At 49.3% G+C, this 57,671-nt stretch carries 53 protein-coding genes, 8 tRNA genes, 3 rRNA genes and 1 other annotated feature (2 of these 65 cut by a window edge); of the genes, 22 read left to right on the top strand and 42 right to left on the bottom strand.

Annotated features, from left to right (window positions below; genetic code table 11):
- A protein-coding gene (locus AB8809_RS05740) for an ABC transporter permease (protein ID WP_015841289.1) crosses the window boundary here: on the bottom strand, positions 1–158 show its beginning. The gene continues 613 nt to the left of window position 1, outside the view; 158 of the gene's 771 nt are visible here — the first part of the coding sequence; its start codon is at positions 156–158; the stop codon falls past the left edge of the window.
- Entirely contained in the window at positions 155–1,087 is a 933-nt protein-coding gene (locus AB8809_RS05735) for an ABC transporter ATP-binding protein (RefSeq protein WP_015841290.1), read from the bottom strand. The genes AB8809_RS05740 and AB8809_RS05735 overlap by 4 nt, the downstream gene beginning before the upstream one ends.
- Before the next feature lie 480 nt (positions 1,088–1,567).
- Between AB8809_RS05735 and can the strand changes: the two genes are divergently transcribed.
- A complete protein-coding gene (gene can / locus AB8809_RS05730; RefSeq protein ID WP_010280785.1) occupies positions 1,568–2,209 on the top strand; it encodes a carbonate dehydratase in 642 nt (213 codons plus the stop codon).
- Between the two features lie 58 nt (positions 2,210–2,267).
- Here the strand turns inward: can and hpt are convergent, their stop codons facing one another.
- Entirely contained in the window at positions 2,268–2,801 is a 534-nt protein-coding gene (gene hpt, locus AB8809_RS05725; RefSeq protein WP_172644812.1) for a hypoxanthine phosphoribosyltransferase, read from the bottom strand.
- A gap of 152 nt (positions 2,802–2,953) precedes the next feature.
- Here hpt and AB8809_RS05720 point away from each other — a divergent pair, with 152 nt between their 5' ends.
- The gene (locus AB8809_RS05720; RefSeq protein WP_180779631.1) at positions 2,954–3,388 is read left to right on the top strand and encodes a GNAT family N-acetyltransferase; all 435 of its coding nucleotides are present in this window, start codon (positions 2,954–2,956) and stop codon (positions 3,386–3,388) included.
- On the opposite strand, the gene AB8809_RS05715 is transcribed toward AB8809_RS05720, so the two are convergent.
- Both AB8809_RS05715 and AB8809_RS05710 read right to left on the bottom strand, forming a co-directional pair.
- On the bottom strand, positions 3,389–4,474 hold the full coding sequence (locus AB8809_RS05715; protein WP_256598816.1) for an ABC transporter ATP-binding protein: 1,086 nt from the start codon (positions 4,472–4,474) through the stop codon (positions 3,389–3,391). It lies immediately after the preceding gene.
- 4 nt (positions 4,475–4,478) lie between these two features.
- Positions 4,479–6,164, bottom strand: coding sequence for an iron ABC transporter permease (locus AB8809_RS05710; RefSeq protein ID WP_349856579.1), 1,686 nt, complete (start codon positions 6,162–6,164; stop codon positions 4,479–4,481).
- Between the two features lie 356 nt (positions 6,165–6,520).
- Here AB8809_RS05710 and AB8809_RS05705 point away from each other — a divergent pair, with 356 nt between their 5' ends.
- From AB8809_RS05705 to nrdF, 7 genes are all read left to right on the top strand, one after another.
- The gene (locus AB8809_RS05705; RefSeq protein ID WP_010280797.1) at positions 6,521–6,868 is read left to right on the top strand and encodes a YacC family pilotin-like protein; all 348 of its coding nucleotides are present in this window, start codon (positions 6,521–6,523) and stop codon (positions 6,866–6,868) included.
- Between the two features lie 111 nt (positions 6,869–6,979).
- Entirely contained in the window at positions 6,980–7,843 is an 864-nt protein-coding gene (gene speE, locus AB8809_RS05700) for a polyamine aminopropyltransferase (RefSeq protein ID WP_349856578.1), read from the top strand.
- Positions 7,844–7,888: 45 nt separating this feature from the next.
- Entirely contained in the window at positions 7,889–8,683 is a 795-nt protein-coding gene (gene speD, locus AB8809_RS05695; protein WP_349856577.1) for an adenosylmethionine decarboxylase, read from the top strand.
- Positions 8,684–9,169: 486 nt separating this feature from the next.
- Complete coding sequence (gene nrdH, locus AB8809_RS05690; RefSeq protein WP_039352306.1) at positions 9,170–9,409, top strand: glutaredoxin-like protein NrdH; 240 nt, start codon at positions 9,170–9,172, stop codon at positions 9,407–9,409.
- Positions 9,410–9,418: 9 nt separating this feature from the next.
- Positions 9,419–9,826, top strand: coding sequence for a class Ib ribonucleoside-diphosphate reductase assembly flavoprotein NrdI (gene nrdI / locus AB8809_RS05685; RefSeq protein WP_010280810.1), 408 nt, complete (start codon positions 9,419–9,421; stop codon positions 9,824–9,826).
- A gap of 62 nt (positions 9,827–9,888) precedes the next feature.
- Positions 9,889–11,970 (top strand): class 1b ribonucleoside-diphosphate reductase subunit alpha, encoded by a 2,082-nt coding sequence (gene nrdE, locus AB8809_RS05680; protein ID WP_241007305.1) that lies wholly within the window; start codon positions 9,889–9,891, stop codon positions 11,968–11,970.
- Positions 11,971–11,994: 24 nt separating this feature from the next.
- Complete coding sequence (gene nrdF, locus AB8809_RS05675) at positions 11,995–12,957, top strand: class 1b ribonucleoside-diphosphate reductase subunit beta (protein WP_015841298.1); 963 nt, start codon at positions 11,995–11,997, stop codon at positions 12,955–12,957.
- A 122-nt stretch (positions 12,958–13,079) separates the two neighbouring features.
- On the opposite strand, the gene AB8809_RS05670 is transcribed toward nrdF, so the two are convergent.
- Together AB8809_RS05670 and dnaQ are read right to left on the bottom strand one after the other, a co-directional pair.
- Positions 13,080–13,156, bottom strand: a tRNA-Asp gene (locus AB8809_RS05670).
- Between the two features lie 171 nt (positions 13,157–13,327).
- Positions 13,328–14,065 carry a DNA polymerase III subunit epsilon gene (gene dnaQ / locus AB8809_RS05665; protein ID WP_015841299.1) on the bottom strand — a complete coding sequence of 246 codons (738 nt, stop codon included), beginning with the start codon at positions 14,063–14,065 and terminating at the stop codon, positions 13,328–13,330.
- On the opposite strand from dnaQ, the gene rnhA reads away from it, so the two are divergent.
- Positions 14,019–14,585 (top strand): ribonuclease HI, encoded by a 567-nt coding sequence (gene rnhA / locus AB8809_RS05660; RefSeq protein WP_256598819.1) that lies wholly within the window; start codon positions 14,019–14,021, stop codon positions 14,583–14,585. The genes dnaQ and rnhA overlap by 47 nt on opposite strands.
- A 19-nt stretch (positions 14,586–14,604) precedes the next feature.
- Here the strand turns inward: rnhA and AB8809_RS05655 are convergent, their stop codons facing one another.
- Entirely contained in the window at positions 14,605–15,315 is a 711-nt protein-coding gene (locus tag AB8809_RS05655) for a class I SAM-dependent methyltransferase (protein ID WP_181830612.1), read from the bottom strand.
- Positions 15,316–15,359: 44 nt separating this feature from the next.
- Between AB8809_RS05655 and gloB the strand changes: the two genes are divergently transcribed.
- Both gloB and mltD read left to right on the top strand, forming a co-directional pair.
- A complete protein-coding gene (gloB, locus tag AB8809_RS05650) occupies positions 15,360–16,115 on the top strand; it encodes a hydroxyacylglutathione hydrolase (RefSeq protein ID WP_349856576.1) in 756 nt (251 codons plus the stop codon).
- 71 nt (positions 16,116–16,186) lie between these two features.
- Positions 16,187–17,560 carry a murein transglycosylase D gene (gene mltD / locus AB8809_RS05645; protein ID WP_015841303.1) on the top strand — a complete coding sequence of 458 codons (1,374 nt, stop codon included), beginning with the start codon at positions 16,187–16,189 and terminating at the stop codon, positions 17,558–17,560.
- 68 nt (positions 17,561–17,628) lie between these two features.
- Here the strand turns inward: mltD and AB8809_RS05640 are convergent, their stop codons facing one another.
- The 10 genes from AB8809_RS05640 to rluD form a co-directional block, all read right to left on the bottom strand.
- The gene (locus tag AB8809_RS05640; protein WP_219607274.1) at positions 17,629–18,396 is read right to left on the bottom strand and encodes an endonuclease/exonuclease/phosphatase family protein; all 768 of its coding nucleotides are present in this window, start codon (positions 18,394–18,396) and stop codon (positions 17,629–17,631) included.
- Between the two features lie 240 nt (positions 18,397–18,636).
- Positions 18,637–18,713 (bottom strand) — tRNA-Asp (locus AB8809_RS05635).
- Between the two features lie 52 nt (positions 18,714–18,765).
- Positions 18,766–18,881 (bottom strand): 5S ribosomal RNA (rrf, locus tag AB8809_RS05630).
- A gap of 134 nt (positions 18,882–19,015) precedes the next feature.
- A 23S ribosomal RNA gene (locus AB8809_RS05625) occupies positions 19,016–21,922 on the bottom strand.
- A gap of 209 nt (positions 21,923–22,131) precedes the next feature.
- Positions 22,132–22,207 (bottom strand) — tRNA-Ala (locus tag AB8809_RS05620).
- A 42-nt stretch (positions 22,208–22,249) separates the two neighbouring features.
- Positions 22,250–22,326, bottom strand: a tRNA-Ile gene (locus AB8809_RS05615).
- Between the two features lie 73 nt (positions 22,327–22,399).
- Positions 22,400–23,939, bottom strand: a 16S ribosomal RNA gene (locus AB8809_RS05610).
- The 16S, 23S and 5S rRNA genes sit together here with 3 tRNA genes alongside, the layout of an rRNA operon.
- 493 nt (positions 23,940–24,432) lie before the next feature.
- A complete protein-coding gene (clpB, locus tag AB8809_RS05605) occupies positions 24,433–27,006 on the bottom strand; it encodes an ATP-dependent chaperone ClpB (protein ID WP_349856803.1) in 2,574 nt (857 codons plus the stop codon).
- 133 nt (positions 27,007–27,139) lie between these two features.
- Positions 27,140–27,865 carry a purine nucleoside phosphorylase YfiH gene (yfiH, locus tag AB8809_RS05600; RefSeq protein ID WP_349856804.1) on the bottom strand — a complete coding sequence of 242 codons (726 nt, stop codon included), beginning with the start codon at positions 27,863–27,865 and terminating at the stop codon, positions 27,140–27,142.
- 43 nt (positions 27,866–27,908) lie between these two features.
- The gene (rluD, locus tag AB8809_RS05595) at positions 27,909–28,886 is read right to left on the bottom strand and encodes a 23S rRNA pseudouridine(1911/1915/1917) synthase RluD (protein ID WP_015841307.1); all 978 of its coding nucleotides are present in this window, start codon (positions 28,884–28,886) and stop codon (positions 27,909–27,911) included.
- Positions 28,887–29,020: 134 nt separating this feature from the next.
- Between rluD and bamD the strand changes: the two genes are divergently transcribed.
- From bamD to pheA, 3 genes are all read left to right on the top strand, one after another.
- The gene (bamD, locus tag AB8809_RS05590) at positions 29,021–29,755 is read left to right on the top strand and encodes an outer membrane protein assembly factor BamD (RefSeq protein ID WP_010306171.1); all 735 of its coding nucleotides are present in this window, start codon (positions 29,021–29,023) and stop codon (positions 29,753–29,755) included.
- 322 nt (positions 29,756–30,077) lie between these two features.
- The gene (gene raiA, locus AB8809_RS05585; RefSeq protein WP_010285968.1) at positions 30,078–30,416 is read left to right on the top strand and encodes a ribosome-associated translation inhibitor RaiA; all 339 of its coding nucleotides are present in this window, start codon (positions 30,078–30,080) and stop codon (positions 30,414–30,416) included.
- A gap of 193 nt (positions 30,417–30,609) precedes the next feature.
- Positions 30,610–30,735: a sequence feature (Phe leader region), on the top strand.
- 28 nt (positions 30,736–30,763) lie between these two features.
- Complete coding sequence (pheA, locus tag AB8809_RS05580; protein ID WP_015841309.1) at positions 30,764–31,924, top strand: bifunctional chorismate mutase/prephenate dehydratase; 1,161 nt, start codon at positions 30,764–30,766, stop codon at positions 31,922–31,924.
- Positions 31,925–32,025: 101 nt separating this feature from the next.
- Here the strand turns inward: pheA and tyrA are convergent, their stop codons facing one another.
- Together tyrA and AB8809_RS05570 are read right to left on the bottom strand one after the other, a co-directional pair.
- The gene (gene tyrA / locus AB8809_RS05575) at positions 32,026–33,147 is read right to left on the bottom strand and encodes a bifunctional chorismate mutase/prephenate dehydrogenase (protein WP_181830410.1); all 1,122 of its coding nucleotides are present in this window, start codon (positions 33,145–33,147) and stop codon (positions 32,026–32,028) included.
- A gap of 6 nt (positions 33,148–33,153) precedes the next feature.
- Positions 33,154–34,227, bottom strand: a complete 1,074-nt coding sequence (locus AB8809_RS05570) for a 3-deoxy-7-phosphoheptulonate synthase (protein WP_180779591.1) — start codon at positions 34,225–34,227, stop codon at positions 33,154–33,156.
- 245 nt (positions 34,228–34,472) lie between these two features.
- Here AB8809_RS05570 and btsR point away from each other — a divergent pair, with 245 nt between their 5' ends.
- From btsR to AB8809_RS05555, 3 genes are all read left to right on the top strand, one after another.
- Complete coding sequence (gene btsR, locus AB8809_RS05565; RefSeq protein ID WP_181830408.1) at positions 34,473–35,189, top strand: two-component system response regulator BtsR; 717 nt, start codon at positions 34,473–34,475, stop codon at positions 35,187–35,189.
- 43 nt (positions 35,190–35,232) lie between these two features.
- Positions 35,233–35,583 (top strand): DUF2799 domain-containing protein, encoded by a 351-nt coding sequence (locus AB8809_RS05560; protein ID WP_369987194.1) that lies wholly within the window; start codon positions 35,233–35,235, stop codon positions 35,581–35,583.
- A 255-nt stretch (positions 35,584–35,838) separates the two neighbouring features.
- On the top strand, positions 35,839–36,777 hold the full coding sequence (locus AB8809_RS05555) for a class I SAM-dependent methyltransferase (RefSeq protein ID WP_349856805.1): 939 nt from the start codon (positions 35,839–35,841) through the stop codon (positions 36,775–36,777).
- Positions 36,778–36,992: 215 nt separating this feature from the next.
- Here AB8809_RS05555 and AB8809_RS05550 read toward each other — a convergent pair whose 3' ends face one another.
- From AB8809_RS05550 to ffh, 7 genes are all read right to left on the bottom strand, one after another.
- Positions 36,993–37,358 carry a hypothetical protein gene (locus tag AB8809_RS05550; RefSeq protein ID WP_014916312.1) on the bottom strand — a complete coding sequence of 122 codons (366 nt, stop codon included), beginning with the start codon at positions 37,356–37,358 and terminating at the stop codon, positions 36,993–36,995.
- A 266-nt stretch (positions 37,359–37,624) separates the two neighbouring features.
- Positions 37,625–38,431, bottom strand: a complete 807-nt coding sequence (locus AB8809_RS05545) for a DUF6694 family lipoprotein (RefSeq protein ID WP_349856806.1) — start codon at positions 38,429–38,431, stop codon at positions 37,625–37,627.
- Positions 38,432–38,634: 203 nt separating this feature from the next.
- Positions 38,635–38,982 carry a 50S ribosomal protein L19 gene (gene rplS / locus AB8809_RS05540; RefSeq protein ID WP_010285987.1) on the bottom strand — a complete coding sequence of 116 codons (348 nt, stop codon included), beginning with the start codon at positions 38,980–38,982 and terminating at the stop codon, positions 38,635–38,637.
- 62 nt (positions 38,983–39,044) lie between these two features.
- Positions 39,045–39,800, bottom strand: coding sequence for a tRNA (guanosine(37)-N1)-methyltransferase TrmD (trmD, locus tag AB8809_RS05535; RefSeq protein ID WP_015841361.1), 756 nt, complete (start codon positions 39,798–39,800; stop codon positions 39,045–39,047).
- Between the two features lie 38 nt (positions 39,801–39,838).
- Positions 39,839–40,387 carry a ribosome maturation factor RimM gene (gene rimM / locus AB8809_RS05530; protein WP_180779587.1) on the bottom strand — a complete coding sequence of 183 codons (549 nt, stop codon included), beginning with the start codon at positions 40,385–40,387 and terminating at the stop codon, positions 39,839–39,841.
- Positions 40,388–40,405: 18 nt separating this feature from the next.
- Positions 40,406–40,654, bottom strand: a complete 249-nt coding sequence (gene rpsP / locus AB8809_RS05525; RefSeq protein ID WP_015841363.1) for a 30S ribosomal protein S16 — start codon at positions 40,652–40,654, stop codon at positions 40,406–40,408.
- A gap of 157 nt (positions 40,655–40,811) precedes the next feature.
- Complete coding sequence (gene ffh, locus AB8809_RS05520; RefSeq protein ID WP_015841364.1) at positions 40,812–42,173, bottom strand: signal recognition particle protein; 1,362 nt, start codon at positions 42,171–42,173, stop codon at positions 40,812–40,814.
- Positions 42,174–42,342: 169 nt separating this feature from the next.
- On the opposite strand from ffh, the gene AB8809_RS05515 reads away from it, so the two are divergent.
- Positions 42,343–43,137, top strand: a complete 795-nt coding sequence (locus AB8809_RS05515) for an inner membrane protein YpjD (protein ID WP_015841365.1) — start codon at positions 42,343–42,345, stop codon at positions 43,135–43,137.
- 69 nt (positions 43,138–43,206) lie between these two features.
- Here the strand turns inward: AB8809_RS05515 and luxS are convergent, their stop codons facing one another.
- The 14 genes from luxS to AB8809_RS05445 form a co-directional block, all read right to left on the bottom strand.
- Entirely contained in the window at positions 43,207–43,722 is a 516-nt protein-coding gene (luxS, locus tag AB8809_RS05510) for an S-ribosylhomocysteine lyase (RefSeq protein WP_015841366.1), read from the bottom strand.
- Positions 43,723–43,875: 153 nt separating this feature from the next.
- Complete coding sequence (gene gshA, locus AB8809_RS05505; protein WP_180779586.1) at positions 43,876–45,429, bottom strand: glutamate--cysteine ligase; 1,554 nt, start codon at positions 45,427–45,429, stop codon at positions 43,876–43,878.
- An 82-nt stretch (positions 45,430–45,511) separates the two neighbouring features.
- Positions 45,512–45,940 (bottom strand): YqaA family protein, encoded by a 429-nt coding sequence (locus AB8809_RS05500; RefSeq protein WP_180779585.1) that lies wholly within the window; start codon positions 45,938–45,940, stop codon positions 45,512–45,514.
- Complete coding sequence (yqaB, locus tag AB8809_RS05495) at positions 45,937–46,503, bottom strand: fructose-1-phosphate/6-phosphogluconate phosphatase (protein WP_181848421.1); 567 nt, start codon at positions 46,501–46,503, stop codon at positions 45,937–45,939. Before yqaB ends, AB8809_RS05500 begins: the two co-directional genes overlap by 4 nt.
- Positions 46,504–47,042: 539 nt before the next feature.
- A tRNA-Arg gene (locus tag AB8809_RS05490) sits at positions 47,043–47,119 on the bottom strand.
- A 45-nt stretch (positions 47,120–47,164) separates the two neighbouring features.
- Positions 47,165–47,241 (bottom strand) — tRNA-Arg (locus AB8809_RS05485).
- 72 nt (positions 47,242–47,313) lie between these two features.
- A tRNA-Arg gene (locus tag AB8809_RS05480) sits at positions 47,314–47,390 on the bottom strand.
- 8 nt (positions 47,391–47,398) lie between these two features.
- Positions 47,399–47,491: transfer RNA gene (locus AB8809_RS05475), tRNA-Ser, on the bottom strand.
- A 294-nt stretch (positions 47,492–47,785) separates the two neighbouring features.
- Complete coding sequence (gene csrA / locus AB8809_RS05470) at positions 47,786–47,971, bottom strand: carbon storage regulator CsrA (protein ID WP_005972168.1); 186 nt, start codon at positions 47,969–47,971, stop codon at positions 47,786–47,788.
- Between the two features lie 326 nt (positions 47,972–48,297).
- Positions 48,298–50,925 (bottom strand): alanine--tRNA ligase, encoded by a 2,628-nt coding sequence (gene alaS, locus AB8809_RS05465; RefSeq protein WP_349856807.1) that lies wholly within the window; start codon positions 50,923–50,925, stop codon positions 48,298–48,300.
- Positions 50,926–51,063: 138 nt separating this feature from the next.
- Entirely contained in the window at positions 51,064–51,558 is a 495-nt protein-coding gene (gene recX / locus AB8809_RS05460; RefSeq protein ID WP_349856808.1) for a recombination regulator RecX, read from the bottom strand.
- Between the two features lie 45 nt (positions 51,559–51,603).
- The gene (gene recA, locus AB8809_RS05455) at positions 51,604–52,677 is read right to left on the bottom strand and encodes a recombinase RecA (RefSeq protein WP_015841372.1); all 1,074 of its coding nucleotides are present in this window, start codon (positions 52,675–52,677) and stop codon (positions 51,604–51,606) included.
- A 107-nt stretch (positions 52,678–52,784) separates the two neighbouring features.
- Positions 52,785–53,279: a nicotinamide-nucleotide amidase gene (pncC, locus tag AB8809_RS05450; RefSeq protein WP_015841373.1), complete on the bottom strand. Its 495-nt coding sequence runs from the start codon at positions 53,277–53,279 to the stop codon at positions 52,785–52,787.
- A gap of 227 nt (positions 53,280–53,506) precedes the next feature.
- Complete coding sequence (locus tag AB8809_RS05445; protein WP_015841374.1) at positions 53,507–53,842, bottom strand: hypothetical protein; 336 nt, start codon at positions 53,840–53,842, stop codon at positions 53,507–53,509.
- A gap of 489 nt (positions 53,843–54,331) precedes the next feature.
- On the opposite strand from AB8809_RS05445, the gene AB8809_RS05440 reads away from it, so the two are divergent.
- From AB8809_RS05440 to AB8809_RS05430, 3 genes are all read left to right on the top strand, one after another.
- The gene (locus tag AB8809_RS05440) at positions 54,332–54,820 is read left to right on the top strand and encodes an SRPBCC family protein (RefSeq protein WP_015841375.1); all 489 of its coding nucleotides are present in this window, start codon (positions 54,332–54,334) and stop codon (positions 54,818–54,820) included.
- An 83-nt stretch (positions 54,821–54,903) separates the two neighbouring features.
- Positions 54,904–55,578, top strand: coding sequence for a MarC family NAAT transporter (locus AB8809_RS05435; protein ID WP_180779580.1), 675 nt, complete (start codon positions 54,904–54,906; stop codon positions 55,576–55,578).
- A gap of 179 nt (positions 55,579–55,757) precedes the next feature.
- Positions 55,758–57,356 carry a sensor domain-containing diguanylate cyclase gene (locus AB8809_RS05430; RefSeq protein WP_349856809.1) on the top strand — a complete coding sequence of 533 codons (1,599 nt, stop codon included), beginning with the start codon at positions 55,758–55,760 and terminating at the stop codon, positions 57,354–57,356.
- A gap of 257 nt (positions 57,357–57,613) precedes the next feature.
- On the opposite strand, the gene AB8809_RS05425 is transcribed toward AB8809_RS05430, so the two are convergent.
- A protein-coding gene (locus tag AB8809_RS05425; RefSeq protein WP_349856810.1) for an MFS transporter crosses the window boundary here: on the bottom strand, positions 57,614–57,671 show its end. Its footprint extends 1,133 nt past the window's final position; only the last 58 of its 1,191 coding nucleotides appear in the window; its start codon lies beyond the right edge, outside the window — the gene reads right to left on this strand; it ends in the stop codon at positions 57,614–57,616.

Below are 57,671 nucleotides of genomic sequence, written 5' to 3'. Positions count from 1 at the left end.
ATTTCGCCAATGCGTGAGCCAATCAGGTTGCCAAAAATAATAAAATACAGCGTCATGGTGATCACTGGCGGCACCAGCGTCTGAATCCAGATACGCCCAAATCGGGTAACTTCTTTCACCCAGATACTCTGTAGCGCCACCCAATACAAATGCATCATGCCTTCTCTCCCTTACCGCTTGTCCCATTTACCAGCGTGACAAACAGCTCTTCTAACCGGTTCGCTTTATTACGCATACTTAATATCGTTATCCCCTGTGCGTTCAACTGGCTGAATAGCGCATTCAGACCTTGCTCACGCATCACATCGACTTCCAGCGTTGACGTGTCCGTCAGGCGGAACGTGTAGCCTTCAAGCTGCGGCAGCGGGCTTTTTGCCGCCAGATCGAAAATAAACGTTTCTGATTTCAACTTGCCAAGCAGCTGCTTCATTGAGGTATTTTCCACCAGCTCTCCCCGCTGGATGATCCCAATGTTGCGGCACAGCATTTCCGCTTCTTCCAGATAGTGCGTCGTCAGGATAATCGTGGTGCCCTGTGCGTTCAGCTCCTTCAAAAAGCCCCACATAGAACGACGTAATTCGATATCTACACCGGCGGTAGGTTCATCAAGAATCAGCAGTTTAGGCTCGTGCATTAGCGCACGCGCAATCATCAAACGACGCTTCATCCCGCCGGATAACATCATCGCCTTTTCGCTGCGTTTCTCCCACAGATCCAGCTGTTTCAGGTATTTTTCCGCACGCAGCAATGCATCCTGACGTTTCACGCCATAGTAGCCAGCCTGGTTAACCACAATCTGTGATACCGTTTCGAAAGGATTAAAGTTAAATTCTTGCGGGACGAGCCCCAACTGGCGTTTCGCATTCACTTTATCCAGCTCAAGGTCATAGCCGAAGACGCGAACTTTGCCGGCGGTTTTGTTCACCAGCGAGCTGATAATCCCAATCGTGGTGGATTTTCCCGCGCCATTTGGCCCCAGCAGCGCATAGAAATCCCCCGCTTCCACGTTCAGGTCGATCCCCCGTAACGCTTTGACGCCTCCCGGATAGGTTTTGGTTAATTGCGCCAGTTCCAGTGCATATGTCATAAGAAATGGATTGCCTTATTATCAGTGAGTTCTACAGGTTCGAAGTGTGACAAATAAATACTCTAAATAATTCAAGTTTCAGGACAAAACGTTAACGTTTTGAACAACGCAACGCGTTGGCTCTTTAGGGCGATGCTCAACTATGAGCATCGTAACGCGGCAAGAGAAGGACAAATTCGTCGGGAACGAATTTGTCCAGCCAACGGCTGGCCTCCGGTGAGAGACAGGATGTCTCTCATTTCATCCCGATGAGCTTACTCAGGTAAGTGATTCGGGTGACTGACAAATCTGCCAGAGGCAGATTTGAACGCTGCTTGCAGCGACCCCAACGGGGCGAGGTCCACGCGAGTGGGCCGAGTAGCGCAGCCAACGTACATGCAACTTGAAGTATGACGAGTATAAACTATCGTTTTTCAAACGACGCATGTTGCCTTATATTACTCCCCACTGCCCCTTGTTTGTTACAGGTCATTTACTTTCATGAAAGAAATCGAAACGCTCATCGCGAACAACCAGCTTTGGTCTAAAACGATGGTGGAAGAGGATCCTGGCTATTTTGAACGTCTGGCGCAGGCACAACGTCCCCGTTTTCTATGGATTGGATGCTCGGACAGTCGCGTACCTGCGGAAAGTCTGACCAGCCTTGAGCCTGGTGAACTGTTTGTTCACCGCAATGTCGCAAATCTGGTTATTCACACCGACCTCAATTGCCTGTCTGTCGTGCAATATGCCGTCGAAGTTCTCGAAGTCGAACACATTATCATCTGCGGCCACTACGGCTGCGGCGGCGTTCAGGCTGCGGTGGAAAACCCAGAGCTGGGTTTGATTAACAACTGGCTGCTGCATATCCGTGATTTGTGGTACAAGCATAGTTCGCTGCTGGGGGAATTGCCTCCCGAACAGCGCCTGAACACGCTTTGTGAAATCAACGTTGTCGAGCAGGTGTATAACCTCGGCCACTCCACCATCATGCAGTCCGCATGGAAGCGTGGACAGAAAGTCACGATCCACGGTTGGGTTTACGGTATTCAGGATGGCCGTCTGCGCGATCTGGAAGTGACAGCGACCAACCGGGAAACGCTGGAACAGCGTTATCGCCGCGCGATTTCCTCTCTGCCTTGATTCACTGCCTGACGCCCACTCGCTGGGCGTCGCTCACGGCATCGGCCTTGTCTTGTCATTATTCCTGCGGAACAACCTTGCCGACGTAAGGTAAATGGCGATAGTGCTGAGCATAGTCGATGCCGTAACCCACGACGAACTCATCAGGAATCGAGAACCCCACCCACTCGACCTTCACTGCCACTTCACGGCGCTCTGGTTTGTCCAGCAGCGTACAGATAGCCAGCGATTTCGGCTCACGCAGTTGCAGAATTTCCCGTACTTTGCTCAGCGTATTACCTGAGTCGATGATGTCTTCAACGATCAACACGTCTTTGCCGCGAATATCCTCATCCAGATCTTTCAGGATCTTCACATCGCGCGTACTGTTCATACCGCTGCCATAGCTGGATGCCGTCATGAAATCCACTTCGTGAGGGACGTCGATCGCCCGGCATAAATCGGCCATAAAGATAAACGATCCGCGTAATAGCCCTACCAGCACCATATCGCTGCCGCTATCACGGTAGTGTTCGCTGATCTGTTGCCCCAGTTCGGTAACCCGCGCCATCACTTCCTGCTCAGAAATCATGACTTCCACGGTATGTTTCATCATACTGATAACTCTTTGAAGTAAGGTATTCAGCACCATCGGCAGAATGACAGACTCATTATCGATGATGCGCCAATGCTGATGTTTACATCAGTCTGGGCAATGCCCAGGCGCGCGAAGTATATCAGAAACCACACCATGAAGGAGACATCATGAGCACGTCATCAGTGGATGTTTGCTACAAAGTGAATGCCCCGCTTTCCAGCCAGCAGTTCGTTGAGCTATTGGCGAAAACCTCATTAGGGCCGCGCCGCCCTCTGGATGATGAGACCGCGATTGCCGGTATGCTTAAGCACGCCAACCTGCTGGTTTCCGCATGGCAAGGGGAGACACTGGTTGGCATTGCGCGCAGCGTGACGGATTTTCATTTTTGCTGCTATCTGTCCGATCTGGCGGTGTCAGAGGACTGTCAGCATGCGGGAATAGGCAAGAAACTGATTCAACAAACCGCTCAGCAACTGGAAAAAGGCTGCAAAATCATTTTGCTGGCCGCGCCGCTGGCGGTGGATTACTACCCAAAATTAGGGTTTGAAAAGCACAACAGCACCTGGCTCATGCCTGCGGCAGATTTACACGACGAGGCGTAATTATTTCTTTTCAGAGCCGTCAGCCGGAGTGCTGGCGGCCGGCAAAGCAGGATACAAGACTGGCGGATCCGTCTTAATGCTTAAACGCACCTGCTGCCCCGGTTCAAACCAGTTACCGGTCTGCACCAGCAGCATCAATTCTCCCAGCTTCACCCGATACAAGTTTGATGTCCCCATAAACAGCCGATCTTCTATCGACGCTGGACCATCGGGATCGAGCGCCAGCGCCACGTCTGCCGGTCGTACCATCCAGTCGCACTGTGAATCCATCGGCTGATTGAGTGGATGGGTCGCATGATGATCGCCCAATGGGCTTTGCCACTGGTGGTCGCTCATGATTTTCACGGGTAAATAGTTTGTATTCCCCATAAAATCAGCCACAAAGCGGCTATTCGGGCGATGGTACAGTTCGGAGGGATAACCCTGCTGCATAATCTTCCCTTCATCCAGCAGAATCAGATGGTCGGCGCAGGCAAAGGCTTCTTCCCGGCTATGCGTGGCAAAAACCGCCGCGACATGCCGCTGTTTAAGAACCTGCCGTAATTCGGTAATCAGACGATAACGGGTCTGACTGTCCAGACCGGGAAACGGCTCATCCAGCAACAGCAGTTTCGGCTCACAGGCCAGCGCACGGGCAATCGCCAGACGCTGTTGCTGTTCATTCGATAGTTCATGTGGATAACGTGCAGCAACCTCATCCAACTGCAGGAGTGTCAGCATTTCCGCACAGATTGGCTTCACCTCGCTTTCAGGGCGGCCATATAGCCCAAACGCAATGTTGCCTTCCACGGTCAGATGCGGAAAGAGCGCGTAGTCCTGAAAAATCAGACCAACCTGACGCAGTTCGGGCAGAACGTACGCTTGCGGCGAGCTGACGGGTTCACCTTCCAGCAAAATCTTGCCCTGAGTAATCGGTAGCAAACCCGCTATCACCTGTAATAGCGCCGTTTTGCCACAGCCGTTTCGGCCCAGCAGGCAGATTGTCTCATCGTCGCGTACGGCAAATGAGATGTTCTCCAACACTGGGGATTGCTGCAACGTACAGCTTACCGCTTGAACGTTCAGAATATCTATCGACGCGGCCATGTGATTATCCTTTTATATTCAGTGCGCGATTCAGCCAGAAAACGGGGATAAGCCCCACCGCCACCAGCACCAGCGCAGGAAAGGCAAATGACGCAACCTGCTCACTCGCCGTAAAGCGGAAAACATACGTTGCCAACGTATCAATCCCAAAAGGGCGCAGCAGCAGTGAGACATTCAGCTCTTTCATACTTTCCGTAAAAATCAGCAGCGCCCCGATGAACAGGCTGCGACGCAACAGCGGAATATGCACGCGCGACCAACGGCTGAGGGGAGAGGCGCCCAGTACAAGGCTCGCGCTGTCCAGCGAGCGCGGAATGGCGTCCATACTGCGCTCCAGGCTGTCCAGCATCAGACGCCCGAATTTAACGCTATAGGCGAGGATAAGAATAAACAGCGACCCGGCCAGCAGAGCATCCGCGGTCGGTAACCCCGCAGCGCGGGCAAACAGATTAATTCCGTTATCCACCAGCGACAGCAAGGTAAATAGCCCAACGGCCAATACCGCACCGGGTAAAGCAAAACTCAGGCTGACCAGCCGAACTGGCGTCTGATTGGCAAAGATCCCAGCCATGCGCGTGTAGAAGATAAACGATAGCGCCATCAGCGTAATGATGGCTGTCGCGGTGGCGGAGGCTAACAGGCTATTCATTATCGCGTGGAGGAACGCCATATCCCATACCGACATCATGTGCCGGAGCGCCAGAAATAACAGATACAGCACCGGGAACAGGAACGACAGACAAACGATTCCCCAACAGTAGCCACGCACCACCTTGCTGCGCCACCCACTCAACACGGGCGGAGCCACCTGAGAGGCGTTCGCTTGAGCTTGATAAATTTTCTGCTTACGGCGCCAAAGATTAACCAGAAACATCAAGAGGAAGATCGCAGGCAAGATCAAGACACCAAGGCGTGCAGCTGCGCCGAGATCGCCCTGCTTCTGCCAGATATCCAGCACCTGTGTTGTCATGGTTGGAATATTAAGGTAGGACGCCGCGCCATAATCGCCCAATGTCTCGACCACCACTAACGCGCCACCGCAGGCAATTGCAGGCAGCGCAATAGGCAAACATAAGCGGCGCAAAACCTGGGAACGCGTTTGATTCAGTAAACGAGCCGAGTGAATCAAGCTGGCCGGCTGCTTCACTAGCGCCTCGCGTACCAACAGGTAAATGTAGGGATACAACACCAGCGCTAACACCAGACTTACGCAGCCCAGTGAAGCAGATAGCCCAGCAACGTGGAATTCCTCCCACGACGATACAATCTGCAGACCGCCTTCCCGCAACAACGGCGACAGATGTCGTAACGCATCGGTATAAAGGTAAGCAAGCAAGAACGCGGGCATCGCGATCGGCAGGCAAAGTGCCCATTGCAATACACGATGGCCGGGAAAGCGATACATGGCGATAAACCAGGCCGAAGGCAACCCAAACAGTAAGCTGAAGAGAAGCGTGCCAATCACGATAACGACAGAATGTATCAGGTAGGTGGGTAACCCGATTTGCCACAGTTGGGCGAATCCCACCCCATCGGCAAAAAAAGCCTGATAAAAAACCGTTGCTAAAGGAAGCAGCAACAGTCCCGCCAACAACCAACTACTGACGCGCCAGACACCGGAGATCATAGAATCAAAACTGTATTGGATGAGATCGCTGTTATTAATAACAGAGCCTGACGGCGGCGTCATCGTATCAAACAACGATAAATGGGCTTTAATCCTGCGATTGCCTCAAGGTGATTTTCATCACCACACGGCAGTAAAATAAATATTAACCATTTCAAAAGATTGCGCTTATTATTTTTCCGCCTTTTTGGCCTCGACTTTTTCTCGCAATCCCCTAAATAATTCGAGTTGCAAGCAGGCGGCGACACAGCGAATCCCCAGGAACTTACATAAGTAAGTGACTGGGGTGAGCGAGGAAAGCCAACGCACATGCAGCTTGAAGAATGACGGGGATATCAGATGTTTCCCGTAAGAAAACTTGGAACCGCATGGGATATCTGTGATAACGTCATCTGACGATATTTGGAACAGGTTCAACCATGAAAAACTCTGCGCTGGCTCTGCTCCTGCTAAGCCTGATGAGCTTCTCTTCCGCCAGCAAGGCGCTGAATGAATTTGAAGCGGAAGATCTGGCCGATCTGACCGCGATCTTTGTTTATCTGAAAAACCACTGCGGCTATCAAGATCTACCGAATGAACAGATTCGTCGGACGCTGGTCGCCTTTGCCCAGCAAAACCGCTGGGACCTCAGCAATTACAGCGCTTATGATATGACGGCGATGGGTGAAGACAGTTATCGCGATCTGAGTAAAATTGCGATTCCTACCCCGAAGAAATGCCAGTCTCTGGCACGTAATTCACTCGGCTTGCTCTCCTACGCGCAGTAATCCCCTCCTCCCTCCTCCGCGCTGACTGAAATTTGACCGTGCAAGCGACAAAAGAGTCGGCTATGATGGCGCGCCAATTTTCATGGCTGTTATCGCGGAGGAAGCCCTAACATGTCCCAGAAAGAAATTTGGTATGAAACCCTACATGCCAACTTTGGCCAGTATTTTTCGGTTGATCGCGTGCTGTATCACGAGAAGACCGATCATCAAGATCTCATCATCTTTGAAAACGACGCATTAGGCCGTGTAATGGCGCTTGACGGCGTGGTGCAAACCACCGAGCGCGATGAATTCATCTATCACGAAATGCTCACCCACGTCCCTCTACTGTCACACGGCAACGCCAAACGCGTACTGATTATCGGTGGCGGCGATGGCGGTATGCTGCGGGAAGTCAGCCGACATCACGGCGTCGAACATATCACGATGGTGGAGATCGATGCAGGCGTAGTGGAATTCTGTCGCCAGTATTTGCCCAATCACAGTGCTGGTAGCTATGACGACCCGCGTTTTAATCTGGTGATTGATGACGGCGTGAATTTCGTCAGACAGTGCAGCGACAAGTTTGACGTCATCATTTCCGATTGCACCGACTCCATCGGCCCCGGCGAAAGCCTGTTCACCTCTGATTTCTATCAGGGTTGTGCCCGCTGCCTGAATGAAGACGGAATTTTCGTCGCGCAGAATGGCGTGTGTTTCCTGCAACAGGATGAAGCCGTCGGCAGCCATAAAAAGCTCGGCCACTATTTCAAGGATGTCAGCTTTTATCAGGCGGCGATCCCAACGTACTACGGCGGTATTATGACGTTCGCCTGGGCCAGCAATAACCCGGCACTGCGCCAGATAGACGCCACCACACTGCGCCAACGTTTTGCGCAGTCAGGGATTACCTGTCGCTATTACACGCCTGATGTTCATATCGGCAGTTTTGCCCTGCCACAGTATCTATTAAGCGCGCTACAGAATGCGCAATAATCCATCACTTAGGGTGATCACATAACCACAAGGGGGTGACGTAAATTGCACAAGCTGAAACTACACGGCTTTAACAACCTGACGAAAAGCCTGAGTTTTTGTATCTACGATATCTGTTACACCAAAACGGCCGACGATCGTGACGGTTATATCGCCTATATAGACGAACAATATAACGCTAACCGTTTAACAGAAATCCTCACTAAAACCTGCTCAATTATCGGTGCCAATGTCCTTAACATCGCGCGTCAGGACTATGAACCACAAGGTGCTAGCGTGACCATTCTGGTCAGCGAAGAACCCATCGACCCACGAGATGTTGATACCTCAGAGCACCCAGGGCCACTGCCCAACTCCGTCGTTGCCCATCTGGATAAAAGCCATATCTGTGTTCATACCTATCCAGAAAGCCATCCAGAAGGCGGGCTTTGTACTTTCCGCGCGGATATCGAAGTGTCTACCTGTGGCGTGATTTCACCGCTGAAGGCGCTGAACTATCTCATCCACCAGCTGGAATCCGATATTGTGACCATCGACTATCGCGTGCGAGGATTTACCCGTGATGTCAATGGCATAAAACATTTCATCGACCACCAGATTAATTCAGTTCAGAACTTCATGTCCGAGGACATGAAATCGCTCTATCATATGATGGACGTGAACGTGTATCAGGAAAATATCTTCCATACCAAGATGTTATTGAAAGACTTCGACCTGAAACACTACCTGTTCAACGTCAGCCCAGAAGAACTCAACGCTGCTGAACGGAAAAGAATTACCGATCTGCTGTATCACGAAATGCAGGAAATCTATTACGGCAGAAACCTGCCCGTCCTGTAATCGATCGCATCAGGCAGCGATGCTGCCTTTGGTAAACCGAGATCGGAGATACCCGGGGCTATCACGGTGCGAGGTATCCCTACGGGAACCTCATCACCGTGCTTCCCCTAATATCAGACATTGTCATCAATCCGAATCACTGCTCTATTCGGATCGGGTAAAAACAGCACTTTCCATCTCCCACCCCTCCCTTTCATTTCTTCGCACACTATTTCGTCAAAAATGATGCGCATCACATTTATTTCTTTCTGCATTTTTTACTTGCATTCTCTGCCAGCCTTGCTGCATCTGGGTTTGCATCAATTTGTCTAAGGTCAACTAAAAATCATATATCTTGTGTGGTTGAAATTTAAAACACCTACATCTAGTATTCTTTGTGTGGCGCTCGCGTAACGCGTCGCAACCCAGTGGATCGGTTCGGGTACACATACCCTGAGGATAACCGCTCCGACATACTTCTTTCACGCCAAAGGGTAAATACGAATCATGCGTATTACTATTTTCACTAAGCCAGATTGTGTTCAATGCAACGCCACATGTCGTGCGCTGGATAAGCAAGGAATTCACTATCAACTGGTGGACTTAACTGAAGATGAACAGGCGTTACAGCAGGTAAGAGCGTTGGGCTATCAGCAGGTGCCCGTCGTGATGACGGCCGACGATCATTGGAGCGGCTTCCGCCCAGACAAGATCAGTACGTTGAACGCCGCCTTGCAATTGCAGTAAGGGGGCAATATGAACCCGCTGGTCTATTTCTCCAGCCAGTCGGAAAACACGCATCGCTTCATTTCCAGGGTTGGCTTGCCAGCCCTGAGAATCCCGATAGCGACAGAACAGCCTGCATTGAAAGTTGATCGCCCCTATATTCTGGTTGTCCCCAGCTACGGCGGAGGCAGCACGAAAGGAGCTGTGCCGCGTCAGGTCATCATCTTTCTCAACGATCCACACAATCGCGCTTACCTGCGCGGCGTGATTGCCGCAGGCAATACCAATTTCGGTGCAGCGTATTGCATCGCCGGCGACATCATTGCGCAGAAATGCCAGGTGCCTTACCTGTACCGCTTTGAATTGCTCGGCACGGCAGAAGACGTTGCAAATGTGCGTAAGGGAGTAACTGAATTTTGGCAACAACAGACCACGTGAGTGCAAAGGCAACCAAAGCCGACTCAGATGCCCACTCGCTCGATTACCACGCGCTGAACGCGATGCTTAACCTCTACGACGCAGAGGGAAATATCCAGTTCGAGATGGATAAGCTCGCGGCGCGCCGTTATTTCCTACAACACGTCAACCAGAACACCGTGTTCTTCCACAATCTGGAAGAAAAGCTGCGTTATTTAGTTGAAGAAGGCTACTACGAAGCGGAAGTGTTGGATCAATACAGCTTCGATTTCATCAAGAGTCTTTTCCAGCAGGCTTACGCTCACAAGTTCCGCTTTCAAACCTTTCTAGGTGCGTTCAAATACTACACTGGCTATACGCTAAAAACCTTTGACGGCAAGCGCTATCTGGAGCGCTACGAAGATCGCGTCTGTCTTGTGGCACTAACCCTCGCCAAAGGGGACACCGCACTGGCTGGCGCGCTGGTCGATGAGATCATCAGCGGGCGCTTCCAGCCCGCCACCCCCACGTTCCTCAACTGCGGTAAAAAGCAGCGCGGCGAACTGGTCTCCTGCTTCCTGCTGCGTATTGAAGACAATATGGAGTCGATTGGTCGAGCCATTAACTCCGCGCTTCAGCTCTCAAAACGCGGCGGCGGCGTTGCATTCATGCTCAGCAACATCCGCGAAACCGGTGCGCCGATCAAACGTATCGAAAACCAGTCGTCCGGCATTATTCCGATCATGAAAATGCTCGAAGACGCGTTCTCCTACGCCAACCAGCTTGGTGCTCGTCAGGGGGCTGGCGCAGTGTACCTCAATGCGCATCACCCGGATATTCTGCGTTTTCTGGATACCAAGCGGGAAAATGCCGATGAGAAAATTCGAATCAAAACATTGTCTTTGGGTGTGGTCATTCCCGATATCACGTTCCAGTTGGCGAAGAATAATCAGGTGATGTACCTGTTCTCGCCTTATGACGTCGAGCAGGTTTATGGCGTACCGCTATCAGAAATTAGCGTCACCGAAAAATACCACGAGATGGTAAACGATAAGCGCATCCGTAAATCCCAAATCAAGGCGCGCGAATTCTTCCAGATCCTCGCCGAAATCCAGTTTGAGTCCGGTTATCCCTACATGATGTTTGAGGATACGGTGAATCGCGCAAATCCGATTCACGGCCGCATCAATATGAGCAACCTGTGCTCTGAGATTTTGCAGGTCAACGACGCCAGCCTGTACGATGACGATCTCGGCTATCGCCACATTGGCAAGGACATCTCCTGTAACCTCGGTTCGATGAATATTGCTAACGCGATGGCTTCGCCCGATTTCGGCCAGACGGTTGAGATGGCGATCCGCGCACTGACCGCCGTTTCCGATATGAGCCATATCCGCTCCGTGCCATCCATCGAAAAAGGCAACGACGAATCCCATGCGATTGGTTTAGGTCAGATGAACCTGCACGGCTATCTGGCGAAAGAGCGTATCTTTTACGGCACAGAAGAAGCCGTCGATTTCACCAATATCTATTTCTATACCGTCGCTTTCCACGCGATTCGGGCATCGAATGCGCTAGCCATAGAACGGAACCAGCGCTTCTCGGGCTTCGAGCACTCCAAATACGCCACAGGCGAGTATTTTGATAAATACATTGAACAGTGCTGGGAGCCCACAACCGCGCGCGCCCGTGAACTGTTTGAACAAGCCGATATCCACATTCCTACTCAGCAGGACTGGGCGGCGCTACGCGAATCTGTTATTGCCCACGGCATTTATAACCAGAACTTGCAGGCTGTTCCACCGACTGGTTCGATTTCGTATATCAACCACTCGACGTCCAGCATCCACCCGATTGTGTCACGCATCGAAATTCGTAAAGAGGGCAAGATCGGCCGCGTCTACTACCCCGCACCTTACATGAACAATGACAATCTCGAGTATTACCAGGACGCCTATGAGATTGGGCCGCAGAAGATTATCGACACCTATGCCGCCGCCACGCAGCACGTCGATCAGGGGCTGTCGCTGACGCTATTTTTCCGTGATACCGCCACCACGCGAGACATCAATAAAGCGCAGATCTACGCCTGGACAAAAGGTATTAAGACTATTTATTACATTCGCATACGGCAGATGGCGCTGGAAGGCACCGAAGTTCAGGGCTGTGTGTCCTGTGCGCTATAAGCCATCGCGGAAGGAAATCGAAGCATGACCGCACTCACTCGCGTCCAGGCGATTAACTGGAACAAAATTGAAGACGACAAAGATTTGGAAGTCTGGAATCGGCTAACCTCCAACTTCTGGCTACCGGAAAAGGTGCCGCTCTCTAACGATATTCCATCGTGGAGTACGTTGAATGCCCGCGAGCGTCAGTTGACGATTCGTGTATTCACCGGTCTGACGCTGCTGGACACCATCCAGAATACGCTGGGCGCGCCGACGCTCATGCCTGATGCCGTGACGCCGCATGAAGAAGCCGTGCTGTCTAACATCAGTTTTATGGAAGCAGTGCATGCCCGTTCATACAGCTCAATTTTCTCGACGCTGTGCCTGACCAGCGAAGTGGATGATGCCTATCGCTGGAGTGAAGAGAACCCAGCGCTACAGAAGAAATCCGACATTATTCTGTCGCACTACCGCAGCGACGATCCGCTGATGAAGAAAGTCGCCAGCGTGTTTCTGGAGTCGTTCCTGTTCTACTCTGGATTCTACCTGCCGATGTACTGGTCAAGCCGCGCCAAACTGACTAACACGGCGGATTTAATCCGGCTGATCATCCGCGACGAAGCGGTACACGGTTACTACATTGGCTATAAATTCCAGCGCGGACTGGCGAAAGCCGATCCTGCTCGTCAGCAGCAGGTGAAAAATTTCGCCTACGATCTGCTACAGGATTTGTACGACAACGAGGTGTTATATACACAGGAACTCTATGACGGCGTCGGCTGGACGGAGGATGTGAAGAAATTCCTCCACTACAACGCGAACAAAGCACTGATGAATCTGGGCTATGAAGCGCTGTTCCCCGCCAGCATGACGGATGTGAATCCCGCAATTCTCTCAGCGCTATCGCCAAACGCTGATGAGAACCACGATTTCTTCTCTGGCTCTGGTTCATCTTATGTCATCGGTAAAGCCGTCAACACCGAAGATGAAGATTGGGACTTCTAAAAAAACGGCCACTGCTTTCTGGGTGGCCGCATTTTCCTACAAACGCTTTTCTACAGTATTTCTGATAGACCCAGAAATGAAAAAACCCTGAACCATTTCTGATTCAGGGCTTTCATAATAAGTGGCGGAACGGACGGGGCTCGAACCCGCGACCCCCTGCGTGACAGGCAGGTATTCTAACCAACTGAACTACCGCTCCACTCATGCTCACTGAGCGGGATGAATACTAAGATGATGGCACTATTACGTCAATGCTTTTTATAACTAACCGTTTCTGTTTGCTTATAATTTCATCTTACTGACTATTCTCTCACCCATGGGGTGAGCGACCTCGCCATTTTGCAATACAGAGGGCGATACGCTGGCGGCGTTATTCCGCTCGCCACAGGCAACTACCGCCTTTTTTAGCAATCAAATCCAGACGCTGTTCATGCGCGACTAGCTCAGCTTCATCGGCGTAAAGCACCTTTAACGCCGATTGAGGACGGACAATTCTCTGGATCGTTTCGGTATTCTCGTTCTTCTGCTGCGTTTCACCTTCCATCGAGAAAGTCAAAGACGTTTGACCACCGGTCATCGCCAGATAAACTTCAGCCAGAATCTCGGCATCGAGCAATGCGCCGTGCAGCGTACGCTTGCTGTTATCTATCTGATAGCGATCGCAGAGCGCATCCAAACTGTTACGCTTACCGGGAAAGATCTTCCGCGCCATAAGCAGGCTATCGGTGATCTTACAAAACGTCTCTGTCTTGGGAAGATCTCGGTTCAGCAACCGAAATTCATAATCCATAAAGCCGATATCAAACGTTGCGTTATGGATGACCAGTTCCGCGCCACGGATAAAATCGAGAAAATCATCCACAATATCCGCATACGTCGGTTTGTCGGCAAGAAACTCATCGCTGATACCGTGCACGTTATACGCTTCGGGATCCACTAAACGATCGGGTTTAATATAGACGTGAAAATGACGGCCCGTCAGGCGGCGGTTGATCACTTCAACCGCACCGATCTCGATAATTTTATGCCCTTCGTAGTGAACCCCCAGCATATTCATACCGGTGGTTTCTGTATCCAGGACGATTTGTCGCGTAATTTCAGTGCTCATCGTTTTCGTTTATGTCAGACTTGCCGTTTTTACCATAAGGGAGAGTCTACCAGAGATGCGCAAACAGGTAGAAATTTTCACCGATGGTTCTTGCCTCGGTAATCCAGGCCCCGGCGGTTATGGCGCCCTGCTGCGCTACAAACAGCACGAAAAACCGTTAAGTGCAGGCTATCGTCTTACCACGAATAACAGAATGGAGCTGATGGCCGCTATTGCAGCACTTGAAACGCTGACAACCGAGTGTGATGTGGTGCTCTGCACTGACAGCCAATATGTTCGTCAGGGGATCACCAGTTGGATTCATAACTGGAAAAAGCGAGGTTGGAAAACCGCCGACAAAAAACCGGTCAAAAACGTCGATCTTTGGCAAAGACTGGATACCGCGATTCAACGCCATTCCGTACGCTGGGAATGGGTAAAAGGACACGCCGGGCACCCGGAAAATGAGCGCTGTGATGAACTTGCTCGCGCCGCCGCCAGTGCACCAACGCTCGATGACACGGGTTATCAGGCTGAGTAAATCACCGTAAGCGTCCGCCTCATCTCCGATATATCTTTGTTGCGCCCACCGTGCGGCGCACTGATGCTTTACGCAACCGCGCCCTCATCGGCGTAAACGTCAGCGGAACCGTGCGCTTTCGGGCAATAATCAGCGTCAGGCACCCTAGCATCGGGATATGCTTATTCAACTTCCCTTTATTTCTTCGCCATGGCGTAACGTGAAAATGCGTCTGGTGGATAACCTCATAGTTCAATAGTCCCAGCCAGTCCGTGATGCGCATTTGAGTAAACATACGACTGCAATAAGGATGTTTTTTATTGAGTCTGGGAATCAATTTACCCAGACCAACGAGGCTGATCGGATTAAACGTGCTCAAGATTAACCAGCCATCGTCAACCAAAACACGGTCAACCTCACGCAACACACGATGCGGATCTGAGGAATAAGATAGCGTTTGGGCAAGCAGGCAAGCATCGATCGACTTTTCAGAGAAAGGTAATTGATGAGCATCAGCCACGACATGAAGATTATCACCGTGTGGAGCCACGTTAACCTGATGCGCAATCGCGCACTCCGTTATGTTGATTTCCGCACTCAGCGCCCCGACCTTGATAAGATGGAAACCAAAGAGTTTTGGCCACCACGACGACAAAGCCAGCTCAAGCGACTCGCGATAAAACTGCCCGCAGGTGATATCATCCCATGAATCAGGTGCAACAATGGTCTGAGGGATTTGTGCCGATTTCATCTTCTGTTCTCGTCCTCAGGCTACTAGCAAATAAGAGGTGATGAATGAATCTTATCAGTATCCCCGCACTTCAGGACAACTACATTTGGCTATTGAGCAATAAAGAAAACCGCTGTGTGATCGTCGATCCTGGTGAAGCGTCACCAGTGCTTGACGCACTCGCTCAGCACGCACTTTTTCCTGAAGCCATCTTGCTCACTCATCACCATAACGACCACGTGGGGGGCGTTCATGAACTCCTCAAACATTACCCTAACCTGCCTATTTTTGGCCCAAAAGAAACCGCTAAATGTGGCGCAACCAGCCTGCTTAAGGAAGGAAATACCGTCTCTTTGTTAAATTCGGAATTTTCTGTAATTGAGGTCCCGGGACACACATCTGGTCATATTGCCTACTATAATGCGCCATTTTTATTCTGTGGCGACACTCTGTTTTCAGCGGGATGCGGTCGTATCTTTGAAGGCACTCCTCGGCAAATGTATGAATCAATTCAAAAAATAGCAGCGTTTCCTGATGATACGGTAGTCTGTTGTGCACATGAATACACGCTATCAAACTTAAGGTTTTCTAATGCGATATGGCCTGAAGATCAAAGTATTGAAGCTTATCTTCATGAAATCAGTCAGATACGAGAAAAATCGCAGTCAAGTTTACCAACAACATTAGGACTAGAGAGAAGAATCAACCTATTTCTTCGCTGCCATGAATTTGATTTAAAAAGAAAATTATCAAAAGAACCTGAAAATATAGAGAATTGGCAAGTTTTTGAGATGCTACGCAGCAAGAAAGACTGCTTCTGAAGGTTTAGGTTGTGCTATTCCTCTAATCAAAGTATCCTTGCTCGTCTTTTAAGCAAACTATTGACCAACATATGAAGGCTAAAGCGATAATCATCGCCTCAGTCTTGCTGGCGGGTTGTCAGGTTTCCCCCCATGACACCTCGCAACCCAAACAGCATGCACAGAGTTTGTCTTCGGCAAGTCAAGGTGAAGCAGGAAAGTACACAGATGGTCGAGAGGCCTCTGCGCGATGGCTAGATGACGATAGCCTCGCGCAACGAGATCTGTGGAACTTCATTGGCGACGAGCTGAAGATGGAGGTTCCGGATAACGCCCGGATCCGCGAGCAAAAAACGCGTTATTTGAAAAATAAGAGCTATCTCCACGATGTAACATTACGGGCAGAGCCGTACATGTACTGGATAGTCGAGCAGATTAAGCAACGTAAAATGCCGATGGAACTGGTACTGCTACCCATAGTGGAGAGCGCTTTTGATCCAAGTGCCACATCATCCGCCAACGCCGCTGGGCTATGGCAGATTATCCCTGGCACAGGACGTAATTATGGTTTGAAGCAGAACCAATGGTACGACGGACGTCGCGATGTGATTGCATCCACGACGGCAGCACTGGATATGATGCAGCGGCTCAACACCATGTTTGATGGCGATTGGTTATTAACCGTTGCTGCTTATAACAGTGGTGAAGGCCGCGTTATGCAGGCGATGAAAGCGAATAAAGCGAAAGGGAAATCAACCAACTTCTGGGCACTGGCGTTACCGCGTGAAACGTCAATTTATGTTCCTAAGATGCTGGCCTTGAGCGATATTCTGAAAAACAGTAAGAAGTACGGCGTGAATCTGCCGCAACCCAATGAAAGCCGCGCATTAGCAAAGGTTGAGTTGGGACAGCAGATAGAACTGACACAAGCCGCTGAGATGGCTGGTCTGTCGTTGAATAAGCTAAAGAGCTATAACTCGGGCTATAAGCGTAATGTAACCGCACCAAATGGGCCACATTACATTATGGTTCCTAAAGCTCACGTTGAGCAGTTGAAAGATTCACTGGCTGATGGAGACATCGCAGCGATTCAACCAACACGCTTGGCACAAGCACAGACAACGCCAGTATCACAGCAGTATAAGGTACGCTCAGGTGATACCTTATCGGCAATAGCTGCACGGCTTAATGTCAGCACAAAAGATTTGCAGAGTTGGAACAATCTGCGTAGCGCTGGTGCGCTCAAGGTTGGTCAGACGCTACAAGTTGCCAAAGCTTCGGGCAGTAGCAGCTCTATCACCTATCAAGTTCGGAAGGGTGATTCGCTGGCAAGCATTGCTAAACGCCACGGCGTAAATATCGCTGATGTGATGCGCTGGAATACTGTAATCAACAAGAATGCCAACATTCAGCCAGGCGATCGTCTGACACTTTATGTTAGCAGCAATATAAAGCCTGATTCTTAACGTCATATCAGAATCAGTAACAAGAAACAGCCCTTCTGCAGATGTAGAGGGCTGTTTTTTTATGGCAATTAAACCAGACTAAATTCGACGAGCAGTGGGTTATGATCTGAAGCCTGGGTCACCAATACAGAGGACTGATTTACGGTCAGTTCTCGATAAAAAACGAAATCTAGCGGCCGCCCAAACGCCTTGCGTCGCTGATCATCAACGAAAGATACCTCTTGCAACCCCATCCTTGTCGCAAAACGATTAAGTGCGTTGATACGTTGCTGACTCCATGCATTAAAATCCCCAGCCATAATCGCCGGCCCCTGATGATGCAGGAGCTGTTCCCCAATTGCAGCCAACTGCTTCGTGTACACTTCAACACCAAAGCTAAAGTTAACGGCATGGATATTGATGACCATCAGTCTCTGCCCATTCTGAAGCGCATAGACCGTCACCAGAGAGGATTTGGCTAAACGCAGCAAAGGCTCCCTCTCGCGCAGAGGACAGCAATACACGGGCTGAGCGGCTGATAGCGTCATCACACCAGATGGATGTTGTGGAAGAATAATGGCGGGCACCTGATCGGCAGAGAGATAGTTAGTGGTTGCAAAACGGATAAGGTCTGGCGTACTTTGCGCCTCCTGCAACAGGACTAGCTGAGTACCTTTGCCGAAATTCTGTAAAACAGAAAGCCAGTTCATTCGTTGTTGCTTAAAAATGTTCCACACCATTACACGTAAAACATCTCCCTCAAGCAACAATGAGCCTGTCGGTAGCGATTGCCCCGGATAATGCATTTCCCCGGGAGGAAAGATACGCTCAGCTGGTTGGCCGGCAACATACCTCATTGCATAGTTTTTTTCCGCACGCCTTATCCACTATCAGTTTTAATACACTTAATACCCTATCAAAAAAGAGTGCCCTTCTGTTATAAGAATTTTATCGCAGACTTGCAATGTACGCTTGGAGATCGGGAAGGAAAAAATGCAATGGTGAGCAAAGAGAAAGAGAGGAATCCATCTAAAAGCTTTAATATTTAAATATGCAAAAAGCCCTAAGCGTTAACTTAGGGCTTTTTACAAAATAAGTGGCGGAACGGACGGGGCTCGAACCCGCGACCCCCTGCGTGACAGGCAGGTATTCTAACCAACTGAACTACCGCTCCACCGAATTTCTCTACAACCACCAGATTGCTCCGGCTTACTGCTTAATTTGATGCCTGGCAGTTCCCTACTCTCACATGGGGAAGCCCCACACTACCATCGGCGCTACGGCGTTTCACTTCTGAGTTCGGCATGGGGTCAGGTGGGACCACCGCGCTATCGCCGCCAGGCAAATTCTGTTTTATTCCGACCGTTACTTAACATGACTTTTTTCTTTGTCATCTCCGTAACCATCAGAACCAATCTTTGAACAAGCTGAATATCGTTCTCTATGAGTCGTCTCACAAAACACCTTCGGTGTTGTAAGGTTAAGCCTCTCGGGTCATTAGTACTGGTTAGCTCAACGTATCGCTACGCTTACACACCCAGCCTATCTACGTCGTCGTCTTCAACGGCCCTTCAGGGGCATCTAGTGCCCAGGGAAGACTCATCTCGAGGCAAGTTTCCCGCTTAGATGCTTTCAGCGGTTATCTCTTCCGCACTTAGCTACCGGGCAATGCAATTGGCATCACAACCCGTACACCAGTGGTGCGTTCACTCCGGTCCTCTCGTACTAGGAGCAACCCCTCTCAATCTTCCAACGCCCACGGCAGATAGGGACCGAACTGTCTCACGACGTTCTAAACCCAGCTCGCGTACCACTTTAAATGGCGAACAGCCATACCCTTGGGACCTACTTCAGCCCCAGGATGTGATGAGCCGACATCGAGGTGCCAAACACCGCCGTCGATATGAACTCTTGGGCGGTATCAGCCTGTTATCCCCGGAGTACCTTTTATCCGTTGAGCGATGGCCCTTCCATTCAGAACCACCGGATCACTAAGACCTGCTTTCGCACCTGCTCGAGCTGTCACTCTCGCAGTCAAGCTAGCTTATGCCTTTGCACTAACCTCCTGATGTCCGACCAGGATTAGCTAACCTTCGTGCTCCTCCGTTACGCTTTGGGAGGAGACCGCCCCAGTCAAACTACCCACCAGACACTGTCCGCAACCCGGATTACGGGTCTACGTTAGAACATCAAACATTAAAGGGTGGTATTTCAAGGTTGGCTCCATGCAGACTGGCGTCCACACTTCAAAGCCTCCCACCTATCCTACACATCAAGGCTCAAGGTTCAGTGTCAAGCTATAGTAAAGGTTCACGGGGTCTTTCCGTCTTGCCGCGGGTACACTGCATCTTCACAGCGAGTTCAATTTCACTGAGTCTCGGGTGGAGACAGCCTGGCCATCATTACGCCATTCGTGCAGGTCGGAACTTACCCGACAAGGAATTTCGCTACCTTAGGACCGTTATAGTTACGGCCGCCGTTTACCGGGGCTTCGATCAAGAGCTTCGCCTTGCGGCTGACCCCATCAATTAACCTTCCGGCACCGGGCAGGCGTCACACCGTATACGTCCACTTTCGTGTTTGCACAGTGCTGTGTTTTTATTAAACAGTTGCAGCCAGCTGGTATCTTCGACTGATTTCAGCTCCATGAGCAAGTCACTTCACTTACCATCAGCGTGCCTTCTCCCGAAGTTACGGCACCATTTTGCCTAGTTCCTTCACCCGAGTTCTCTCAAGCGCCTGAGTATTCTCTACCTGACCACCTGTGTCGGTTTGGGGTACGATTCGGTGTTACCTGGAGCTTAGAGGCTTTTCCTGGAAGCGTAGCATCAGTTACTTCATCACCGTAGTGACTCGTCATCACGCCTCAGTGTTAATGATGACCCGGATTTACCAAAGTCACCCACCTTCACGCTTAAACCGGGACAACCGTCGCCCGGATAACCTAGCTTTCTCCGTCCCCCCTTCGCAGTAACACCCAGTACAGGAATATTAACCTGTTTCCCATCGACTACGCTTTTCAGCCTCGCCTTAGGGGTCGACTCACCCTGCCCCGATTAACGTTGGACAGGAACCCTTGGTCTTCCGGCGTGCGGGTTTTTCACCCGCATTATCGTTACTTATGTCAGCATTCGCACTTCTGATACCTCCAGCAACCCTCACAGGCCACCTTCGCAGGCTTACAGAACGCTCCCCTACCCAACAACACTAAGTGTCGCTGCCGCAGCTTCGGTGCATGGTTTAGCCCCGTTACATCTTCCGCGCAGGCCGACTCGACCAGTGAGCTATTACGCTTTCTTTAAATGATGGCTGCTTCTAAGCCAACATCCTGGCTGTCTATGCCTTCCCACATCGTTTCCCACTTAACCATGACTTTGGGACCTTAGCTGGCGGTCTGGGTTGTTTCCCTCTTCACGACGAACGTTAGCACCCGCCGTGTGTCTCCCGTGATAACATTCTTCGGTATTCGTAGTTTGCATCGGGTTGGTAAGTCGGGATGACCCCCTAGCCGAAACAGTGCTCTACCCCCGAAGATGAGTTCACGAGGCGCTACCTAAATAGCTTTCGGGGAGAACCAGCTATCTCCCGGTTTGATTGGCCTTTCACCCCCAGCCACAAGTCATCCGCTAATTTTTCAACATTAGTCGGTTCGGTCCTCCAGTTAGTGTTACCCAACCTTCAACCTGCCCATGGCTAGATCACCGGGTTTCGGGTCTATACCCTGCAACTTAACGCCCAGTTAAGACTCGGTTTCCCTGCGGCTCCCCTATTCGGTTAACCTTGCTACAGAATATAAGTCGCTGACCCATTATACAAAAGGTACGCAGTCACACCCCGAAGGATGCTCCCACTGCTTGTACGTACACGGTTTCAGGTTCTATTTCACTCCCCTCGCCGGGGTTCTTTTCGCCTTTCCCTCACGGTACTGGTTCACTATCGGTCAGTCAGGAGTATTTAGCCTTGGAGGATGGTCCCCCCATATTCAGACAGGATGTCACGTGTCCCGCCCTACTCATCGAACTCACAACTTGTGCATTTTTGTGTACGGGACTATCACCCTTTACTGTGCGACTTTCCAGACGCTTCCACTAACACACAAACTGATTCAGGTTCTGGGCTCTTCCCCGTTCGCTCGCCGCTACTGGGGGAATCTCGGTTGATTTCTTTTCCTCGGGGTACTGAGATGTTTCAGTTCCCCCGGTTCGCCTCATTACGCTATGTATTCACATAATGATAGTGTGTCGAAACACACTGGGTTTCCCCATTCGGGTATCGTCGGGTATAACGCTTCATATCAGCTTACCGACGCTTATCGCAGATTAGCACGCCCTTCATCGCCTCTGACTGCCTAGGCATCCACCGTGTACGCTTAGTCGCTTAACCTCACAACCCGAAGGTGTCTTTGATAAATCAAAGTCACTGTCGCGCTGCGATTATTTGAGAGACTCATTGACAGACTGCATCGCCATCGACACCCAAAGGTATCAACGCACGTTCAGCTGTCATGTTTCAATTTTCAGCTTGTTCCAGATTGTTAAAGAGCAAAATACTTCGCAGCATACTGTTTCCAATACGCTCTGAAGTCTTTTTAATGGTGGAGCTATGCGGGATCGAACCGCAGACCTCCTGCGTGCAAAGCAGGCGCTCTCCCAGCTGAGCTATAGCCCCATCGTTGCTTACAGATACCTTAGATACCACTCACGGAAGAGTTGGTAGGCCTGAGTGGACTTGAACCACCGACCTCACCCTTATCAGGGGTGCGCTCTAACCACCTGAGCTACAAGCCTATTAAGGTATTTCTGCTCGTTATTTTCATCAGACAATCTGTGTGAGCACTTCACTTAACGCACATCTTCTTGGTAAGGAGGTGATCCAACCGCAGGTTCCCCTACGGTTACCTTGTTACGACTTCACCCCAGTCATGAATCACAAAGTGGTAAGCGCCCTCCCGAAGGTTAAGCTACCTACTTCTTTTGCAACCCACTCCCATGGTGTGACGGGCGGTGTGTACAAGGCCCGGGAACGTATTCACCGTAGCATTCTGATCTACGATTACTAGCGATTCCGACTTCATGGAGTCGAGTTGCAGACTCCAATCCGGACTACGACGTACTTTATGAGGTCCGCTTGCTCTCGCGAGGTCGCTTCTCTTTGTATACGCCATTGTAGCACGTGTGTAGCCCTACTCGTAAGGGCCATGATGACTTGACGTCATCCCCACCTTCCTCCAGTTTATCACTGGCAGTCTCCTTTGAGTTCCCGGCCGAACCGCTGGCAACAAAGGATAAGGGTTGCGCTCGTTGCGGGACTTAACCCAACATTTCACAACACGAGCTGACGACAGCCATGCAGCACCTGTCTCAGAGTTCCCGAAGGCACCAAAGCATCTCTGCTAAGTTCTCTGGATGTCAAGAGTAGGTAAGGTTCTTCGCGTTGCATCGAATTAAACCACATGCTCCACCGCTTGTGCGGGCCCCCGTCAATTCATTTGAGTTTTAACCTTGCGGCCGTACTCCCCAGGCGGTCGATTTAACGCGTTAGCTCCGGAAGCCACGCCTCAAGGGCACAACCTCCAAATCGACATCGTTTACAGCGTGGACTACCAGGGTATCTAATCCTGTTTGCTCCCCACGCTTTCGCACCTGAGCGTCAGTCTTTGTCCAGGGGGCCGCCTTCGCCACCGGTATTCCTCCAGATCTCTACGCATTTCACCGCTACACCTGGAATTCTACCCCCCTCTACAAGACTCTAGCTTGCCAGTTTCAAATGCAGTTCCCAAGTTAAGCTCGGGGATTTCACATCTGACTTAACAAACCGCCTGCGTGCGCTTTACGCCCAGTCATTCCGATTAACGCTTGCACCCTCCGTATTACCGCGGCTGCTGGCACGGAGTTAGCCGGTGCTTCTTCTGCGGGTAACGTCAATCGGTGAGAGTATTAATCTCACCGCCTTCCTCCCCGCTGAAAGTGCTTTACAACCCGAAGGCCTTCTTCACACACGCGGCATGGCTGCATCAGGCTTGCGCCCATTGTGCAATATTCCCCACTGCTGCCTCCCGTAGGAGTCTGGACCGTGTCTCAGTTCCAGTGTGGCTGGTCATCCTCTCAGACCAGCTAGGGATCGTCGCCTAGGTGAGCCATTACCTCACCTACTAGCTAATCCCATCTGGGCACATCTGATGGCAAGAGGCCCGAAGGTCCCCCTCTTTGGTCCGAAGACGTTATGCGGTATTAGCTACCGTTTCCAGTAGTTATCCCCCTCCATCAGGCAGTTTCCCAGACATTACTCACCCGTCCGCCGCTCGTCACCCGAGAGCAAGCTCTCTGTGCTACCGCTCGACTTGCATGTGTTAGGCCTGCCGCCAGCGTTCAATCTGAGCCATGATCAAACTCTTCAATTTAAGATTTGTTTGATTTGCTGAACTCGTCAGCGATGCTCAAAGAATTAGTAACTGTTTATTCGTAATGAATTTACTGTTGTTCACTCTTCAAGACTTTTTATATCGTTAAGATACGGTCTTGTGAGTGCCCACACAGATTGTCTGATTAAATTGTTAAAGAGCAGTGCCACATCTTCCGTGGCGCGGGCCGCATATATTATGCGTTTCCGCTGTGAAGTCAAGTCATTACTGACCGCCTTCGTTGAATCTTCTTCTGTCACACCAACTTCGTAAGTCGCTGTTGCCGTGTCAGTGGAGGCGCATTATAGGGACTTCTCGCCGCCTGACAAGCGCTAAATGCAAAATAATTTTCAACCGTTCAAAAACAAACCAAAAGACACCATTTCGCATACTTCACATACAGAAAGTGAATACAATATGAGCTCACTATATAAAAACGGGGGTATCCATTAACGAATGCCCCCGTTTGCCGCTTACCGTTTCACGCACATGATTACTGCCGTGCGACTATCTGTTCACCTTCAACATCTAATGTGATCGGTTTACCGGGGATCAATTTTCCCCCAAGTATCTGCTGAGCAAGTGGGTTCTCTATCAGTTGCTGTATCGCTCTTTTAAGCGGACGCGCACCATAGACAGGATCAAACCCGACCTCTCCGAGCATATCTAAAGTTGCATCCGTAATCGTGACGCTATATCCACGCTCTTCAAGACGTTTGTATAGTCTCTGAAGCTGAATTTTTGCGATCGACGTAATGTGCGCTCTTCCCAGTGGATGGAATACCACAACCTCATCAATACGGTTAATAAATTCAGGACGGAAGCTGTGGCTAACAACTTCAAGAACCATATCTCTCATTTCGGTATAACTGCGCTCACCAAAACGTTCCTGAATAAGGTCAGACCCCAAGTTTGATGTCATGATGACCACTGTATTACGGAAGTCGACCGTTCTGCCCTGACCATCAGTAAGACGACCATCATCCAATACCTGAAGCAAGATGTTGAACACATCAGGGTGGGCTTTTTCGATCTCATCCAGCAAAATGACCGAATAAGGACGACGGCGTACCGCTTCCGTCAGATATCCCCCTTCTTCGTAACCGACATATCCAGGAGGCGCCCCGACCAAACGTGAAACCGAGTGTTTCTCCATAAACTCAGACATATCGATACGCACCATGGCGTCGTCACTGTCGAAGAGGAAAGTCGCCAGCGTTTTACAAAGTTCTGTTTTCCCAACGCCAGTTGGACCAAGGAACAGGAACGATCCAATTGGACGATTAGGGTCAGATAGCCCTGCCCGGCTGCGACGGATAGAGTTCGCTACCGCTTCGACGGCTTCGTTCTGCCCAATCACACGCTGATGCAGCTCATCTTCCATGCGCAATAATTTTTCTTTCTCGCTTTCCAGCATGCGAGAAACAGGAATACCAGTCCAACGCGCCAGCACATCAGCAATTTCAACATCTGTTACTCTATTACGCAGCAAATGCATCGTTTTTCCTTCTTGCTGCGTTGCTGCTGCCAGTTGTTTCTCTAGTTCAGGGATTTTGCCGTATTGCAGCTCAGACATTCTCCCCAGATCGCCCTGACGGCGAGCCTGTTCTAGGGCAATTTTCGCCTGCTCTAAGGACGCCTTAATATTCTGTGTTCCCGTGAGTGACGCTTTTTCTGCTTTCCACTCTTCTTCTTGCTGGGAATATTCACGCTCTTTCTGGTCTAGTTCCGCACTCAGCAATTCAAGCCGTTTTTGGCTAGCTTCATCAGATTCTTTTTTCAGCGCCTGTTGCTCCAGCTTTAACTGGATGATCCGGCGCTCAAGCCGATCGAGAGGCTCTGGTTTTGAATCAATCTGAATACGAATGCTAGACGCCGCTTCATCAATCAGGTCAATCGCCTTATCCGGCAACTGACGATCCGCGATATAGCGATGGGAGAGCATGGCCGCCGCCACAATCGCCGGGTCAGTAATTTGTACGTGGTGATGCAATTCATAGCGCTCTTTCAGCCCACGTAGAATGGCAATGGTGTCCTCAACGGTAGGTTCTGCGACAAACACCTTCTGAAAACGGCGCTCAAGCGCTGCATCTTTTTCAATATACTGCCGATACTCATCCAGAGTTGTCGCCCCGACGCAGTGCAGCTCACCACGCGCCAACGCAGGTTTTAGCATATTACCCGCATCCATAGCGCCATCGGCTTTGCCCGCGCCCACCATCGTGTGGAGTTCATCAATAAACAGAATGACGTTGCCTTCCTGCTTAGACAAATCGTTGAGCACGCCTTTCAAACGCTCTTCAAACTCACCACGATATTTCGCGCCAGCCACCAGCGCGCCCATATCCAGTGAAAGGACTCGCTTGTTTTTCAAGCCTTCAGGCACTTCACCATTAACGATACGCTGGGCTAACCCTTCAACTATTGCGGTTTTACCCACACCGGGTTCACCAATTAATACCGGGTTATTTTTGGTCCGACGCTGTAAAACCTGAATAGTGCGGCGAATCTCTTCATCACGCCCGATCACAGGATCGAGCTTGCCTTGTTCCGCACGTTCCGTGAGATCAATTGTGAATTTCTTCAATGCCTGGCGCTGATCCTCAGCCCCTTGGTCGTTCACTTGCTCCCCTCCTCGCACTTGATCAATCGCGTTTGTTACCCCTTGCTGCGTAACACCCGCCTTTTTCAATATATCTCCCAACGTGCCGCGAGACTCCAGCGCAGCGAGCACGAAAAGTTCCGAAGAGATAAAGGTATCGTTACGCTTTTGCGCCAGCTTGTCGCACATATTTAATACGCGGACTAACTCGCTTGAAGGTTGGACATCACCATCGGTACCTTCAACCTGAGGCAAACGCTTGATTGCCTGATCGATTTCGGTTTTCAGGTGATTAAGATTGGCTCCGGCAACAGTCAGAAGTGGGCCAACAGTTCCACCATCCTGATGAAGCAAAGCGCTCATCAAGTGAAGGGGTTCAATAAACTGGTGGTCACGCCCAAGGGCGAGAGACTGAGCATCAGCAAGAGCAAGTTGGAATTTGTTGGTAAGACGATCCAGACGCATAACTCCTCCCATACACTGGTCAAAATTGCTACTGGAGATTAAATGAGGTCATCCCTCAAAAATTTCAAGGTTATTTTGCCAGTCGTGACAGGATTTAAACGTTACTTGTCCTGGACCGTCTTAATTCAATAGGTTATATCAGCCAGATTAAACTTGCCATACGGCCAGTCACGCCATCACGCCGATAAGAGAAAAATTTGTGAGGTTCGCTCACAGTACAGGCGTTTCCACCAAAAATTTGCGTTACCCCTGCGGCGCGTAAACGCAGTCTTGCCAGTTGGTAGATATCGGCAAAAAATTTATTTCCTTCAGGCCGAAATGCAGAAGCCGCTGCTGAATCATGCTGAATAAATGCGTCTCTCACTTCAGGGCCAACTTCAAAAGCATCAGGCCCGATAGCGGGCCCCAGCCACGCCATGATCTGCGCAGGCTGCGCACGGAAACAGGCTAACGTTTCTTCCAGCACACCCGCGTGTAATCCCCGCCAACCAGCATGCGCAGCAGCCACTTCATCGCCGTTGCTTGCACAAAAAAGCACGGGTAAACAGTCCGCCGTCATCACCGCACAGACCTGCCCTTTCTTATCCGTATAAGCCGCATCACCGCAAACAGATGTGGGGGACTCCTCGCTAATACGAATTACATCGGTGCCATGAACTTGTTCCAACCAATGCGGCATGGCTGGGAGGCCAGCCATCTCCACCAGTGTTTGCCGATTTGCGGTAACGTGTACAGGCTCATCGCTCACATGGTTGCCCAAATTCAAAGAGTCATAAGGTGCAACACTATGCCCACCAATACGCGTCGTACTACAAGATTTCACACTTTCTGGTAAAGGCCAGTCGGGGTATATCAGCATAGTCCGTCACCTCTATAAATCGGCACTTATCGTATTGAATACATTACCAGTCGAGCTGATCTTTAAATTCTTCGGTATCGGCTTTCAGCGCATCAATCAGATCAACCATATCCTGCGGCAATTCCGCATGCCATTCCATGTGAATGCCGGTAATCGGATGGTAGAAACGCAACATGGTGGCATGCAGCGCCTGACGGTCGAAACCACGCAGCGTCTCAATGAACGCTTCCGAAGCGCCTCTTGGTGGACGAGGACGACCGCCGTATAGCTGATCGCCAACCAGGGGATGATTAATGTGCGCCATATGCACACGAATCTGATGGGTGCGCCCCGTTTCCAGACGCAACCGCAAACGGGTATGCGCACGGAAATGTTCCATGATGCGATAATGTGTTACAGCAGGCTTACCCATTGGGTGCACTGCCATATGAGTACGTTTGGTTGAATGGCGGGCGATAGGTTGATCGACCATGCCGCCTGCCGTCATCGAGCCAATCGCAACGGCTTCATACTCACGGGTAATTTCGCGCGCCTGTAGCGCCTCAACCAAACGCGTCTGTGCTGGTACGGTTTTCGCGACCACCATGAGCCCCGTCGTATCTTTATCCAGTCGGTGCACAATTCCGGCACGAGGCACATCGACAATCTCAGGATAATGATGCAACAAGGCATTCAATACCGTGCCATCCGGGTTACCCGCTCCGGGGTGAACCACCAGATCTCTGGGTTTGTTGATGACCAGAATATCCTGATCTTCATACACGATATCCAGCTTGATATCCTGTGCTTCCCAGCGGGCTTCTTCTTCAATCAATGCATCAATCGCTACCGATTCGCCGCCAAGTACTTTCTCTTTTGGCTTATTGGTGACATTGCCGTTAATCTGTACCCGATTCTCAAGAATCCACTCTTTTATGCGGGATCGTGAATAATCAGGGAACAATTCGGCCAAAGCCTGATCTAAACGTTGTCCGAGTTGAGATTCGGCCACCGTTGCGGTGAGTTGTACTTGTTGTGCCATATTATGCAGCTTCTTCGTTAACGTTGGGTTTTGACGGCGACGCCGTTTAAAATAATGTACTATTGTAGCTGGTCTAAATCGGGAGCTTAACGGACAGTCTCCCGGAATAACATTCTGAGGATAATCAAAACGTCATGACGCGTATGAAATATCTGGTGGCTGCCGCCACGTTGAGCCTGGCGCTGGCTGGTTGCTCCAGCAATTCCAAAGATGCGGTTCCTGATAGTCCGCCATCTGAAATCTATGCCAATGCTCAACAAAAACTGCAGGACGGCAACTTTAAAGCAGCCATCACGCAGTTGGAAGCACTGGATAACCGGTATCCGTTTGGTCCCTATTCGCAGCAAGTGCAGTTGGATTTGATCTACGCCTATTACAAATCCGCAGAGCTGCCATTGGCTCAAGCTTCTATTGACCGCTTCCTGCGACTCAACCCGACCCATCCAAACGTGGATTATGTCCTGTACATGCGCGGCCTTACCGACATGGCGCTGGATGATAGCGCGTTACAAGGCTTCTTCGGCGTCGATCGTTCCGATCGCGATCCGCAGTATGCCCGCACCGCTTTCCGGGATTTCAGCAAGCTCATTCAGGGATATCCGAACAGCCAATACGCCACCGACGCAAACAAGCGTTTGGTTTACCTTAAAGAGCGTCTGGCCAAGTATGAGCTTTCTGTCGCGCAATACTACACGAAACGCGGCGCTTATGTGGCAGTAGTTAATCGCGTTGAGCAAATGCTACGTGATTACCCTGATACTCAGGCAACAAAAACTGCCCTGCCGTTGATGGAAAATGCCTATCGTGAACTGCAACTGGCCGCACAGGCAGACAAAGTCGCAAAAGTTATTGCCGCGAACCCGGCATAAACGATAAGCCACACACAATAATGAGACGGCAGCTTCGGTTGCCGTTTTTTTATGGTTTTATCGGTTCGCTATGCATCGATGATGCAGAAAAAACAGCTTGGTAGGAGTCAACAACAGCGCGGTAACATCAACACATCCTGTCAATAATGGCACAGGCCGAATGCCCCCTCAAGCACTTCCCTTCGATTCCCGATGATGTCTCACAAATCGCGTTTTCTTGACAAAAAGTGACGAAAAAAAGCGATCAATATCACGCTTTTTGCCACAACTCGCGGTATGCTGGAATCATCCAAGACGGACATAGGCAGAGAGGTAAGTTTATATGACTATTAATATTACCAGTAAGCAAATGGATATCACCCCCGCAATTCGTCAACATGTCGAAGACCGTCTTTCCAAGCTGGATAAGTGGCAAACCCAGCTGATTAACCCGCATATTATTCTGTCAAAAGAGCCTCAGGGTTTTGTGGCCGATGCCACTATCAGTACGCCAAATGGTCCGCTGGTTGCCAGCGCCAAACATGATGATATGTATGCCGCTATCAATGAGCTAATTACCAAACTCGAACGTCAGTTGGACAAACTCCAGCATAAAGGCGAAGCCAGACGTGCGGTAGCTAGCGTCAAAGAAGCCAATCTCCAGCCAACTCAAGAAGAGTAATTTACTCCCTTTACCTCAATATAACGCGCCTGAGGGCGCGTTTCTGCATTCTACTCGCCCGTAACCTACGCCCTAAAGCGCCAGCACGATACATGGTTTAACATTGCACGTGGCGATTTTGTATTGACAGGATGAAAAGCCAACAGTTACCTTACCTGTTAAGAATTTGGGTTTTCCTGACTAACCGAGCACACATGACCAATAAACTGTTCTTCTTCGTATTCTTTTTCACCTTCCCCTGATTTGGGAGGCGATTCGTCGTAAGAGCAAGAATACGAAGACGAACAAAAAAGCCTCCTGACCGGGAGGCTTTTTTTATATAAGAACATAAGGCAGGTAATAGCATCATGACAGACAATCCATTACTCGCACTGCGAGAACGCATCAGCGCATTGGATCTGCAATTAATTGAATTGCTGGCACAAAGACGAGAACTGGCGCTGGACGTTGCTCGCAGCAAATTACATTCGCATCGCCCCATCCGTGACAAAGAGCGTGAACGTGATTTGCTGGACAAGCTGACAGCCGCAGGGAAAAAGCATCATCTTGATGGTCACTATATTACCCGCTTATTTCAGCTCATTATTGAAGATTCAGTACTGACACAGCAGGCTCTCTTACAGCACCACCTCAACCAAACAACGTCACACTCTGCCCGTATTGCGTTTCTCGGGCCGAAAGGATCTTATTCCCATCTTGCTGCCCGCCAATATGCCGCTCGACACTTCGAACAACTCATTGAATGCGGCTGCCAGAAGTTCCAGGACATCTTCAATATGGTGGAAACTGGGCAAGCGGACTATGCCGTTCTGCCGATTGAAAATACCAGTTCCGGTTCAATCAACGACGTCTATGACTTGCTGCAGCACACGGGATTATCCATCGTCGGCGAATTAACCAACCCGATAAACCATTGTGTTCTGGTCGCCACAGAGACGTCACTGGCACAAATCGAAACGGTTTACAGCCACCCGCAACCGTTCCAGCAATGCAGCCATTTCATCAATCGTTTTCCGCACTGGAAGATTGAATATTGTGAGAGCACTGCTGCGGCGATGGAAAAAGTCGCGGCGCTCAACTCACCAAAAGCAGCGGCACTCGGCAGCGAAGCCGGTGGTCAGCTTTATCAGCTACAGGTGCTGGAACACGATCTGGCCAATCAGTCACAAAACATCACTCGCTTCATTGTATTAGCGCGTAAACCCATTGAAGTAACAGAACAAGTGCCGGCAAAAACCACGCTGATTATGGCAACCGGTCAACAGTCCGGTGCACTGGTGGAAGCACTCCTGGTATTGCGTGATAACGGCATTGTAATGACCAAGCTGGAATCCAGACCGATCAACGGTAACCCGTGGGAAGAGATGTTCTATCTTGATGTGCAGGCGAACCTGCGCAGCGATGCTATGCAGAAAGCGCTAAAAGGATTAGCCCCCATCACCCGCTCGTTAAAGGTGCTAGGCTGTTATCCTAGTGAAAACGTCGTACCCGTCGATGTGAACGAATAGTCGGTGTAAACAAATAATGGAAAAAGCCATCCCGGCTACTCGCCGGGATGGCCTCTCGAACACAATTCAAATATCAAACACAGTCTGAAGCGCAAACGTACTTACTGACGAATATCGTTTGCCTGACGCAAAAGCACCCTGCTCTCCGCCTGGAAGCGTTTGGCATAATCGCCAAACCAGTGTTCGACTTTCTTGAAACTGTTAATAAACTCGGCTTTATCCGTCTGTTCCAGCAACGTAATCGCTTCGCCAAAGCGTTTGTAGTAACGCTTAATCAACGCCAGATTATCCTCTGAAGACATAATAATGTCGGCATAAAGCTGCGGGTCCTGTGCAAACAACCGCCCAACCATGATCAACTCCAGACGATAAATCGGCGATGACAGGGCGAGTAGCTGCTCAATCTGCACATTCTCTTCCGCTAAATGCAGGCCATAGGCGAATGTCGCAAAGTGACGCAGCGCCTGAATGAACATCATGTTCTGATCGTGTTCAACCGCGCTAATGCGGTGCAGACGCGCGCCCCATACCTGAATCTGTTCCAGCAGCCACTGGTAAGCTTCCGGCTGACGACCATCGCAATAGACAACGACCTGCTTGGCAAGGCTACCGCTGTCTGGCCCGAACATAGGGTGCAGCCCCAGTACCGGACCACTATGCGCCGCCAGCATCGCTTGAAGCGGGCCATTTTTTACCGATGCCAGATCAACCAAAATACAGTCATCCGGCAAAGCTGGCAGACGAGCAATAACCTGCTCAGTCACGTGAATCGGCACGCTAACAATCACCATACCAGCGTCAGACAGGAGTTCATCCGCGTGCGGCCAGTCATCTTGCTCCAGAATCCTCACCTGATAGCCCGACAACGTCAGCATTTTTTCAAACAGATTGCCCATTTGACCACGGCCACCAATGATGACGACTGGGCGCAACTGCGGACACAGCGTTTTAAAGCCTTTGTCATTTTCGCTGGTATAGGATTCGCGCATTGTACGCCGCAGGATATCCTCGATGAGATCCGGTGGAACCCCCATCGACTCCGCTTCTTTACGGCGTGAGCTGAGCATGGCCGCTTCACGATCGGGCGCATAAATAGGCAAACCATAGCGGCTTTTCACTTCGCCCACTTCCGCCACCAAACGCAACCGACGTGATAACAGCGCGACAAGCTCCTTATCTACCTCATCTATCTGATCACGTAATGCGGTCAGTTCAGCTACCATATTTTGTTACTCTCCTGAATGTTTCACACGCGCAGCACTCAGCTCTTGATGAACGGAACGCAGCAGCGCTTCTGTACTTTCCCAACTGATACAGGCATCCGTGACTGATACACCGTAGCGCATATCTGAACGCGGCTGTTCTGAAGACTGGCTCCCCTCGTTAAGGTGGCTTTCCAGCATCAATCCTATAATGGAACGATTTCCCGCCTTAATTTGTTCAATCGCAGATTCAACAACAAGTGGCTGACGGCGGTAGTCTTTATTCGAATTACCGTGACTACAATCTATCATCAGCGCAGGTTTCAGTCCCGCATCCTGCATCTGTTTTTCACATTCAGCGACATCCTGCGCACTGTAATTTGGTTTTTTACCGCCGCGCAGGATCACGTGGCCATCAATGTTCCCCTGCGTTTGCAGCAGACAGACCTGACCGGTTTGATTGATACCAACAAAGCGATGTGGCATGGCGGCAGCTCTCATCGCGTTGATCGCCGTTCCCAGGCTGCCATCCGTACCGTTTTTGAACCCAACAGGCATGGACAGGCCGGAGGCCATCTCACGGTGCGTTTGTGATTCCGTTGTACGTGCGCCGATAGCTGACCAGCTGAATAAATCGCCCAGGTACTGCGGGCTGTTCGGATCAAGTGCTTCGGTCGCCAATGGCAGCCCCATATTCACCAGTTCCAGCAGCAGGCCGCGCGCGATGTGCAACCCTGATTCCACATCAAATGAACCATCCATGAACGGATCGTTAATAAGCCCTTTCCAGCCCACGGTGGTACGCGGTTTTTCAAAATAAACACGCATCACGATGTAGAGGCGATCGTTTAATTCAGCGGCAAGTGACTGCAGGCGGCGTGCGTACTCCAATGCAGCATCCGTGTCATGAATCGAGCAAGGCCCGCAGACGATCAACAGTCGGTCATCGCGACCATGAATGATATCCGCGATGGTTGCTCTCGCTTGCGCAATATCACGCTGTTCCGCATCGTTAAGCGGAAACTTGGCTTTCAATTCATCGGGAGTAATCAAAATCTGTTCTGCACTGATATTAATATTGTTAAGTGAATCTTTTTGCATGATCCCATTCCTGAAAAGTTCGGTATGTTCGCGACTGTCTGCACAACTGATTAACTGCACAACCTACGCGTGATGTTTACACCATAACACGAACCGTAAAGATTTCAATCCACTTAGTGTAAATAAAAAATTACCACCCTAAATATTGTCAAAAAAACAATATCTGCATGCCCTATCACTTCCCAACACAACCATGCCTATCTCCAGCGTGAATAATGATAGAATCACGCCAACAAGGGGGAAGGATGCTGAAAGCGATAATCATCGATGACGAACAGCTGGCACGTGAAGAGCTCAGCCTGCTACTGGAAAATGAATCTGATATCACCATCATTGCACAGTGCAGCAATGCGCTGGAGGCAATACCCGCGATTCACCGGCTGCAACCGGATGTCATTTTTCTGGATATACAGATGCCAAAGGTCAGCGGATTAGAGCTGGTTGCCATGTTGGATCCAGAAAATATGCCTTATGTCGTCTTCGTGACAGCCTATGACGAATACGCAGTGAGGGCATTTGAAGAGCATGCTTTTGACTATTTACTGAAACCACTGGATGCACAGCGACTAGGCAAAACGCTAAATCGTTTACGGCGCGGCACCAGTGTAAATAAAAACGTACAGGTAATTTCCGAACCCTTGCTCCGCCATATTCCCTGTAACGGACACAACCGTATTTTTTTGCTCAAGATTGAGGAAGTCGAGTATCTTTGTTCAGAACTCAGCGGCGTGCATGTCGTGGGCGTCAGCCAGTCCGGCTATACCCAACTTTCACTGAAAACGCTGGAAGAAAAAACGCCTTTCGTCCGTTGCCACCGTCAATATATGGTTAACACGGAGCAACTGAAAGAAATCCAGTTAATGGAGAACGGCGCAGCAGAAGTATTGACGCATACGGGAAAACACATCCCCGTCAGTCGCCGCTATCTCAGGTTACTGAAAGAAAAACTGGGCATTGCCTGATGGAATGCTCTTTCGGGCCAATGGCCGAAACATTGAAGATTTGATGATGAAATACAGTTATATCTTGGCTGTAATTCTTTTAATGACAGCATGCAAAAGCAACATTCCCTCGTTACCTGCTAAAAGTGAGTCAGGGTTCTGGTACGAGGCGGGTTATCAGGATGCAATATCTGGCATGGTCGTAAAAGACGATAGCACCTTACAGGAATGGTTTGGTAATCCGCAGATCGACCGTGAAACTTACTTAAGAGGTTATCAGGCCGGACAGTCGGCTTTTTGCGGTACAGATAACATGGAAGAATGGGGAAAAGCAGGAAAGAATTTTCCCGCCAGCTGCGATGGCGTAGAGAATGCGGAAATGCTACGAACCCACTGGCAACAGAACCTGCCTTAACCCTCCCTAAAAGGGTAATTACCATAATTATCAGTACATTAAATAGAAAACTATGAACCATTGCATCTGGTAACAATTCTACTCACTTTTGTACTCGCAAATAAATACGCCAGACATACCTCTCCGCTATTATCGCCAAAGAAAATAATCACATTAGGTTATTAAAAACCTAATGCTGGGATAACGAAAGGATCATATCTCACTGATAGTGAATTCCATGATTCCTGATCGCGATTGATATTATGGAGTGCTCATATGTCCGGTTCACACAAGCCTCATAACGCGTCTCTGAATAGCAACTCAAGGCTCTTATCACACGCAGATTCATCGCAGGAAAGCCATGATGAACGAGTCGCGGCGGTAAAGAGCAGAATTATCGAATCCGGCGACCATCCCGGTATTTCCGTAGAGGAGCAATTGGCGATACTGGACGCCTTCTCTCACCTTGAATTAGGCCGATTTCTACTAAAACATCATGGGCTAAATGCGTACTGGACGCATAATGTAATAACACATCAGCCAACTCACTATGTGAATCCACTCGAAGAAATCATCTACACACAACTCCCCAATGTTTTGGCGACACGCGAACGGTTCAGTATTTTCCAACGCCTGCTTCAAGAACGCTTACGGCCGAATGCCGTTATGGTGTCCGTCCCCTGTGGCGTCATGGCTGACTTATTGCTGCTGAACTATACGCAACATCAAGATGTAAAAATCATCGGGATCGACCTGGATAGACAGGCTCTGGAAGAAGCTTACAAACTTGCCAGTCAGCAAGGACTGGAAAACCAGATATCGTTGGTGCTTGCAGATGCCTGGGAAATTGATTTGGCCGCCCAAGCTGATGTGATTACCAGCAACGGACTCAATGTTTATGAGCAAGATGATGACAAAGTAACCGAACTTTACCGCGTGTTCTATTCTGGGCTGAAACCGGGAGGCACGTTGATAACCAGCTTTATGACACCGCCTCCTACGCAATCGCAAGACTCTCCGTGGACAAACGCCGAACCGAAATTGCTGGCGCTTCAATATGTCCTTTTCTCACGCATTATTGGGGCAACCTGGACAGCGTTCCGTACCCACAAACAAACGCAATCGCAGTTAGAACAGGCTGGATTCACTAGTATTCAGTTTATTAACGATCGTATGCACATGTACCCAACGGTCATCGCTAGTAAGCCGTATTGAGCAGGATACAGACAGTATCAACACAACACTTCGATCGCCGTAACCGATCAATATTGGAAAATTGATCTGTATAAACGTTTATAAAATAACCATGTCTAATGTCATCATGGTACTGAAGTTCAAACAATAACGATCGCGCCAGGGAAAGCAAAGCCCACCGACATGGTGGGCTTTTTACTGTCATAATAGTGCCTGGTATCGCTCAGAGAGGGGAGCTACCACTCAAGGGACTGTTTGCTCGCCTTAAGATTTTCTTTGTACATCATATAAATGTTACTGTAATTGCACATGTCAAAGCCGCTTTCACAGTAATCCTCTATGACCTTATCCATTATTTTTCTATCTTTAGCTTTAGTGGCAAGCTTAAAGGCGTTGAGGTTTTCCTTCTCCATCATACGCAACATACTTTCCTGACACATATCAAAACCACTCTCGCAGTAATCCTGCTTCACCGTCTCTTTTATAAACTCAATAACTTCATTTTTCTGAGCTTCGGAGTTATCAAAATCCATAGGGTGGATAAAACCAGCTGCTGCCATAAACGAGGAAAAAAAGAGAGGAATGAATAATAATTTGCGCATATAGATTAGCTCTTCCTTTAGTTTTTAATAATGTAGATGCGAAATATTACATCCAGAAATATCCTAGCACCAGAAAACTTGCAGGTCACATTCAGCGATTTTTGCAGATGAATTTTTATTAGATGAACCGTTTCTCGGATACACCGTTCTTCCACATTCTAAGCGGTAAAGCCAAGAGGAGATTTGGGGTTAAGTTTTCATATAGAACTTTTTGCGCAAAGAAAACCAGACCACTTAGCGTGGTCTGATTCTATAAATGATGAATCCTACGGTATGTATTTATTCTTAAGCTCATCAAGACGCTTTTGATCTTTTTCAGTGAAATTTACATCCCCCAAAATAGGGTTGCCGTCAGCTCCATCAAGCCTAATCACACTTACTGTGAAAATGGCATCAGCTGGCGCACTTACCTTTCCCCAGCTAGAAAACTTGTTGGGGGCAAGCTCCCAATCAGCTTTCTCTCCCGGCTCGAGGCCTCCGGATATCTGATAATTAAAAGCGTCACTGAACCATGGAACTTCACGATCCGGGCTAGCGATAACACCTTTAAAATAAGCTCTGGATATTGCTTTTCCTGTGTTATTTTCGATGCTTAGTGAAACAATTGGTTGATCTGAACCATATTTCTGTTTCTCCATGCGGAAACGTGACCGTACAACTTTGAACGATTTCATTGATTCTAAGCTTGTTATAGAAGAACTCTTTTTCTCTTCAAGTTCTTTTATTTCCTGAACAGCTTGCTCTTTTTCTTTTGCTTCTCTTTCTAGTTTGAGTGTTGCTGCGTAAGAAATAATTTGCTCGCCAGTTTTACCATTCAGTGACTGTTTCATTTTCTCTTCAATCACCGATGAATTGTTAGTCATCCCTGCCTGCATGAGCTCTTTAAAATTAATTTGGCTGAAAACGGCTACCTTCAAAGCCTCATCAAACTGACTGCGCTTACTTTCAGGAAGTGATTCACGAACTTTGGAAATGGATGCTTTCATACTGTCATTAGTAGATGCATCTATTTTGGGTTCGTTACACCCAACCAAAGATAATACGATCAGACTAATCCCTAATATTCTTTTCATTTTTAATCCATCATAAGTTACATTCAGAAATATCTTATCACCAGTCAACCAACAGATCACTTGTAGCAAGCCGAACAATGGTATTTTTCTATTCAATAAAACATTTCACCAAAATATCTGCCGCCATTTAAATAAAAAAAAGCCTAGCTATTATGCTAGGCCTTTGAAAAATAACAACTTTCGGATGTTGCGAAAGCGCTATCTTAGTTAAGACGCTCTTTGATACGAGCAGACTTACCAGTACGCTCACGCAGGTAGTACAGTTTGGCTTTACGCACGGCACCACGACGTTTAACAGCGATGCTGTCAACTACTGGAGAGTGAGTCTGGAATACACGCTCCACGCCTTCGCCGTTAGAAATTTTGCGAACAGTGAATGCAGAATGCAGACCGCGGTTACGAATAGCGATAACCACGCCCTCGAATGCCTGCAGACGTTTTTTGCTACCTTCAACAACCCATACCTTCACTTCTACGGTATCACCCGGACGAAATGCAGGTACGTCCTGCTTCATTTGTTCGTCTTCGATTTGCTTAATAATGTTGCTCATAATATGTCTCTTACCCTAGGTAAACTGATAGTTGGGTTCGCACGGTAAACGGGCGTAACCACCTAATACTCTTGTTGCTCAGACTGATATTCGCGTTGGAATTCAGCCAGCAACCTTGTTTGCTCGTCAGTCAGAGCTAGGCTTTTCAGAAGTTCAGGTCTTCTAAGCCAGGTTCGGCCCAGCGACTGCTTCAATCGCCAGCGACGTATTTCCGCATGGTTGCCAGACAGTAATACTGCCGGAACTTCCATGCCCTCAAGTATTTCAGGGCGAGTGAAATGAGGACAGTCCAGCAACCCATCGGCAAAAGAATCTTCTTCTGCTGAAGCCTGATGCCCCAGTACACCCGGTATAAAGCGGGCAACGGAGTCAATCAGGGTCATCGCTGGCAGTTCCCCACCGCTGAGTACGTAATCCCCTATCGACCATTCTTCATCGATTTCGGTTTTAATTACGCGCTCATCAATCCCCTCGTACCGTCCACAGACCAGAATCATCTTCTGGTTCGTAGCGAGTTGACGTACGCCTTGCTGATCTAATTTACGGCCCTGAGGTGATAAATAAATCACTCTCGCGCCTTCGCCTGCCGCTGCTTTTGCTGCGTGGATCGCATCCCGTAAAGGTTGCACCATCATCAGCATTCCGGGGCCGCCGCCGTAAGGCCGGTCGTCCACGGTGCGATGCCGATCGTAAGTGAAATCACGAGGACTCCAATACTGTACGTTCAGCAGGCCATTTTTTACTGCCCGGCCAGTGACTCCGTAATCAGTAATTGCCCGGAACATCTCTGGAAACAGGCTAATCACCCCAATCCACATAGTCTCGTTCCGCTGGGTACTACTGGTCGATTCAGAGCTCAAAAACCAGGATCCCAATCTACTTCAATAGTTTGAGTAGAAAGGTCGACGCGCTTAACAACCTGTTCAGTGAGGAACGGAACCAGCCGTTCCTTGACTCCGAAGGCATCTTTCAGGTTGGCTTTTATCACCATCACATCGTTTGAGCCGGTTTCCATCATATCGATGACTTTACCCAACTCATAACCGGTTACGGTCACGACCTGACAGCCCATAAGATCCTTCCAGTAATAATCACCTTCGCCCAGATCGGGCAGTTGTGACGAATCTACGACAATTTCGCAATTAGTCAGTAAATTAGCCGCATCACGGTCATCAGTACCTTTCACTTTAATGATCAGATCCTGATTGTGATACTTCCAGCCTTCAATCTCGACAAGCTGCCAACCGCTTTTGCTCTGGATGAACCAAGGCTGATAATCAAAAATGCTCTCGGCATCTTCGGTGGATGAAAACACTCTGAGCCAACCTCGGATGCCATACGCCGATCCAATTTTCCCCATCACAATCGGGTTAACGGGAGGCTTTGGGCTGAGTTGATTGCTCATTATCACCACCGCAACAGATTATGCTGCTTTTTTAGCGTCTTTGATCAGCGAAGATACGCGATCAGACACAGTTGCACCCAGACCAAGCCAATGCTCGATACGGTCCAGATCCAGACGCAGGGCTTCTGCTTGACCAGCTGCGATTGGGTTGAAGAAACCTACGCGCTCGATGAAACGACCATCACGCGCATTGCGGCTGTCGGTCACGACTACTTGATAGAAAGGGCGTTTTTTAGCGCCGCCACGTGCCAAACGAATTGTTACCATAACATCCTCTTTAGTGAATAAAACAACTGGGCCCCATCGAGGAACGGAGCCCAGTATGTCATATAAAAAGCCCGAAAATTTTACTCATTTTGGCGCAAAAAGCAATCTAAAGCGTGTAATCTCGCCAAGAGTTTCTCTGCACCATCGGTTTCGGTGGTTAACGCCCCGGGAATCCTGGTGGCATCATCCCTTTCATACCGCGCATCATTTTCGCCAGGCCGCCGTTTTTCATCTTCTTCATCATTCGCTGCATATCATCGAACTGTTTCAGAAGACGGTTTACATCCTGCACCTGCATGCCAGAGCCCATCGCGATACGACGTTTGCGCGATCCTTTGATGATCTCAGGTTTGGCACGTTCCTGATGCGTCATTGAATTAATGATCGCTTCCATACGTACCAGCACCTTGTCATCCATTTGCGATTTCACATTATCAGGCAATTGGCCCATACCGGGCATTTTGCTCATCATGCTCGCCATGCCGCCCATATTGCGCATCTGCTTGAGCTGATCCAGAAAATCGGTCAAATCAAACCCATCTCCCTTCTTAAGCTTCTTCGCTAACTTCTCTGCCTGTGTACGGTCGACCTTGCTTTCAATATCTTCAATCAGTGAAAGCACATCGCCCATGCCGAGAATGCGCGATGCCACACGCTCAGGGTAAAACGGCTCCAGCGCTTCGGTTTTCTCACCGACACCGAGGAATTTAATCGGCTTGCCGGTAATATGACGAATAGACAACGCCGCACCGCCGCGAGCATCGCCATCAATTTTGGTGAGGATCACACCAGTCAGCGGCAGCGCTTCATTAAAGGCTTTCGCCGTATTCGCCGCATCCTGCCCTGTCATGGCATCAACAACAAACAGCGTTTCAACTGGCTTAATCGCCGCGTGAACCTGTTTGATCTCGTCCATCATCGCGTCGTCAACGTGGAGACGACCCGCGGTATCCACCAACAATACATCGTAGAATTTCAGCTTAGCGTGTTGTAAGGCTCGTTCTACAATAGCAAGCGGCTTTTCCTGCACGTCTGACGGGAAAAAATCGACCCCAACCTGCTCTGCCAGCGTTTCCAATTGCTTAATCGCCGCAGGACGATAAACGTCGGCAGAAACGACCAGCACTTTTTTCTTCTGCTTTTCACGCAGGAATTTACCCAGCTTACCCACGCTGGTTGTTTTACCCGCACCTTGCAGACCCGCCATCAAAACAACTGCTGGCGGCTGCGCAGCAAGATTCAGCTCGGCATTGATTTCACCCATGGCGCTGACGAGTTCATTCTTAACAATTTTGACGAACTCTTGGCCTGGCGTCAGACTTTTATTAACTTCATGCCCGACGGCACGTTCTTTCACGCGATTGATAAAATCACGCACCACGGGTAACGCGACGTCGGCTTCCAGCAATGCCATACGCACTTCACGCAGCGTTTCTTTTATGTTGTCTTCAGTCAACCGCCCGCGGCCACTGATGTTGCGCAATGTGCGCGAGAGTCGATCGGTTAAATTTTCAAACATATCTCATGCTCAACGTAAGACAGGCCGCCAGCGCGACACGAATGGAAGAGATTATACACAAAAGCGGGAACGATCTCAGTGCTGCTGATGGAGAACTGTTGGTACCCACGACGACTAACGCTATACTGATTCTTCATTTTACCTAGTTGATATTTAATAACCTATTTGTATGTCTGTTTTCGCTATTGTGGCGCTTGTCGCCTACACACTCAGCCTCGGACTGATTATCCCCAGTCTGCTGCGCAAGAACAGTGCATATCGTCGGCTGGCAATACTCTCGGCCAGCGCTGCGCTAATCTGCCATGCGGTGGCGCTCTATCAACGCATTTTCGATGTTCAGGTCGGCCAAAACCTTAGCCTGCTGAATATCGGTTCGCTGGTCAGTCTCATTATCTGTACGGTGATGACGATTGTCGCCTCGCGCGATCGTGGCTGGTTTATTCTTCCTATCGTCTACACTTTTGCACTGATCAATCTGGCCTTCGCCAGCTTCATGCCAAGTGAATTTATTACGCATCTGGAAGCGTCTCCGGGCTTGATGATCCATATTGGCCTAGCACTTTTCTCTTATGCCACGCTGTTAATTGCTGCTCTTTATGCACTCCAGCTCGCCTGGCTGGATTATCTGCTCAAGAATAAAAAGCTGGGATTTGCCGCTGACATGCCGCCGCTGATGGGCATTGAGCGTAAAATGTTTCACATTACACAGATAGGCGTCATTCTACTCACGCTAACGCTCTGTACTGGCTTGTTCTACATGGACGATCTGATCGATAACAAAGAGAATCTGCACAAGGCCGTGTTCTCCCTGTTTGCGTGGTTCATCTATATTCTGCTGCTCTGGGGACATTACCATGAAGGGTGGCGCGGTCGGCGCGTTGTCTGGTTCAGCCTGCTCGGTGCGCTGATGCTAACGCTTTCCTACTTTGGTAGCCGGGTTATACAGCACTTTCTTGCCGTCTGACACTTCCTCGAACACAAAAAAAGAGAGCCAACTTTCGGCTCTCTTTTTTATCTGCGCTTATCCGACAAACTAGATATGCAGCTCGGCCAGCTTATCTTTCGGCAGCGCCAGATCGTCATTTTGGTTGATACCAATATCGCTATCCACGATGTGCTGAGCGATTTCCTGCGCTTCTTTCAGCGAGTGCATCTCATAGGTGCCACACTGGAATTCGTTCAGTTCAGGAATTTTACGCTGGTCGGTCACTTTCAGAACGTCCGCCATCGCCGCTTTCCAGGAATCGGCAACACGTTGCTCGTCCGGCGTACCAATCAGGCTCATGTAGAAACCGGTACGGCATCCCATCGGAGAGATGTCGATAATTTCCACGCCATCCCCGTTTAAATGATCGCGCATAAAGCCCGCAAACAGGTGCTCAAGCGTATGGATTCCTCGCTCCGGCATCACTTCGATGTTCGGACGGCAGAACCGCAGATCAAATACCGTAATATTGTCGCCATGAGGGGTTTTCATGGTTTTAGCGACCCGAACGGCAGGTGCGGCCATACGAGTATGATCAACAGTAAAGCTATCTAGTAACGGCATAATTCCACCTCCTCAAAGAAAAAAATTCATTTTTTCTCGTTTCCGAGAACTTTTCCTTTTTATGCGAGTCTGACTTACTGAAAGACGCGCATTTATTATCATCATCCCTATTAGAGATGTTTATTTGGCCACAGTTTCTGTGGCCTTTTCTTTTTAATTCGCCGCCAGATAATCGTCAAAACTCATCGTATCTTCAGACTCAATCTGACGTTGACGCTGCCAGGAATGTTCACTCGCAGCAGCCAATTGTTCTTCCGTCAACACCTGCAACGGTTCGCTGCTGAGCATTTTGCGATATTCTTCCGCTAAATTCAGCCCCACGCTACCATTGCCTTCTTGCTTCATCAACGTTAATAGTCGACCAGAGAACGTCGTTTCTGGATCGTCAAAGCCAACAAGCAGCTCATCGCAAACCTGCTGATAGTGCGGTTGACTGTTTTCCGCGTCCAGCACTTCCGCAACACGACGTAAATCCGCAAACAGGGATTTCCCCACCTCGGCAATCGGCTGTTGGATAGTTTCACACCGCATGCCCACCGTTTGCCCCGGTTTACGCCCTTCCAGAATCACCCGGTTCCAGTTTTTACGCGTACACAGTAGTTCATCGGCACTCATTTCCGGCGCATCCGCCAGCGCGCACCAGATCAGGAATAAATCCAGGAAACGTACCTGACTTTCACTCACTCCGGTCGGAGAGAAAGGATTGATATCCAGAGAGCGCACTTCGATATATTCGATTCCGCCACGCAGCAAGGCATCAGATGGCGTTTCACCCGCGCGCGTTACACGCTTCGGACGAATCGGTGCATAGAGCTCATTCTCAATCTGCAAGACGTTCGTATTCAATTGTAGATAGCGACCATCTTTCTTCATACCAACCTGGGCATATTCCTCAGACGGCGTTTTTATCGCGCGTTTTAACGCGGCGACATAGGTATCCAAATCGTTAAACGTAATCCCCAGATTACTCTGCGATTTATTGGTATAGCCTAAGTCACTAAGACGCAGAGAGGTCGCATAAGGCAGGTAAAGCATGCCTTTTTCCGTACGCTCAAACGGCAGTGCAGTTTCCCGACCTTTCAGGAAAGAAGAACAGATCGCCGGAGAAGCCCCGAACAGGTAAGGAATCACCCAACCAAAGCGGTAATAGTTGCGAATCAGTCTGAAGTATCCTGCTGAAATGGCCTTTTTCCCACTTTCTGCATCAGCGACACCTTCTCGCGCCTGCCAGAATGACAGCGGAAGGGAGAAGTTGTAATGCACCCCGGAAATGGTCTGCATCAACGCACCATAGCGGTTTTTCAACCCTTCGCGATAAAGCGTTTTGAAGCGCCCGATATTTGATGAGCCATACTGCGCCAGCTCTATGTTTTGCTCACTGTCGATAAAACACGGCATACTCAATGGCCACATCCGCTCATCACCCAGATTGCGGGAAACGTGGCGATGAATATCGCGCAGAAACGTCAGCAGATGATCAACATCTTTATCGACCGGCGTAATAAACTCTAACAGCGCTTCTGCAAAATCTGTCGTAATCCACGGGTGTGCCAACGCCGAGCCCAATATCTCGGGGTGCCCTGTCGTAGCAAGATGTCCGTTTGCTGTTACGCGCAATGTTTCGCGTTCAATTCCACGCTGAATACCCTTCACCGCCAGTGGGTGTTTTTCCAGCCAAGAAAGTGCTTCTGAAATGTCCGGGATCAAATCGACCTCCCGTTGTTAAAATGTAATGGTTGTAAGCATAATTGAAACTCAGTAGCTCTCACCAGTTCGCATTGCAATCTGGTTAAGACCACCACGCCATCCCCTGTAACGTTATACCTGCCAATACGATATACCGCAGCGCTTTTCCAATACCGATGAAAACCGCCGATTGCACCCAGGGCATGCGTAGCCAACCCGCTAACACGCACAATAAATCGCCTACTATCGGTACCCAGCTAAACAACAGCGCAGCGCAACCATAGCGCTGTAACCAACGCATGGCCACCGTATACCCAGCTTGTTGTTTTGGCTGAGGGAGTAAGCGCCCTATAAAAATATTTGTTAACCCGCCCAGCGTATTTCCTACCGTCGCTACAGCGATCAACAGGTAGGGTTTGGCACTGTCAGCAAGCAATAACGTTACTAGCAGTACTTCCGAACTGCCGGGCAGCAATGTTGCACTGAGCAGGCTACTCCAGAAAAGAGAAAAAACGGCCCAGAACTCACTCACAATGTACGGACGTCAACCACGGCCATGTTAGCTCGCTTGGCGGCTTCAATACCGTAGTCTGCATCTTCAAACACGATACAGTGTTCTGGTGCAACAGAAATCAACGCTGCGCAGCGCAGAAAGGTATCAGGGAAAGGCTTATGCTGAATAACATCATCCGCCCCGACAATTGCATCAAAATAATCATGCAAACCCAAATGCGTTAGTAATCTATCAGCCATGCCATGCGTGCTACCCGTACCAACCGCCATAGGGCGGCGCCCGCGATAATGCTTAACCACATCAATCAGCGGCAGTGGTTTTACTGTATCCAGCAGCATTTCCTCAACAACGGCCGTTTTTTCCGCCGCCAGTTGGTGAGGATCAATATCAGCCTGATGACTGTCGATAATACGCTGTGCAATATGCCAGGTGGGCGAGCCGTTCAATGCTGTCATGGCACGGGCATCATATCTCATACCATACCGTGCAAGAACCTGATCCCACGCTTTATGGTGCGTCGGCTCAGTATCGAGCAGGGTGCCATCCATATCAAAGATCAGCCCTTGATAGCGATCGTACATCATGACTCCATGATCACTGAAAAGAGAGCTTACTTTATCGTAAAGTGAAAACGTTGTCGCTTACTCAATAACCTTATAAAAAACAGGTTATTACTACCATAGTGGTAAGAAAATCGTTATTTGTTCACCGATTCAATATCGGTATACAGACAGGATAAGAGCAAGAATTAAGGTACGAACATGATGGGAGAAATATCGTTCTGAATAGGCAAGAGAGCACAATGCTGCTATCGCGCTAAAAGTAGGTAGCAAACATATTGGTAAAACAGAAGTGGTGTATCTGAGATACAGTGTTTGATTTGTACCGTCCTGATAAGGCGTCGACTACGCAATATTATCCTTGCACTTATTAAGTCGCGCTAACGTAGGAAGTAAGATAACGATTTTATTTACATCAGAATATGGTGCATCCGAGAGGATTACTCGGCTTCGCCTTGCCCTTCGGACCGTTGCTAAAGCAACGTTTTACTCCCTTGGTCTTGTAATCAAAAATGATCGATTATAAGAGCAAGATAACAACCTTAATCCATATCGAAATATGGTGCATCCGGGAGGATTCGAACCTCCGACCGCTCGGTTCGTAGCCGAGTACTCTATCCAGCTGAGCTACGGATGCAGAGTGTGGTGCAGAAATAAGGGAATTGAACGAGATACTTAAGAATGGTGCATCCGGGAGGATTCGAACCTCCGACCGCTCGGTTCGTAGCCGAGTACTCTATCCAGCTGAGCTACGGATGCATTAATGATTCTTTATCTACGACAAAACTTACTTTTACTAATACTACTTGCCTTGCAAAGGCAAGTGCTTAATGGTGCATCCGGGAGGATTCGAACCTCCGACCGCTCGGTTCGTAGCCGAGTACTCTATCCAGCTGAGCTACGGATGCATATTAAATGGCGGTGAGGGAGGGATTCGAACCCTCGATGCAGCTTTTGACCGCATACTCCCTTAGCAGGGGAGCGCCTTCAGCCTCTCGGCCACCTCACCTTACATTACCTGATTCGCTACTAAGAACTTCTTGTTAGTGCTCACCGGTACTGCGTGGCGCACATATTACTTTCCCAGACTTATAAGTCAAACAATTTTTCCCACCTTGTGTTTGTTTGAACAATTCGCATCCAAGATGCGTATTTTCACAACAAAAAGTCTGTTTTATCGACAGAAAAACAGGCGGTTACCTTGCTAAAAGGCGCACACAGTAAAAATGGATATATCGATAAATGTGCGGGGGAAAAGCGGGAAATAACAATTGCGTCCCGCGAACACGAGACGCATTGTCAATCAATATGACGTTGGTTGAGATTTTTCGGCCTGAATACGCTGATAGATCTCTTCACGGTGGACAGAAACCTCTTTAGGTGCATTAACACCAATACGCACCTGGTTGCCTTTCACTCCTAATACGGTAACCGTTACCTCATCGCCGATCATGAGGGTTTCGCCAACTCGACGAGTCAAAATAAGCATTCTTTGCTCCTTGAAAGATTATAAAGAGTCGGGTCTCTCTGTCTCCCCGCCATTATCCATCATGTGCCGTGAAAACGTAAACCTAGACGATGGTATAAGCACCACCATCACACTCCGGTTTGTCACTACTTGTTAGTTTAGTCGATATCAGTAGCTTGTGCTTTTGTTATCACAACAACAGGACTGAGCATGTAGTACTTCAGAATATCTGAAAGTAGTACACGTTCTATCCCATTTATCGGATCCTTTTCCGCAGACAAAAACGCCACAACCAGAAAGTTATGGCGTTTTGTTGGATAACGCGAATAAAAACGTTATCTATCGTTTTATAGCTTAGCAGCAACCCAGGATTCAACGCTTGCCAGCGCAGCAGGTAGTGCAGACACATCTGAACCACCAGCCTGAGCCATATCTGGGCGACCACCGCCTTTACCGCCAACCTGCTGGGCAACAAACCCAATCAGTTCACCAGCTTTGACACGGTCAGTCAGATCTTTCGTTACACCAGAAATCAAGCTAACCCGACCTTCTGCCACCGTTCCAAGAACAATAACAGCAGACCCTAACTGATTCTTCAGGTCATCCACCATCGTGCGCAGTAGCTTAGGATCCACGTTGTCCAGTTGCGTAACCAGCAACTTCACGCCGCTAACCTCTTTTGCTTTGCCAGACAGTGACGAGCTTTCCTGCGCCGCTTGCTGAGCCTTCAACTGCTGAAGCTCTTTCTCCAACGCGCGAGCACGATCTAAAACAGAGCGTACCTTATCTGTCAGGTTGTGACTATCCCCTTTCAGCAGTTGCGCGATATCTTGCAGAACGTCACTCTGACGGTGCAGCGCAGAAAGCGCATTTTCACCCGTAGTCGCTTCAATACGGCGCACCCCGGCTGCGGTACCTGATTCTGAAATGATTTGGAACAGGCCGATATCACCAGTACGACTTGCGTGTGTGCCACCGCACAGTTCAATGGAGAAGTCCCCCATCGTCAGAACACGAACATGGTCGTCATACTTCTCGCCGAACAGCGCCATCGCGCCTTTCGCTCTCGCATCATCCAGCGCCATGACATCCGTTTGCACAGTAAGGTTACGGCGAATTTGCGCATTGACGATATCTTCAACCTGACGAATCTGCTCAGGTTTCATCGCTTCCGTATGTGAGAAGTCAAAACGTAGATAGCTATCGTTAACCAGAGAACCTTTCTGGGCAACATGATCGCCCAGAACCTGGCGCAGCGCGGCATGCAGCAGGTGCGTTGCAGAGTGATTCAGACGAATGCGATCGCGGCGTTGGCTATCAACGTTTGCATCAACACTGTCGTTAACACGCAGTGTACCCTGCGTCAGTTTACCGACGTGGCCGATTGCCTGACCGTATTTCTGCGTATCCTGAACGGTAAAGCTGACGCCCGCGTTTTTCAGTTCACCCTGGTCGCCAACCTGACCACCGGATTCGCCATAGAATGGCGTTTCGTTCAGGATCACTACCGCTTCATCACCTGCCGCAATCTGATCAACCGCGTTTCCGTTGTGATAAAGCGCAATCACCTTCGCTTGCTGCTGCGTTTTTTCATAGCCGCAGAATGGGGTGTTTTCATCCACACGGATAAGGCTGTTGTAATCCACACCAAATCCGCTGGCTTCACGCGCGCGCTGACGCTGAGCCGTCATTGCCGCTTCAAAACCTTCCTCATCGACTTTCAGGCCACGCTCGCGGCACACATCCGCAGTGAGATCGACAGGGAAACCATAGGTATCATACAGGCGGAAGGCCGTTTCGCCATCCAGCGTATCCCCTTTCAGGTTTTTAATTTCCTCGTCCAGCAGAGACAGGCCGCGTTCCAGCGTACGGGCAAACTGCTCTTCTTCCATCTTCAGCGCTTGCTCAACGACAGACTGCTGCTTTTTCAACTCCGCCGCCGCCGGCCCCATGACTTCAATCAGCGGCGCAACCAGTTTATAGAAGAAGGCATCCGTAGCACCTAGCATGTTACCGTGACGGGCAGCGCGGCGAATGATACGGCGCAGAACATAACCACGGTTTTCATTCGATGGCGTCACGCCGTCCGCAATCAGGAATGCACAAGAGCGGATATGGTCGGCGATAACACGCAGCGATTTATTGGTTAAATCTGTCGTGCCGACAGCTTTAGCAACGGCCTCAATCAGCGTTTTAAACAAATCAATGTCATAGTTTGAATTGACGTGTTGTAACACGGCAGAAATACGTTCTAACCCCATTCCGGTATCGACGGAAGGTTTCGGCAGCGGCAGCATCGTGCCATCAACCTGACGGTTGAACTGCATGAACACCAGGTTCCAAATTTCGATATAGCGGTCGCCGTCTTCATCAGGGCTTCCCGGCGGGCCACCGGCGATGTGTTCACCGTGATCGAAGAAAATCTCGGTACATGGACCACACGGCCCTGTTTCACCCATCTGCCAGAAGTTATCAGAGGCGTAAGGTCCGCCTTTGTTATCACCAATACGAATAATTCTTTCGCGCGGTACGCCAACTTCATCAGCCCAAATATCGTAGGCTTCGTCATCCGTTGCGTATACCGTTACCCACAGTTTCTCTTTTGGCAGGTTGAACCACTGGGGAGACGTCAGTAATTCCCACGCATAGCGAATCGCATCATGCTTGAAGTAATCACCGAAGCTGAAGTTACCCAGCATTTCAAAGAAGGTGTGGTGGCGTGCGGTATAACCTACGTTTTCCAGATCATTATGTTTACCACCGGCACGCACACAGCGCTGCGAGGTCGTCGCTCGGACATAGTTACGTTTATCCAGACCGAGGAACACATCTTTGAACTGGTTCATACCCGCATTGGTGAATAACAATGTAGGATCGTTGTTCGGCACCAGAGAGCTGCTATCAACAACCTGGTGTCCCTTACTGTGGAAAAAATCGAGAAACGCTTGACGGATCTCAGCGGTGCTCTTGCTCATAATTGTCCTGGAATCAAGCTAGAAGAACAGGTCGCGGGCAAGGTTAGTCCAGCATGCTGACGCTACCGAGCAACTCACGAACAAAAAAGTGGGAATAAGATAAATTTTCTTCGATGGGAAGTAAAATCCCGTATGCGTTCAATCTGAAAAATTCGTATAAATTGACTGGATTTCTTCATGAAAGAAGCCACGATAGAGCAGGTATCGCTGATGTTTGACTTTGTCTTTCCATTCATCGGACAGAGGATGCCCGAATTTTCGTTCCACAACTGATTTCGCCAGCGCGCACCAATCGATCTCACTCTCGTTTAATGCCGTGGCTAATATCGTCTTATCGATTCCTTTCTGGCTCAGCTCCATTTTAATTCGCTGGACGCCATAGCCTTTGCGACTTCGGCTGTTGATATAGCGGCGAGCATAGCGCGCATCATCCAGCCAACCGTGTTCCTTGCAGTAAGCAATGGCAGCTTCCACATCTTCTGCTGCAGCTCGAGCAGTAGCTTCGCCCGCTTCATCTTCTGCTTCTGCGCTGTCTGATTTATATAAATACGCCGCACATTTGCGGCGTATTTCGGCTTCACTATAATCCCGAACAGAAAGCACATTCATCGCATAGCGTAAGGGTTTATTCATCCATCTATCCGATGATGTGCTTTGTCACGGGGAATTCAGCCACCATTAAAACTCTTCGTTGCCTTCGTCGGCGAATGCATCTTCGTCATGGCTATTACCTGCTGTGGCAGGTGTCAGCTCATTGCCTTTATGCAGCAACATTTCACGCAATTTCTTATCCAGTTCCGCAGCAACCGCCGGGTTCTCTTTCAGGAAATTACAAGCATTTGCTTTGCCCTGACCAATCTTGTCGCCGTTGTAGCTATACCAGGCACCCGCTTTTTCGATCAGTTTGTGTTTCACACCCAGATCAACCAGCTCACCGTGGATGTTGATACCTTCGCCGTACAGAATCTGGAACTCAGCCTGTTTGAACGGTGCTGCCACTTTATTCTTCACGACTTTAACGCGAGTTTCGCTGCCGACGACTTCTTCGCCTTCCTTAATCGCGCCAGTACGGCGAATATCCAGACGAACGGAAGCATAAAACTTCAGCGCGTTACCACCGGTGGTGGTTTCAGGGTTACCGAACATCACACCGATTTTCATACGAATCTGGTTGATGAAGATCAGCAGCGTATTGGCTTGTTTCAGGTTACCTGCCAGTTTACGCATAGCCTGACTCATCATACGTGCAGCCAGCCCCATGTGGGAGTCGCCGATTTCACCTTCAATTTCGGCTTTCGGCGTCAAAGCTGCAACGGAGTCGACGATGATAACGTCAACCGCGCCGGAGCGCGTTAGCGCATCACAGATTTCCAGCGCTTGCTCGCCGGTATCCGGCTGAGAACACAGCAGATTATCGATATCGACGCCAAGTTTTTTCGCATAAATCGGATCCAACGCATGTTCAGCATCGATGAACGCACAGGTTTTGCCTTCACGCTGAGCGGCAGCAATAACCTGTAAGGTTAGCGTTGTTTTACCGGAAGATTCCGGGCCATAAATCTCAACGATACGGCCCATCGGTAAACCACCGGCACCCAGAGCAATATCGAGGGACAAGGAGCCTGTAGAAATGGTTTCAACATCCATTGAGCGATCCTCGCCCAACCGCATGATAGAACCTTTACCAAATTGCTTTTCGATTTGGCCCAGTGCTGCCGCAAGTGCCTTTTGTTTGTTCTCATCAATAGCCATTTCTGCTCCTGTCATGCGGCGTAAAGCTGCTGTCTCTACGCGGCTGCTTAATCATGAATTGCCGAATAATTACTGACATTATACTGTATGCGCATACAGCATCAAGGTTATTTTTTCAGAAACGCGTCGAGCAGCGTTTGCAGCGCAAAGTGAACCGATTGCAGACGAACTGCGTTTCTGTCCCCACTGAATCGGATTGTCCGCGCAAATGCCCCGCCCTGTTTATCTGTGAAGCCAAACCATACCGTGCCGACAGGCTTCTCTTCACTCCCCCCATCGGGCCCGGCGATGCCGCTTACCGATATGGCAAAATCTGCATCGGCGGCCTGCAAAGCCCCTGCGGCCATCTCATTGACGACAGCTTCACTCACCGCACCGTGCCGTTCCAATGTCTCCGCGCTCACATTCACCAGACGCTGCTTGGCTAGATTGCTGTATGTCACAAAGCCATAGTCAAACCAGCCGGAACTACCTGCAACATCAGTAATAGACTTAGCCAGCCAACCTCCAGTACAGGATTCCGCGCACGTCAGCGTAGCACCACGCGCCTTCAGTTTTTCACCGACCAAAACACTTAACCGCAGAATGTCAGCTTCCGTCATTGCCGCCTCATCTTAATCAAGGATTGTGGGGTCAGGGTAACACTTTTCCTTGCAAAAGACGCCCCGCTACGCGGTATGCGAAGCGCATAGCAAAGAAGATGAAAAGAGATGAAAAGCGAGGGAAACCGAATAAAACGCCGTCGGTGTAATCAGGTAAAAATAGCGCGACGTGGCTATATAGTCAGTAGGGTACAAACTCAGAGAGGAATAATGAATAACAGCGTAATTTACATACAGCCTGCGCAACTGGTGCATCGCCAGTCCTGCTTATTTATCGCCTGAAAGAAATATCTAAAATAACACTCTTCGATAGGGACATTATTTTCTTCGAAGCTATCGGCCAGCCAGTCGATATTTTCCAGAATCCAATCATCCTCATCTAATCCGTCCCGATAGGTTTCATCATCAGGATCGATGATAGAGTAAATCCCCATCGTTCCCATATGATTTTCTTTATATTTTTCCGGTAGCGCGAATTCTCTTTCTTTATAAGATATTAACCAGTGACCGTGGCAAAGCAGATTGCCATTACGGCTCCACCGGGCAGCAAATGGATTACTCATATTTATTCTCACCAGCATAAAAGCTGGCAATAAACGTAGCACGACATGTTTATAAAGTAAATCGACTCACAGGCCATGTGTTATTTACAGGACAGAGCCTACGGAAAAACATCTATTACATCTTAATAGGTATATATTCATTAACAATAAATTGACGAATATCAATTAATATAAAAATAAAATACCTAAACAGAGAAATACAAATAAAAAAAGCCCACTAAAAATAGTGGGCGGGGTACAGCGATTATCATTATGGAAAAACCCTGGTGTTTTGCGGCACTTCATTCGGCTACTGTCTGATGCTTACAGTACCGAACGAACATTAACCCAACATTAGACGCGCAAAAATCCTGACTATTGCTGTGATAGCCTGCACCAGCACTCTTCAATATCACCCGCCGCCTCCCGCTTTGCTTCGCTGGCAGATATCAGTCAGAATGGTGTGCATATGCCCATAAAGGGGTAACCATCGATTAGGGAGAATGACGGGTGTTTCCCTCTTTCTTAAGAAAAACCGCAGCGAAAAACGGCAGCTATGCCAATGAAATCAGCAGTAGCATTACGATCAATCGCCCGGCAGAACGCTTGTTTGATCTTTGGCGTAAACCGGAAACGTTGCCGATCCTGATGGGGCATTTCGCCAGTATTGAGATACTGAACTATACCGACTCCAACTGGCGCATTAACACGCCGATTGGCGCGCTCATTGAATGGCAGGCGCGTATTATTGATGAAAAACCGGGGGAATATATCCACTGGCGTTCGCTGGAAGGAGCGCGGGTTCCCAATGAAGGTAGGCTTTCTTTTCAACCTGCCACATCAGAAGTGGGTACAGTCGTGACGCTGACGATTCGCTACAATCCACCGGGAGGCTTGATTGGGAAAAAAATCGGCCAAATGTTTGATATGTTTTCCCGCGATATGCTGACGAAAACGCTCTATCGTTTCAAAAAATTAGCGGAGGATGAGCTGGCGTAAGCCGCACCAGACGCTATAGCGACAGGTCATCATTGACCGTTTTCCTGAACTGACGACAGCGCCCCAATAAAGAGGAACGTAGAATGCTGGAATTGATTCAAACCATTGGTCTTGGTCTGGTGTTAATCCTGCCACTTGCGAACCCACTGACAACGGTAGCGGTATTCCTGGCGATGTCCGGCAATATGAGCCAGGGGGAACGGAATCGTCAGATATTTCAGGCCTCGCTCTACGTCTTCATCATTATGACTGTCGCGTACTATGCGGGTCAGATTGTGATGAATACCTTCGGCATTTCCATTCCCGGATTGCGCATTGCCGGCGGACTTATCGTAGTATTTATCGGTTTTCGCATGCTCTTCCCCCAGCAAAACCCAGAACACGCCCCTGAAGTCAAAAGTAAAAAAGAGGAAATCAACGGCAGTTTCTCCGCCAATGAAGTCAATATCGCCTTCGTTCCACTGGCGATGCCCAGCACTGCGGGGCCCGGAACCATTGCCCTCATCATCAGTACCGCATCACAGATCAAGAGCGGTGTAGATATCACGCCATGGGTGATTACCGTTGCCCCCGTACTGACTTTTATGTTGATCAGCCTGATCGTCTGGCTAAGTCTGAAAAGCTCAGGCCTGATTATGCGTTTGATCGGTAAAAGCGGCATTGAAGCGATTTCACGACTGATGGGATTTCTGCTGGTTTGCATGGGCGTGCAATTCATCATTAATGGCACGCTGGAGATTGTGCATTCTCTCCATTAAGTCGAAGATGATGGAAAGATATCAATACGTTGCCAGATAGCCTAATTAGCGTCTATAACTTTGAATGGCGGGTTTATTCATTGGTCGCAAGCGAATGCCCCGCCAGTTTTCCATTGATGATGACATAACAAAAAGAAAGCGTGATTTTGCTTACCTAGCGGAAAATAGGTGCGGCCACCATGAAAATAAAAAGACGACACCCAGTCAACTTGCGTTCACTCATTCTCTCCCTCGCCATTATCAGCATGCTCATTACGCTGACCAATGCCTATATCGCTGTTTATAATGTACAAAAGAAGCTCATCACCGATCAGATACTAAGTTCAAACCTTAACTACTCTTCCAAACTCGCGGCGACTACGGAAAGTTTTCTTTCTTCAGCACAGCAGGAGCTGGCTTACAGCGCAACCTCAATAGCGGATAGTTTTAGTGACGATGCAGCACTACTGGAGAAAAGTGAACAGACATACCACATGAGCCAAAGTTTTAATTCTATTTTCGTTGCGGATACCCAGAATCAGATACACGCGGTTTACCCAACATCGCTGAATCTGAAAGGAAGCACACTAACCTCAGAGGCCAGCAAACTAGCACTAGTGGAACAAAAGCCGTTAATCAGCCAGCCTTATATTTCAGTGACGGGCAATCTGATCGTGCTGGTGTCCTCCCCTATCAAAGACAAACAGGGAAATTACCTCGGTTACATCGGCGGAACGATTTATTTAAAAAATAAAAGCGTCTTGAATGAATTCATGAACACCCATTTCTATAACGATTACTCCAGTGTTTACGTGATCGATAAAAGTGGGATTGTTCTCTACCATCAGGATAAACAGTGGGTCGGCAAGCCCGTCAGCAACCAGAAAATCAAAGACGCCTTTCGAGACAAGAAGAGTGGCACCGCCGCAATGCCCGATATGCAAGGCACTCCCTCTCTTGCGGGTTTTGATACGGTCAATTCATCCGGCTGGATCATCATTACTTTGCACCCTTCTCAAACCGTTATCGATTTGCTTAGCAGCGTAATGCGTTCCGTTTTATATGAAGGCGCGCCAGTGATGGCATTAACGCTCATTGCACTCACCCTGCTCGCCTTCTCTATCGCCAACCCTCTGCGCCTGTTGGCCGTTTCTGCCAGTAAAATGGAGGAGCCCGGCGTGATTGAAAAAATCAAGAAAGTCCCTTCCTGGTATTTTGAGGTTGAACAGCTCAAACGCGTCATTCTTTTCGGTACCCTGCTGCTGCACAAACGCATTGGCAAACTGAGTTTGCAGGCCCACACCGATCCACTCACAGGACTACTCAATCGTCGTGGCATCTATGAAAGCATTGAACTCATTCTGCCAAAGAGCAATCAGGTTGCCGCCATCGTGATTGATATCGACCACTTCAAACGCGTGAATGATACCTACGGACACAACATCGGCGATGACGTCATCAAGTTGCTGGCTAAAAACATAAAACAGGGTTCACGTGAATCCGATCTGATTTGCCGTACTGGCGGAGAGGAATTCCTCGCACTCCTGCCCGATACCGATATGAAGCAAGCCGTTGATATTGCGGAACGGCTGCGTAAAAAAGTGGAAAAAATGCCGCTGCCGATTCCAGAAAATATCACGATCTCATTAGGCGTCACCTGCTTTATTCCGGGAGCAGAGCAGATCGATAACGTGTTGAAAATCGCAGATGACGCCCTTTATCAGGCCAAACATGAAGGCAGAAACCGAGTCGTCACCAAAGTCATTCCCGACAGTTCAATCAACAGCCACACAGAATAGACACGCCCATCATGAGGTGAGAAAACTGGCAAAAAAAACCCGCACGAGGCGGGTAAGGTCATTCTAATGACAGGGATGGTTAACTAACACAACACTCACAGAGATGTGAGGTACTGACAAGGGATGAAAGGACTATAGCAAGCCAAATGTATAGTATTGTCATCAGCAGGTAAGGTTAATCTGCCGGTTGTAAAACAACATTGGCGATGCCTCCCTGCCGTCTTATCTGGCCATTTCAGCCGACTTCCCAGTCGCCATCACGCTTTTTTGGTTTTCATCAGCGCAGCCAGCAATGCCATGATGGCCAACGCGCTG

Source organism: Pectobacterium aroidearum, assembly GCF_041228105.1.
GTDB classification, from domain to species: Bacteria; Pseudomonadota; Gammaproteobacteria; order Enterobacterales; family Enterobacteriaceae; genus Pectobacterium; species Pectobacterium aroidearum.
The sequence above is the reverse complement of the archived record's forward strand: the minus strand, read 5'-3'. Positions and strand labels throughout refer to the sequence as shown.

Coding starts and splice junctions, on each gene's coding strand:
- AB8809_RS05735 (WP_015841290.1), bottom strand. CDS start 1,087: ATGACATATGCACTGGAACTGGCGCAATTAACCAAAACCTATCCGGGA.
- can (WP_010280785.1), top strand. CDS start 1,568: ATGAAAGAAATCGAAACGCTCATCGCGAACAACCAGCTTTGGTCTAAA.
- hpt (WP_172644812.1), bottom strand. CDS start 2,801: ATGAAACATACCGTGGAAGTCATGATTTCTGAGCAGGAAGTGATGGCG.
- AB8809_RS05720 (WP_180779631.1), top strand. CDS start 2,954: ATGAGCACGTCATCAGTGGATGTTTGCTACAAAGTGAATGCCCCGCTT.
- AB8809_RS05715 (WP_256598816.1), bottom strand. CDS start 4,474: ATGGCCGCGTCGATAGATATTCTGAACGTTCAAGCGGTAAGCTGTACG.
- AB8809_RS05710 (WP_349856579.1), bottom strand. CDS start 6,164: ATGACGCCGCCGTCAGGCTCTGTTATTAATAACAGCGATCTCATCCAA.
- AB8809_RS05705 (WP_010280797.1), top strand. CDS start 6,521: ATGAAAAACTCTGCGCTGGCTCTGCTCCTGCTAAGCCTGATGAGCTTC.
- speE (WP_349856578.1), top strand. CDS start 6,980: ATGTCCCAGAAAGAAATTTGGTATGAAACCCTACATGCCAACTTTGGC.
- nrdH (WP_039352306.1), top strand. CDS start 9,170: ATGCGTATTACTATTTTCACTAAGCCAGATTGTGTTCAATGCAACGCC.
- nrdI (WP_010280810.1), top strand. CDS start 9,419: ATGAACCCGCTGGTCTATTTCTCCAGCCAGTCGGAAAACACGCATCGC.
- nrdE (WP_241007305.1), top strand. CDS start 9,889: ATGCTTAACCTCTACGACGCAGAGGGAAATATCCAGTTCGAGATGGAT.
- nrdF (WP_015841298.1), top strand. CDS start 11,995: ATGACCGCACTCACTCGCGTCCAGGCGATTAACTGGAACAAAATTGAA.
- dnaQ (WP_015841299.1), bottom strand. CDS start 14,065: ATGAGCACTGAAATTACGCGACAAATCGTCCTGGATACAGAAACCACC.
- AB8809_RS05655 (WP_181830612.1), bottom strand. CDS start 15,315: ATGAAATCGGCACAAATCCCTCAGACCATTGTTGCACCTGATTCATGG.
- gloB (WP_349856576.1), top strand. CDS start 15,360: ATGAATCTTATCAGTATCCCCGCACTTCAGGACAACTACATTTGGCTA.
- mltD (WP_015841303.1), top strand. CDS start 16,187: ATGAAGGCTAAAGCGATAATCATCGCCTCAGTCTTGCTGGCGGGTTGT.
- AB8809_RS05640 (WP_219607274.1), bottom strand. CDS start 18,396: ATGAGGTATGTTGCCGGCCAACCAGCTGAGCGTATCTTTCCTCCCGGG.
- clpB (WP_349856803.1), bottom strand. CDS start 27,006: ATGCGTCTGGATCGTCTTACCAACAAATTCCAACTTGCTCTTGCTGAT.
- yfiH (WP_349856804.1), bottom strand. CDS start 27,865: ATGCTGATATACCCCGACTGGCCTTTACCAGAAAGTGTGAAATCTTGT.
- rluD (WP_015841307.1), bottom strand. CDS start 28,886: ATGGCACAACAAGTACAACTCACCGCAACGGTGGCCGAATCTCAACTC.
- bamD (WP_010306171.1), top strand. CDS start 29,021: ATGACGCGTATGAAATATCTGGTGGCTGCCGCCACGTTGAGCCTGGCG.
- raiA (WP_010285968.1), top strand. CDS start 30,078: ATGACTATTAATATTACCAGTAAGCAAATGGATATCACCCCCGCAATT.
- pheA (WP_015841309.1), top strand. CDS start 30,764: ATGACAGACAATCCATTACTCGCACTGCGAGAACGCATCAGCGCATTG.
- tyrA (WP_181830410.1), bottom strand. CDS start 33,147: ATGGTAGCTGAACTGACCGCATTACGTGATCAGATAGATGAGGTAGAT.
- AB8809_RS05570 (WP_180779591.1), bottom strand. CDS start 34,227: ATGCAAAAAGATTCACTTAACAATATTAATATCAGTGCAGAACAGATT.
- btsR (WP_181830408.1), top strand. CDS start 34,473: ATGCTGAAAGCGATAATCATCGATGACGAACAGCTGGCACGTGAAGAG.
- AB8809_RS05560 (WP_369987194.1), top strand. CDS start 35,233: ATGATGAAATACAGTTATATCTTGGCTGTAATTCTTTTAATGACAGCA.
- AB8809_RS05555 (WP_349856805.1), top strand. CDS start 35,839: ATGTCCGGTTCACACAAGCCTCATAACGCGTCTCTGAATAGCAACTCA.
- AB8809_RS05550 (WP_014916312.1), bottom strand. CDS start 37,358: ATGCGCAAATTATTATTCATTCCTCTCTTTTTTTCCTCGTTTATGGCA.
- AB8809_RS05545 (WP_349856806.1), bottom strand. CDS start 38,431: ATGAAAAGAATATTAGGGATTAGTCTGATCGTATTATCTTTGGTTGGG.
- rplS (WP_010285987.1), bottom strand. CDS start 38,982: ATGAGCAACATTATTAAGCAAATCGAAGACGAACAAATGAAGCAGGAC.
- trmD (WP_015841361.1), bottom strand. CDS start 39,800: ATGTGGATTGGGGTGATTAGCCTGTTTCCAGAGATGTTCCGGGCAATT.
- rimM (WP_180779587.1), bottom strand. CDS start 40,387: ATGAGCAATCAACTCAGCCCAAAGCCTCCCGTTAACCCGATTGTGATG.
- rpsP (WP_015841363.1), bottom strand. CDS start 40,654: ATGGTAACAATTCGTTTGGCACGTGGCGGCGCTAAAAAACGCCCTTTC.
- ffh (WP_015841364.1), bottom strand. CDS start 42,173: ATGTTTGAAAATTTAACCGATCGACTCTCGCGCACATTGCGCAACATC.
- AB8809_RS05515 (WP_015841365.1), top strand. CDS start 42,343: ATGTCTGTTTTCGCTATTGTGGCGCTTGTCGCCTACACACTCAGCCTC.
- luxS (WP_015841366.1), bottom strand. CDS start 43,722: ATGCCGTTACTAGATAGCTTTACTGTTGATCATACTCGTATGGCCGCA.
- yqaB (WP_181848421.1), bottom strand. CDS start 46,503: ATGTACGATCGCTATCAAGGGCTGATCTTTGATATGGATGGCACCCTG.
- csrA (WP_005972168.1), bottom strand. CDS start 47,971: ATGCTTATTTTGACTCGTCGAGTTGGCGAAACCCTCATGATCGGCGAT.
- alaS (WP_349856807.1), bottom strand. CDS start 50,925: ATGAGCAAGAGCACCGCTGAGATCCGTCAAGCGTTTCTCGATTTTTTC.
- recX (WP_349856808.1), bottom strand. CDS start 51,558: ATGAATAAACCCTTACGCTATGCGATGAATGTGCTTTCTGTTCGGGAT.
- recA (WP_015841372.1), bottom strand. CDS start 52,677: ATGGCTATTGATGAGAACAAACAAAAGGCACTTGCGGCAGCACTGGGC.
- pncC (WP_015841373.1), bottom strand. CDS start 53,279: ATGACGGAAGCTGACATTCTGCGGTTAAGTGTTTTGGTCGGTGAAAAA.
- AB8809_RS05445 (WP_015841374.1), bottom strand. CDS start 53,842: ATGAGTAATCCATTTGCTGCCCGGTGGAGCCGTAATGGCAATCTGCTT.
- AB8809_RS05435 (WP_180779580.1), top strand. CDS start 54,904: ATGCTGGAATTGATTCAAACCATTGGTCTTGGTCTGGTGTTAATCCTG.
- AB8809_RS05430 (WP_349856809.1), top strand. CDS start 55,758: ATGAAAATAAAAAGACGACACCCAGTCAACTTGCGTTCACTCATTCTC.